Origin of the sequence: Dyella marensis, from assembly GCF_049532885.1 — a bacterium.
GTDB classification, from domain to species: Bacteria; Pseudomonadota; Gammaproteobacteria; order Xanthomonadales; family Rhodanobacteraceae; genus Dyella_D; species Dyella_D marensis.
Genome location: NZ_CP064029.1, coordinates 1,594,404 through 1,652,074, shown reverse-complemented (window position 1 = coordinate 1,652,074; position 57,671 = coordinate 1,594,404). Strand labels below are relative to the sequence as shown.

The window sequence follows — 57,671 nt, the reverse complement described above, 5'->3', positions numbered from 1 at the left end:
CAGGGTGTCCGCCACCGAGTCGAAGCGGGCCGGGTGCATGCGCACCTTCGCCTGCCCGACCAGATCGAACACGCCGCCGCGCACGTCCTCGCGCACTGCCTTCATAAAGCCCAGCTGCGGCAGCGGCGAACGCAGCAGCCGTTCCAGCGCCCGCATGCCTTCGGTCGGCTCGATCGAACCGATGCCCTGCCGCGCCATGCGCTCGCGGTAGTCGCCGGAGGCGACCACGCCGACGCTGCCCCAGTAGCCCCAGTTCATCACCTTCACCGGATACGGCAGGCGCGCGGCCAGATGCAGCGCGTAGGCATCCTTGAAGGTGCAGCCCGCCGCATAGTTGCCCTGCCCCGCGGCGCGCACGAAGCCGGCCAGCGAGGACAGGAACAGCATGAAGTCCAGCGGTTGGGCGCCGAACACCTGGGCGATCCGCACGCTGGCCGCGACCTTGGCCGCCAGCCCCGCGCGCAGCCGCGACTCGTCCATCTGCGCCACGCTCTTGTCGAGCAGGTCGATCGCCGCATGCACCACACCGTGGATCGCGCCATGGCGGGCGAGCACTTCCGCGCAGGCCCGTTGCAGCGCCGCGCGGTCGGCCGCATCGGCGGCGATATAGAGCGGCGCCGGGCCGAGCGCGCCCAGCCGCGTCCGCGCCTGTGCGATCGCCTCGTCTTCCGCGCGGCGGCCGATCCACACGATGCGCGCACGATGCGTGCGGATCATATGCTCGCTCCAGGCCTGGCCGATGCCGCCGGCGCCGCCGATCACTACATAGACGCCGTCGTCGCGATAAGGCGAAGCCTGTTGCGCCACGCTCGCCGCATCCACGCGCGACAGCACCTGGCGGAACCATTGGCCGCCACGCCAGGCCAGGGTGGCCCCGCGGCCCTCGCCGGCCAGCCGGTACATGCGGTCGAGCGGCCAGGCATCGGCGCGCGGCATGTCGAGCAGGTGCAGGCGCCAGCTGGCGCACTCCTTCGCCACCGCGCCCATGAAGCCGTGGATCGCGGCATGGCCAGGCGCGACGGTGTCGGAGCCGTGCACGGACTGCGCCTGCACGGTCACCACGGTCCAGTCGAGCGCGCGGCGGTCGAAGCCGAGTGCGAGCAGGGCCTTGACCAGGCGGAACGCAGCGATCACGCCATGTTCCTGAGCAGCGATCAGCGCGTCGTCGTCATCGGCCGCGTGGGCTTCGTCGACGGCCAGCCAGACGATGCGGTCGAACGAGCCGAGCGCACGCAAGTGTCGTTCGAGCACGGCGGCGTCCACCGGCTTCGAATCGAGCACCGCCGCATCCGGCAGCGCATCCAGCAGCATCGCCCGCTGTGCCGGCGAGCCGCCGGCGATCAGGGTGCGTCCGCCTTCCGAGCTTGCGGCAAGCTTCGGCTCGACGACTTCCCAGGTCGGCAGCAGCAGCCATTCGTGGCCGCTGGGCACGGGTTCTACGGGCTCGCTGCGAACCGGCGCTGTCGGCTCCGGCACCCAGTAGCGGCCACGTGCGAACGGATAGGTCGGCAGGCCGATGCGACGCGGCCTGCGCGCACCGTGCCACTGCCGCCAATCGACAGCGGCGCCCTTCACCCAGGCATCGAGCAGCTTGTCCAGGTCGCGGGCCGCGATCCACGCGCCGATCGCCTGCGCATCGGCTGCGGCGTCACGGCGTCCGCGCGATGCGGTGCCACGATGGATGAGTGCCGACGATTCCCCGGCTGCCACGACGGAATGCAACCGCTCACGCAGTTCCTCCATCGACGCCACCGGCAACGCCAGCCGCCACTCCATCGCTTCACGCCCCACCTGCAGCGTATAGGCGAGATCGCCCAGATCCACCTCGGACCGCGTAACGAAGTCCAGCAGCAGGCGAACCTGCTCCTGCAGCTGCCGCTCGTTGCGCGCCGACAACAGCACCGGCACCGGCGCGGTCACCGGCGGCCGCGCCGCCACCGGCGCCACATATTCCTCCAGCACCACGTGCGCATTCACGCCGCCGAAGCCGAACGAACTCACGCCCGCACGGCGCGGCAACGGCCTGCCCTGCGCGTCGCGCAATGCCGCCCACTCCCGCGCCTCGCGCACCACGTAGAACGGACTGCCGTCCAGCTCCAGATACGGATTGAGCTGTTCGCTGTGCAGGCTGCGCACCAGGGTGCGGTGCTTCATCTGCAGCAGCACCTTCACCACGCCGGCCACACCCGCGGCCAGTTCCAGATGGCCGATATTCGTCTTGACCGAACCCAGCCCGCAGTACGGCGCGGCCACTGCCTCTGCGCCGAACGCCGCCTTCAGGCCCTGCACCTCCACCGGATCGCCCAGCCGCGTACCGGTGCCGTGCGCTTCGATATAGCTCACCGTGCGCGGATCGATGCCCGCCTGCCGCTGCGCCGTGCGGATCACCTCGGCCTGCGCCACGGGATTGGGCGCGGTCAGCGAGTTGGCGTGGCCGCCATGGTTCTCCGCCACGCCGCGGATCAGGCCATGGATGCAGTCGCCATCGCGCTCGGCCTCCGACAGTTTCTTCAGCACCAGCATCGCCACGCCTTCGCCGCGCACATAGCCGTCGGCTTCGGCGGCGAAGGTCTTGCAGCGGCCGTCGGCGCTGAGCATGCCGGCCTTGCTGAAGCTGATATGCGCTTCCGGCGTCACGATGGTGTTGACGCCGCCGACCACCGCGACCGCGGCCTGCCCGCCGCGGATCGCGGCGACGCCGCGCGCCAGCGCCACCAGCGAACTGGAACACGCCGTTTCCACCGGCTCGCTCGGCCCATGCCAGTCGAACATGAAGCTGATGCGGTTGGGCCCGACCGAAGGCACGCCGCCGGTCGAGGCGTACGCTTCGCCACCCAGGCCCGCGCGGTCGACCAGCCGGCCATAGCCGGTGGCGCCGGTGCCGATATAGACCGCCGTATCGCTGCCCGCCAGCGCGTCGCCCGCGTAGCCGGCGTCTTCCAGTGCCTTCCATACGTGGATCATGGCCAGCCGCTGCTGCGGATCCATCAGCTCCGCTTCCTTGGGCGAGACGCCGAAGAACAGCGGATCGAACTCGTCGACGCCATCGATAAAGCCGCCCCAGATGATCCGGGTGCGGTGCGCCTCGCGACCCTGGTCGCCATGCAGGCTGCGCCAGTCCCAGCGAGACGGCGGGATCTCGTCGATGCAGTCGCGGCCGTCGCGCAGGTTCCGCCAGAACGCTTCGATATCCGCCGCGTGGGGGAAGCGCCCGCTCATGCCGATGATGGCGACCGGTTCATCCGCGGCGGGCACAGTAACCACCGGCACGGGTGCGCTCACAGCGGCGGCGGAAACCACCGCAGCGGCGCGCTTGCGTACCGGTGGCGCGGCCACGACGCCCTGCTCGCGCACCAGGTGATCGATCAGGCGGTCCAGCGTGGGATGCTCGAAGAACACCGTCGGCGTCAGCCGCAGCTGGAAGCGCTGGTTCAAGGCGTTGCCGAACTCGGTCAGCGAGACGGAATCGAAGCCGTATTCGCTGAAGGTGGTCTCGCCGTCCAGATCGTCCGGCTTCACCTTGATCAGGGCCGAGACCAGCTCGGTCAGCGCGGTCCATACCGCCTCGCGCGACGATTCGGCGGTCTCTTCGATCGTCATCTCTTCCACCATGGCAGCCGGCGGCGCGGCGATGCCCTGCGTTGCCGTGCCCAGCACAGCCTCGCGGATACGCTCCGGCTCGCCCGCCACCACCAGCAGCTGGCTGGCGTCGCTGGCCCAGGCCTCGCGCAGGATGCGCAGGCCCTCGGCGCTGCCCAGCGGATGCATGCCCAGCTGCTGGCGCATCATCGCCTGCGTCGCGGCATCCACCTGCATGCCGCCTTCGGCCCACAGCGGCCAGTCGATCGACAGCGTGCGTCCCTGCCGTTCGCCGCGCGCCACCCGCTCCGCGCGCTCATGCGCGAAGGCGTCCATAAACGCATTCGCCGCCGCGTAATCGGCCTGCCCCACGCTGCCCAGCGCACCCGCGATGGAGGCGAAGCAGATAAAGGCATCCAGCGCCATGTCGCGGCTGGCCCGGTCGAGATTCAGCGTGCCCGCCACCTTGGCGCGCAGCACCTGGCGCAGTTCGTCGCGGGTCTTGGCCAGCAGGAAGCTGTCGCGCACCACGCCGGCGCTGTGCACGATGCCGTCGAGGCTTTCGAACTCCTCCGGAATGCCGCGCACCAGCGTGTCGATGGCCTCGGCGTCGGCGACGTCCACCGCGTGATAGCGCACCACCGCGCCGAGCGCTTCCAGCTCGCGGATGCGGCTCTTGATCGTTTCGTCCAGCGCGGAACGGCCGGTGAGTACCAGCACCGGGTTGCGCACTTCGCTGGCGATGGCGCGGGCAAAGATCAGGCCCAGGCCGCCGGCGCCGCCGGTGATCAGGTAGACGCCGTGATCCTTCCAGGGCGATGCGCCCTGCGCCGACGAGGGCACTTCGGTCCATCCGGCGGTCTGGCGCTCGCCGCGCACATGGCGCACGCGCTGCGCGGCGCCGTCTTCCCTCAGTGCGGCGGCGACATCCTGTCCGGCCTCGACCGCGATCAGCTGGCCGAGCAGGCGCGGGCTCTCCAGCCGCGCGGTGCGCAGCATGCCGTCCAGTCCGGACAGCGCCTGCCACTCGCCTTCGCGCGGCACGACGACCTGGATCAGGTGCTGCCCCGGCTGCGCGGCCAGGCCCTGCAGCGTTTCCAGCAGCAAGCTCGCCGCCGCTTCGAACGCGCTGCCGAGGTCGGCACCGCTTGGCGCGACCAGGCAGGCCGCATGCGGGAACTGCTCGCGGATACGCACCGCCAGCCCGTCTTCCAGGCCGCACAGCAGCACGACTCGCGAAGCGGGAGCGGCAGCACCTTCAAACACGGGACGCACCGGCCATGCAGGCCGGAACATCAGCGTCTCGATGGGTGCGGCCGCTGCAGCGATTACCGGCTCGGCACGTGCAGGCGCCTGCGCCGCTCCTGTGGGGAACCAATGGCGTTCACCTGCGAACGGATACGTCGGCAGGCTGATGCGGCGCGGGCGCACATCGTTCCCATACAGGTGCCGCCAATCGAGATTGAATCCCTTCGTCCATAGATCGAGCAGCCGCTCGTACTTGCCGCGCGCAAACCAGCTGGCCACGGTAGCGGCCATATCATCATCGCCGGCCAGCGCAGCAAGCGCGTCCGCGCCGCGCCGCGCCTGTCCCAGGTAAAGGCCTTCGATCGCCGTATCGCCGGCCAGCCATGCCGCGAGCTTGCCGCGCAGTTCGTCCAGCGAATGCACCAGCAGCGCAAGGCGTTCGTCCATCGCTTCGCGGCCGACCTGCAATGTGTAAGCCAGGTCCGCCAACTTGAGTTCCGGCTTGGCCAGGTGAGCCATCAGCTCGCCTGCTCTTTCGCGCAGCCGTTCTTCGTCGCGAGCGGACAACAGCACCAACGCGGGACCGCCAGGCGGCTCTGCGGCGACGGCGGGCACGTACTCCTCGACCACCACATGGGCATTCGCTCCGCCCGCACCGAAAGACGAGATGCCGGCGATACGCGGATGTTCACGCCCATCGATCACCGGCCGCCGCCATGCGGCCAGCTCCTGCTGCACCACGAACGGCGTCGCCGCGAAATCGATATTCGGATTGAGCACCGCCGAATGCAGGCTGGGCGCCAGCTGCCGGTGCTTCAGCTGCAGCAGCACCTTGGTCAGCCCGGCGATACCGGCCGCGCTTTCGCAATGCCCGATATTCGACTTCGCCGAACCGATGGCGCAGTAGCCCGTGTCGGCCGTCCAGTGCGCAAAGGCCTTCGACAATCCGGCGATCTCGATCGGATCGCCCAGGCTGGTGCCCGTGCCGTGCGCTTCGATATAGCTGACCTGCCGCGCATCCACGCCGCCGGCACGCAGGGCGCGCTCGATCACCTTGGCCTGCGCATTCGGGTTCGGCACGGTATAGCCGTTGGTCTTGCCGCCATGGTTAACCGCGGTGGCGCGGATCACGCCGTAGATATGGTCGCCGTCGGCCCTGGCCTGCGCCAGGGATTTAAGCAGCACCGCGCCCACACCCTCGCCCGGCACATAGCCTTCGCCGCCTTCGCCGAAACTCTCGCAGCGCCCCTTGCCCGAAATGAACTTGCCCTGCGCCAGCACCAGGTATTTGTTGGGGTGCACCGACACATTGACGCCGCCGGCAATGGCCACCGCGCAACCGCCGCGCGCCAGGCTCTCGCAGGCCAGGTGGATCGCCGTCAGCGACGACGAGCACATGGTGTCCAGCGCCAGGCTGGGGCCGTGGAAATCGCAGAAATAGGAGATGCGATTGGCGATCGAGGCCGGGCTGCCGGGCGCCGCCACGAAGCGGCCATGCGCCTGTTCCTGCGCGCCGTAGAGCTGGTACTCCTCGTACATCACGCCGGCGAATACGCCGACGTTGCCGTCCTCGGCCACGTTCTCCCGCGTGTAGCCGGCGTCTTCCAGCGTGGCATGCACGCATTCGAGGAAGAGCCGCTCCTGCGGGTCCATCAGCTCCGCTTCGCGCGGCGAGATATGGAAGAAGCGCGCGTCGAAACGGTCCACGCCGTCGATAAAGCCGCCCCATTTGCCATAGGTCTTGCCGGGGGCGTTGCGGTCCGCGTCGAAGTACAGGCTGTGATCCCAGCGGTCGGACGGGATCCCGGTGATGCTGTCGCGGCCCTGGCTGAGGTTGGCCCAGAACTCTTCGAGGTTGCGCGCCTGCGGATAGCGGCCGGCGACGCCGATGATGGCGATGCCCTCTTCCTTCACTTCGGTGCGGCTGACGAAGCGCGAGCGCAGGCGGCTGGCCGCGACGGGCGCAGAAAGCACGGCCGCCGGCGCGGCCACCGGCGCGGGCGCCGCGACGGTGCTTTCGCCCACCAGCCCGGCCAGCGCCATACGGTGGTGCTGCAGGAAGTAATCCGCCAGCGCGGCGATCGACTGGTATTCGAAGAACAGCGTCTTCGGCAGCGCGCCGAAGGCCTGCTCCAGCCGCGCGGTCAGGTCCAGCGTCATCACCGAATCGATGCCGTAGGCTTCCAGGCGGGCGTCGGCGTCGATACGCTGCGGCGGGAGCTTCAGCGTGGCCGAGAGCATGCGCACCAGGTGGCGCACGGTGCGCTCGCGCAGGTCGTCCGCCGGGGTTTCGACAGGCGCCGCCGTTTGCACCGGCTCCGGTGCCGCGACGCGCTGCCGCGCCCTCTGGCCCAGCACGTCCGCGCGCAGGAGCGCCAGGTCTCCCGCGGCAACCAGCACCTGGGGCGAACCCAGCGACCATGCCTGCGCCAGGGCGGCGCAACCTTCCACGGTCCCCAGCGGCGCCATGCCCCGCTCGCGCAGAAGACGCTGCCGCGTGGCCGCATCGACGCGCATGCCGCCGTGGTCCCACAGCGGCCAGTTGACCGACAAGCTGCGGCCACTGCGCTGGCCTTGCGCAACCAGGCCATCGCGGTGGTGCGCAAACGCATCCATGAAGGCGTTCGCCGCCGCGTAGTCGGCCTGGCCGACATTGCCGATGGCCCCTGCCAGCGACGAGAACACGATAAACGCGTCGAGCGGGAGATCGCGGCTCGCTTCATCCAGATACACGGTGCCGGCAACCTTCGCGCGCAGCACGTCGCGCAGATCCTGGTGCGACTTGCGCAGGATAAAGCCATCGCGCAGCACGCCGGCACTGTGCAGGATACCGTCCAGCCCTTCGGCCTCGGCGATCTCGCGCACGCAGGCCAGCACCGCGGCGCGGTCGCCTACGTCGAGCTGGCGATAACGGGCCGTGGCACCCAGCGCCGCGAGTTCGTCGAGCGCGGCCTGTGTTTCGCCGCTCAGCGGTGAACGGCCGGTCAGCACCAGGGTGGCGCCTTGGGCCTGCCTGGCGATATCGCGGGCGAACACCAGCCCGAGGCCGCCTGCACCGCCGGTGATGAGATAGGTGCCGCCGGCTTTCCACGGCGAAACGGCATCCGCCGCCGGTTGCGCTTCCGTCCACCCGGCGGTCTGGCGCACGCCATCCACATAGCGAATCGAAACGGCGTCGTCAGAGCGGTTCTCTGCCAACACCCGCACCGCATCCTGGCCCGCCTCGATACGGATCAGCTGGCCGCGGATCCCCGGATTCTCCAGCCGCGCGGTGCGCAGCATGCCTTCCAGTCCGGCCATCGCCTGCGCCGCGCCCTGCGCCGGCACTACCACCTGCACCAGGCAGGGGCCAGGCTCGGTGGCCCATGCGCGCAGCGTATCCAGCAAGGCGGCGGCGGCCGCTTCGTAGGACTGCGCAAGATCGCTGCCGAGCTCCACAGTCGTGGCGTCACCGAACGTAAGGCGCACACGATCGGCTTCCGCCGCCGCGAGGCCGGCAAGCAGCACGGCATGTTTTGCCACGGAGCCCGCCACGTCTCCCGAAGCCGCCTGCTGCGCAAGCCATGCGGGCGCCGCCAGCAGAACCGGCGCGGCATCCTGGATGGCGGGCGCCTGGCGGAGGAGCACGCCGCCGAAACGGATGCAGATCCGGCCCGCGTCATCGCACAGGTCGATATCGAAGCTCTTGCCGGTTGAGTCGCTGTCGTCGCGCCGCGTCACCACGGCCCACATGCGCTCGGCGCATGCAGCATGGATGTCCAGCGACGCGAGCGATGCGGGCAACCACAGCGTGCCGCCCTCGGGCGAAGCCAGGCCGAGCGTGGCCTGCAAGGCCGCATCGAGCAGGCTCGGATGCAGGCCGAATCCGTCCAGCTTCGTACCCGCCGGCAGAACGATGCGCGCCAGGGCCTGCCCGGTCCCGACCAGAACTTCCGTCAAACCGCGCAGCGACGGACCGTACGCCAGCCCCATGCGCTCGAAGGCCAACTGGCACTGCGCCGCATCCAGCCGCGACGCCACGCAGATCCGGCGCAGGCTCTCCATGTCATGCGCGGCCGGCGGCTCGCCTTCCTCGACGACAGCCACCGATCCGACCGTGCAGACCGTATCGCCCCTGGATATCTCGAAGCGGATCGCCGCATCGTCCTGCGGCAGCAAGGCGACATGCACCTCCAGCCCATCCGCATCCGCCACCACCGGCCGCTGCCATGCCACGTCCACCAAGCGCAGCCGCTCGTCGCCATCCAGCGCCTCGCGCACGGCCCGGTGCGCCATTTCCAGCTGCGCCACGCCGGGCAGCACGCGGCTGCCGCGCACCACGTGGTCGGCCAGGAAAGGCTCACCGCCGGTGAAGCGCGAGCTGAAACGCTGCAGCGCGAACGTCGAGGTATTCCGGTGCAGCAGCGGATGCAGCGCGGCGGCTTGCGATTCGTTCGAAGGCGCAGCCTCCAGCGGCAGCCAGTAACGCTCGCGGGCAAACGGATACGTCGGCAGGCTCACCCGGCGCAGCTGCCGGCCCGCATGCAAGCTGCGCCAGTCGAACGCCAGCCCCCTCGCCCACAGCGCCAGCAGCTTGCCGTGCTTGCCCTTGGCCAGCCACGCACGCACCGTGCCGTCCATATCGTCGTCATCGGTGAGCTCGGCCAGCGCCTCGCGGTTGCGCTTCGCCTGTCCCTGGTAAAGCTCGTCGATCGCCGTGTCGCCGGCCAGCCAGGCGGCGAGCTTGCCGCGCAGCTCGTCCAGCGTATGCACCAGCAGCGCGAGGCGCTCGTCCATCGCTTCGCGGCCGACCTGCAGCGTGTAGGCGAGATCGTGCAGCGATAGTTGCGGATCGGCCTCGATGGCGGCCAGCAGGCGCTGCGCCTGTTCGCGCAGGCGCGCGTCGTCGCGCGCCGACAGCGGCACGATGGCCGGGCCGTCGTCCCGATGCTCGATCGATACGGCTTCGACGTACTCCTCGATCACCACATGGGCATTCGCGCCACCGGCGCCGAACGAGGAAATGCCGGCCAGCCGCGGCCGCTCGCGCCCATCGATCACCGGCCGCGCCCACGGCGCCAGCTCCTGCTGCACCACGAACGGCGTCGCATCGAAATCGATATTCGGATTCAGCACTGCCGAGTGCAGGCTCGGCGCCAGCTGGCGATGCTTCAGCTGCAGCAGCACCTTGGTGACGCCGGCAATGCCCGCCGCGCTTTCGCAGTGGCCGATATTCGACTTCGCCGAACCGATCGCGCAGTAGCCGGTGTCCGCCGTCCAGTGCGCGAACGCCTTCGACAGTCCGGCGATCTCGATCGGATCGCCCAGGCTGGTGCCCGTGCCATGCGCTTCGATATAGCTGATATGGCGCGCGTCGACCCTGCCCTTGCGCAAGGCGCGTTCGATCACCTCCGCCTGCGCATTCGGGTTCGGCACGGTATAGCCGTTGGTCTTTCCGCCATGGTTGACCGCGGTGGCGCGGATCACGCCGTAGATATGGTCGCCGTCGGCCTGGGCCTGTTCCAGGGGCTTGAGCAGCACCGCGCCCACGCCCTCGCCCGGCACATAGCCTTCGCCGCCCTCGCCGAAGCTCTCGCAGCGGCCCTTGCCCGAGATAAAGCGCCCCTGGGCCAGGGTGAGGTATTTGTTCGGATGCACCGACACATTGACGCCACCGGCCAGCGCCACCGCGCAATCGCCGCGCTGGATCGCCTGGCAGGCCAGGTGGATCGCGGTCAGCGACGACGAGCACATGGTGTCCAGCGCCATGCTCGGGCCGTTGAAGTTGCAGAAGTACGAGACGCGGTTGGCGATCGACGCCGGGTGGCCGGGCACCGCCAGCGCCTTGCCGCGGGCCTGTTCCTGCGCGCCGTAGAGCTGGTATTCCTCGTACATCACGCCGGCGAACACGCCGACGTTGCCATTCCCGGCGACGTTGTCGCGGGTGTAGCCGGCATCCTCCAGCGTCGCATGCACGCATTCGAGGAACAGCCGTTCCTGCGGATCCATCAGTTCCGCTTCGCGCGGGGAGATATTGAAGAACAGCGGATCGAAGCGGTCGACGCCGTCGATAAAACCGCCCCACTTGCCGTAGGTCTTGCCCGGGGCGTTGCGGTCTTCGTCGAAGTAGCGCGAGTGATCCCAGCGCTCGGCCGGGATCTCGGTGATGCTGTCGACGCCCTGGCTCAGGTTGGCCCAGAACGCATCCAGATCGATGGCCTGGGGATAGCGGCCGGCGACGCCGATGATGGCAATGGCGCCGCTCTCGTCGCCGATGGCGCGGTTGCGCAAGGCATAGCGTGCCTGGCGTGTCGGAGGCGCGGCCGCCGTCTTCGTTGCCACGGGCATGGATACCGCCGCGGCCGCGCTGCGCCGCTCGCCGAGCAGCCCGGCCAGCGCCTCGCGATGCTGCCGCGCGAAATAGCCGGACAGGTCGGCCAGCGTCTGGTACTCGAAGAACAGCGTCTTCGGCAGCGGACCGAAGGTCTTTTCCAAGGCGCGTGTGAGGTCGAGCACCATCAGCGAGTCGATGCCGTAGGTCTCCATCCGCGCCTTGCGCTCGATCCGGTGCGCGGGCAGCTTCAGCGCGGCCGACAGGAAGCGCTCGAAATGGCGCGTGGCGCGTTCCAGGAAGGCAGCATCGTCTTCGGCGTGCCCTACGGCGATGAGCGCCGCCTGCGCAGGGGCGATCGCCATCGGCTCCATGACGACGCTGTTTTCGGCCGACGCGGCCTCAACGGCACGGAACGCCAGCCTGTGGAAACGCAGGCGCGGCATGCCGTCGTCGCCGCACAGATCGATATCCACCACGTCCGCCGCATCGCTCCGCCGGACCACGACCCAGGTGGCATCCGCGCATGGCCCTAAGACATCCAGCGCAGCAAGCGACACGGGAAGCATCAGCGGCGGCGTGTTGCCGCCATCACCGGCGAACAGGCCAATGGAGGCTTGCAGGGCCGCATCGAGCAGGCCCGGCGGCAGCTCATAAGCCTGCCCCGCCGCGCGCCAGGCCTCGGGCAGCGCAACCCTCGCGAGCACCGTGTCCTCGCACGCGAACACTTCGACGAGGCCGCGGAAGCCTTCGCCATAACCCAGGCTCATGGCCTCGAACATCGCATAGCACGCGGCAGCATCGAGATGCCGCACCGCGCAGCGCGCGCGCAAGGCATCGATGTCATGTGGCATCGGCGCAGCCGCGCCGGCCATCGTCGTGACCGTACCCCGGCCATAAAGCAGATCGCCATCCGCATGGAGTTCATAGGCGACATCGCCGCCATCCCGCGGATAAAGCGACAGATGCAGCTCCACGCCCTCGTCGCCGGCCAGCACCGGCCGCATCCAGGCGACGTCCTTCAGGTGCAGGGGACCGCTGGATTCCAGCGCCAGACCCGCCGCAGCACGCGCCATCTCCAACTGCGCAACACCCGGCAACACCGCACGCCCGCCGACGCGATGATCGGCGAACACCGTCTCGTCCCCACCGAAGCGGCTGCTGAAACGCGGCCCTTCCAAGGTCGAGGTATTGCGCTGTACCAGCGGATGCAGCGCGGCCGCGCCAGCGCGCGGCGCCGCGCCCGCCGCGATCCAGTAGCGCTCCGCCGCGAACGGATAAGTCGGCAGGCTGACGCGCCGCGGCACGCGGTGGGCATGCAGCCTGCGCCAGTCGATGGCGTGGCCCTGCACCCACAGCTCGACCAGCGTATCCAGCCGCCCCTGCGCGATCCATGCCTCGATCTTGCCGTCCATGCCTTCGCGCGCCTTGTCGGCACGGCCGCGATGCACCGCGCCGGTGCCGTCCAGGAAGCGCGCCAGCTTGCCGTGCAGATCGTCCAGCGAACCGGCGATCACGCCGAGGCGTTCCTCCATCGGCTCGCGGCCGATCTGCAAGGTGTAGCCGAGATCCGCCAACGAAACGCTGGCGCGCGTCTCCGGCGAGGCGACGAAAGCCGCAAGCTGCCGCACCTGCTCGTGCAAGCGCTCGCCATCGCGCGCGGACAGCAGCACGGCGACCGGGCCTTCGACAGCCGCCGCATCGGCCACCGGCGCGATGTACTCCTCCAGCACGACGTGCGCATTGACGCCGCCGAAGCCGAACGAACTCACACCCGCGCGCCGTGGCACGGCGCGGCCCTGCGCGTCGCGCAATGCCGTCCATTCGCGCGCCTCGCCGACTACGCGGAACGGACTGCCCGCCAGGTCGATATACGGATTGAGCGTCTGCGCATGCAGGCTCTTCACCAGCCTGCGGTGCTTCATCTGCAGCAGCACCTTGACCACGCCGGCCACGCCGGCGGCCAGTTCCAGATGCCCGATATTGGTCTTGACCGAACCGAGCGCGCAGTGCGCTTCGGCCACTTCGCCGCCGCCGGTGGCGGCATAGAGATCGCGGAACGCCGCCTTCAGTCCATTCACTTCCACCGGATCGCCCAGCGGCGTGCCGGTGCCGTGCGCTTCGATATAGGTCACCGTGCGCGGATCGATGCCGGCGTCCTGGTGCGCGCGGCGGATCACCGCGGCCTGGGCCGCCGGATTCGGCGCGGTCAGCGAATTGGCGCGGCCGCCGTGGTTTTCCGCGGTGCCGCGCACCAGGCCGTAGATATGGTCGCCATCGCGCTCGGCATCGGCGAGCTTCTTCAGCACCAGCATGGCCACGCCTTCGCCGCGCACATAGCCATCGGCATCGGCGGAAAAGGTCTTGCAGCGGGCATCGGCGCTGAGCATGCCGGCGCGCTCGAAACTGATATGCAACTCCGGGTTGACGATGGTGTTGACGCCACCGGCCACCGCCATGGCGCAATCGCCGCGCTCGATCGCCAGCACCGCGCGGCGCAGCGCCACCAGGGAGCTGGAACAGGCGGTTTCCACCGGCTCGCTCGGCCCGTGCACGCCGAGGAAATAGCTCATGCGGTTGGGGCCGACCGACGCCACCGTGCCGGTGGAGGAGTAACCCTCGATCGCCGCGCCGGCACGGCTGGCCAGGGTGGCATAGCCGCTGGGCATAGTGCCCACATACAGGCCCAGGTCGCTGCCGGCCAGCGCCGAGGCGGCGTAGCCGGCATCCTCCAGCGCCTTCCATATGTGGATCATCATCAGCCGCTGCTGCGGATCCATCAGCTCCGCTTCGCGCGGCGAGATGCCGAAGAAGGCCGGGTCGAATGCGTCCACGCCCTCGATAAAGCCGCCGCGCACAATCTGGCCCGCGCTGCCTTCCGGCGCGCGTTCGCCGTGCCAGGCCAGCCAGTCGGCGCGGCCGGCGGGCATCTCGCCGATGCAGTCGCGGCCTTCGTCGAGGTTGCGCCAGAACGCATCGATATCCTCGGCCATGGGGAAGCGCCCGCTGATGCCGATAATCGCAACCGGTTGTTTCGCTGCGGGTGCGGGGGCCGCGGCGGTGGCGGCGTAGCCGCGGCGCGCGCGGCGGGCCTCCTGCGCCGGCGCCTCCGCCGCGACGACCGGTGCGGGCATCGCTGCCGCCGGCACCGGCGCAGCAAAGCGCGCCGCCAGCACGTCGCGGTATTCGCGCTCCAGATAACCGGCCAGGCCATCCAGCGTGGAGTACTCGAAGAAGATCGTCGGCATCAGGTCGAGGCCGTACTGCCGGTTCAGCGCGTTGGCGAAGCCGGTCAGCGAGATCGAATCGAAACCGTATTCGTTGAGCGAGGTATCGCCATCGAGATCTTCCGGCTTCACCTTGATCAGCGCGGATACCTGGGCCATCAGCGCACGCTTGAGCGGATCGCGCAGGCCTTGCGCCGGAGCGGCATCGCTGGATGCAGCGGGCATGGCACGCGCTTCCGCCGCAGGCGCGACACGGGGCGCATCGAGAAAGACTTCGCGAATGCGGGCGGCATCGCCTTCGATCACCAGCACCTGGCCGATACCGGCGGCCAGCGCCCGGTGCAGCGCATCCACGCCATGGGCGCTGCCCATCGCGCGCATGCCCCACTGCCGCAGCAGCATGGCGCGCGTCGCCTCGTCGGCGTGCATGCCGCCCTGTTCCCATAGCGGCCAGTTCACCGACAGCGAGCGGCCGTAGCGCTCGCCACGCACCACGCGGGCGGCGCGTTCGTGCGCGAAAGCGTCCATGAAGGCGTTCGCCGCGGCATAGTCGGCCTGGCCCACATTGCCCGCGGCGCCGGCGATCGAGGAGAAGCAGACGAAGCAATCCAGCGGCATGTCGCGGGTGGCTTCGTCGAGATTCAGCGTGCCGGCCACCTTGGCCGCGAAGACGTCGCGCAGCTGCTGGCGGGTCTTGCCGGCCAGATAGCCGTCGCGCAATACGCCGGCTGCGTGGATCACGCCGTCGAGGCTTTCGTACTCTTCGGGGATGCTGCGCACCAGCGCGGTCAGCGATGCAGCATCGGCGACGTCGACGGCGTGATACCGCACCACGGCGCCGAGTGCTTCCAGGCGACGGATGACCGTGTGGATGCGTTCGTCCGGCGCGGAGCGGCCGGTCAGCACCAGCACCGGATTGCGCACGTCGCGGGCGATCGCTTCGGCGAAGATCGAGCCGAGTCCGCCGGCGCCGCCGGTGATCAGGTAGACGCCGTGGTCCTTCCACGGCGAGGAAGCAGCGGGAACCTGGCGTTCGGCCCAGCCCGCCACCTGCCGCTCGCCGCCGGCGTAGCGCACATGGCGCGCGTCGTCGTCCCGGTTGTCCAGCAGCGCCCTGGCGACATCCTGTCCGGGTTCGACCGCGATCAGCTGGCCGTGCAGGCGCGGATTTTCCAGGCGCGCCGTGCGCAGCATGCCGAGCAGGCCGGCCATCGGGCTGCCGTCGCCATGGGCGGGCACCACGATCTGCACGCAATGGATGCCGCCCTGCGTGGACAAGGCCTGCAACCGCTCCAGCAAGGTAGCGGCGGCGGCTTCGTAGCACGCCGCGAGATCGCCATCCATCGAAGTCGCAACCACGGTCACGCCCGGCGGTGCAACGCCCGCGTCGACACCGCAGGCCATGACCAGATGGCTGGCGAACGGCTCGGCGCCGGCAGCCCCGGCCGGTTTCGCGGCCCATGCCGGTTCCAGCATCAGGGTGCGAGCCGCGGCGGGCTCGTTCGCCGCGGCCGCCATCGCGCGCAGCCCCACGTCGGTGAAGCGGACGCAGACCGTCCCCTGCTCGTCGCACAGATCGATATCCAGGCGCGGCACCGCCTGCCCGGCGCCGCTTCCGGCGCTGTAGCGCACCACGGCCCAGGCGACATCCGCGCACGGGCGCAGCACCTGCAGGCCGCCGAGCGCGAACGGCACCTGCGGCACGGCAGCCGCGGGCACCGGGAACTGCAGGCCCAGCGTGGCCTGGAATGCCGCATCGAGCAGGCTGGGATGCAGTTCGTAGCCATCCGCCGGCGCCGCTGCAGGAACGGCAATGCGCGCGAGCACCTGGCCGGCGCCGGTGAAGAGTTCGCGGATGCCCTGGAACGACGGCCCGTACTGCAGACCCATCCGCGCCAAGGCGGCGTAGCAGTCCGCTGCGGTGTAAGTGGTCGTGCACGATGAGCGCAGCAGTACGAGATCGTGATTCGCCACCGCCTCGGCGCCGCGCCCATCGACGGCCATGCCTTGTGCGTAAACAAGGTCGCCCTCGCCATGGATCTCGAAACCGAGAGCGCCATCGGCTTCCGGATAAAGCGACAACTGCAGCGCGATGCCATCCGGACCGGCAACGATCGGCCGCAGCCACGACACGTTCTTCAGGCGCGGCTCGAAACCGGCACCGGCCACTTCGGCGACCGCGCGGCGCGCCATTTCCAGCTGGGCGACGCCGGGCAGCATGCGCGTGCCACGCACTACATGGTCCACGAAGAAGAATTCGTCGCCGCTGAAGCCGGCACTGAAACGCGGCCCGTCGAGATCCGAGGTATTGCGCTGCAGTAGCGGATGCAGGTTCGCACCGGTCATGGGGGCAAGCGGGCGGGCCTCGCCCGTCTGCACCCAATAGCGTCCGCGCGCAAACGGGTAGCTGGGCAGGCTGATGCGCCGCGGCGGTGCATCCGTGCGCAGGCGCGCCCAATCGATCGCCAGGCCCCTGACCCACAGATCGAGCAGCTTGCCGAACTTGCCGCGCGCGATCCACGCCTCGACGATGGCTTCCGCATCGTCGTCGCCGGCGAAGACAGCCAAGGCGTCCTTGTTGCGCCGCGCCTGTCCGCGATAAAGATCCTCGATCGCGCTTTCTCCGGCCACGTAGGCCGCGAGTTTCGTGCGCAGATCCTCCAGCGAATGAGCGAGCACGCCCAGCCGCTCGTCCATCGCTTCGCGGCCCACCTGCAGGGTGTAGGCCAGATCGTGCAGCGGCAGTTGCCGGTCCGCCTCGATCGCGGCAAGCAGGCGCGCAGCCTGCTCACGCAGCCTGTCCTCATGGCGCGCCGAAAGCACGACGAGTGCCGGACCGGACGGCTGTGCCGCCGGTTGCGGCGCGATGTACTCCTCGATCACCACGTGGGCATTCGCCCCACCCGCGCCGAACGAAGAGATACCTGCCAGCCGCGGCCGCTCGCGCCCATCGATCACCGGCCGCGCCCACGGCGCCAGCTCCTGCTGCACCACGAACGGCGTGGCGTCGAAATCGATGTTCGGATTCAGCACCGCCGAATGCAGGCTCGGCGCCAGCTGCCGATGCTTCAGCTGCAGCAGCACCTTGGTGACGCCGGCAATGCCGGCCGCGCTTTCGCAGTGGCCGATATTCGATTTCGCCGAACCGATGGCGCAGTAGCGCGTGTCGCGCGTCCAGTGGCGGAACGCCTTGGCCAGGCCTGCGATCTCGATCGGGTCGCCCAGGCTGGTGCCCGTGCCGTGCGCCTCGATATAGCTGATCTCGCGCGCATCGACACCGCCCCGGCGCAGCGCGCGCTCGATCACCTTCGCCTGCGCGTTCGGATTCGGCACCGTGTAGCCGTTGGTCTTGCCGCCGTGATTGACCGCGGTGGCGCGGATCACGCCATAGATGTGGTCGCCATCGGCCTGCGCCTGCGCCAAGGGCTTCAGCAGCACCGCGCCCACGCCCTCGCCCGGCACATAGCCTTCGCCGCCCTCGCCGAAGCTCTCGCAGCGGCCCTTGCCCGAAATAAACCGGCCCTGGGCCAGCATCAGGTACTTGTTCGGGTGGATCGACACGTTCACGCCGCCGGCGATGGCCACGGCGCAATCGCCGCGCTGGATGGCCTGGCAGGCGAGATGGATCGCCGTCAGCGACGACGAGCACATGGTGTCCAGCGCCAGGCTGGGGCCGTTGAAGTTGCAGAAGTAGGAAACGCGGTTGGCAACCGAGGCGGGGCTGTTGAGCAGCGCAAGGTTGTTGCCGCGCGCCTGCTCCTGCGCGCCGTAGAGCTGGTATTCCTCGTACATCACGCCGGCGAACACGCCGACGTTGCCGTCCTCGGCCACGTTCTCGCGCGTGTAGCCGGCATCTTCCAGCGTGGCATGCACGCATTCGAGGAACAGGCGCTCCTGCGGGTCCATCAGTTCCGCTTCGCGCGGCGAGATATTGAAGAACAGCGGATCGAAGCGGTCGACGCCATCGATAAAGCCGCCCCATTTCCCGTAGGTCTTGCCCGGCGCATCGCGGTCGGCGTCGTAGTAGTCGCGGTAGTCCCAGCGTTCGGCGGGAATCTCGGTGATGCTGTCGACGCCCTGGCTGAGGTTGGCCCAGAACGCGGCGAGATCGGCCGCCTGCGGATAGCGGCCAGCCACGCCGACGATGGCGATCTCGCCGGCCGCGCTCTTGGCATCGAGCGCCGCCGCCAAGCGCTCGGGCTGGCTGACACCGAAACGCGGACGGCGCGACAGCGGCGGCGGCGCGACTGTGTCGCGCGGCCCCGCCACCGGTGCTTCCTGCGCGGTCTCACCCAGCGCCTCGACCAGCCGCTCGCGATGCTCTTCGAGGAAATGCCCCGCCAGCTCGGCAATGGTCTGGTATTCGAACAGCAAGGTCTTGGACAGCGTGCCGAACACCTGCTCCAGCGAGCGGGTCAGTTCCATCACCAGGATCGAATCGATGCCATAGGCTTCCATCCGCGCCCGTGCGTCGATGCTCTCCGGCGCGCGCTTGAGCGTGCCGGCCAGCAGGCGGACGAAGTAGCGCACCGCCTTGTCGCGCAATTCGGCGGAGACGGAACCCGCCTCGATCGGAGCTGTGGACACCGCAGCCGGGCTGTCCACGAGCGCAGCCTTGAACCGGGCGATCGCGCCTTCCGCCACCAGCACTTGCGCAACGTCCAGCGCCAGCGCCTGCTCCAGCGCGGCGAGGCCGCTGGCCGTGCGCAACGGCACCAGCCCGCTGTGCGCGAGCAGCTCCGCGCGCGTTGCGTCATCGACGCGCATGCCGCCCGCTTCCCACAGCGGCCAGTCCACGGACAGGCTGCGGCCGCGGCGCCGGCCTTGGGCGACGAGTTCGGCGCGATGGCGGGCGAAGGCGTCCATGAAAGCGTTCGCCGCCGCATAGTCGGCCTGGCCGACATTGCCGAGCGCGCCGGAGGTGGAGGCGAAGCAGAGGAAAAGATCCAGATCCAGATCGCGGCTGGCTTCGTCCAGATGCAGCGTGCCGGCGACTTTCGCGCGCAGCACCTCCTGCAGTTCGTCGCGGGTCTTGCGCACCAGCAGGCTGTCGCGCAGGACGCCGGCGGCGTGGACGATGCCGTTGAGGCTGGCAAGTTCGCTGACGCAGGACAGGACCGCTTCCCGGTCGCCCACGTCGAGCTGGCGATAGCGCACCGTGGCGCCCATGGCCGCCAGCTCGGCGAAGCCCGCATCGGGCAACGGCGAGCGGCCGGTGAGGATCAGCGTGGCGTCCTTTGCGGACGCAGCGATGTGGCGGGCGAGGATCCGGCCCAGGCCGCCTGCTCCGCCGGTGATCAGGTAGGTTCCACCCGCTTTCCAGGGCGAGCGCGCGACGGATGGCGCCGCCGTCTCCTGCCACGCACCTTCCTGGCGCACGCCATCCACATAGCGGATGCGCGATGCGAGGCTTTCGCGGCTATCGGCGATGGCCCGGGCGATGTCCTGCCCCGGCTCGACTTCGATCAGCTGGCCGACAATGCGCGGATTCTCGCGCTGCGCGGTGCGCAGCAGGCCGCCGAGGCCGCCCAGCAGCTGCGCTTCGCCGGCTTGGGGAACGACCACCTGCACCAGGTGCCGCCCGGGTTGCGGCACCAGCGCCTGGATCGCTTCGAGCAGCGAAGCCGCCGCCGACTCGTAGCGCTCCGCCAGATCGCCATGCATGTCGATATCGACAAAGGCCGCGCCGGGCACGTGCGGGCTCGCTGACGGCACGCATGACAGCACCAGATGTTGCGCGGGAGCCGCTCCGGTCGCGGCCGCCGCTGGCGTCCACGCAGGGACGAACAGCGCCGTGCGCACGGCTTCTTCGTTCGCCTGCCCCACCGCACGCAGCGAGAAGCCGCCAAGGCGCGCGCAGACCGCGCCACTGTCGTCGCAAAGATCGATATCGAAGCGGCTGACGCCATCGCCAGTGCGCTGTCCTGCTTCGCGGCGGAGCAGTGCCCACAGGTCGCCATGGCATGGCGCCATCACGTCCAGCGACGCCAGCGCAAAAGGCAGGGCGAGTCCGGCATCCGTCCACTGCCCGTCGGCGGCGACCACGATGGCCGCCTGCAGCGCGGCATCCAGCACGCTGGGATGCAGCACGTAGTCGCCCTGCGAAGGCTTGGCGGCGTCGGGCAGCACGATGCGCGCAAGCGCCTCCGTATCGCCGATCAGTACTTCGCCCAGCGCGCGATGCGCGGGTCCGTAGGCCAGGCCGATACGATCGAACAACTCGTAGCTGGCGCCCGCCTCGCGGACGGAGCGCCGGCAGCGCGCCCGCCATGCGGTCAGATCGTGCGTCGCAGGTTCGGCAGCAGCAAGCTGCCTCGTCACCGCACCCTGGCTGTAGACGCAGCCCTCGCCTTCGTCGTCGTAGATCTCGAAGCCGAAGCGCCCCTCGCCTTCCGCGAACAGCGCGACATGGCAATCCCTGGACTCGTCTTCGGCGACGAAGGGGCGCAGCCACACCACATCCTGCAGGCGGCAGGCGCCACCCGCGGCGAACGCAAGCTCCGCGGCGCAACGGACCATCTCCAGCTGCGCCGCCGCCGGCAGGGTCGGCCGCGACTGCACCACGTGGTCGGCAAGGAAAGATTCGCGGCCGCTGAACCGGCTGGTGAAGCGCAGGCCGGACACGGTCGAGGTATTGCGATGCACGAGCGGATGGATCGCCGCCTGCGCGCCGACTGCCGTTTTCAGCTCGACCCAGTGCTTGTCGCGCACGAAGGGATAGGTCGGCAAGGCAAGGCGGCGGCGCGGAACGGAGGCGTAAAGAGCGGCCCAATCGAAGGACTCGCCCGCGGCCCAGCGCCGCGCCGTTTCGAGCGCGTCCGCATCGGGCTGGACCAAAACCGCTTCCGCGGACCATGCGGTCGCCTCGGCCGAAAGCTCGCCGGCAAAGATGCCGCGCGTGTCGCCGTCAAGCCACGACTGCAGCCGCGCGCGCAGCGCCGCCACCGAATCCACCACCACCGCCAGGCGCGCCGCCATCCCCTGCCGTCCCATCTGCAGGGTGTAAGCGAGATCGGCCAACTGTCCATCGCCGATTTCACCGGAATCCAGCACGTCCAGCAGCTGCTTCGCGCGCTCGCGCAGCACCGGCACGGTCTTCGCGGAAAGCACGATCAGCGCAGGTTCGCGCGACGGGGCCACCTCGTCGGCTGCCGCCTCGCCGGCGGGATACTCCTCGACCACCACATGCGAGTTGACGCCGCCGAAGCCGAACGAGCTGATGCCCGCGCGGCGCGGAACCGGCCGCCCTTGCTCGTCCTTGCGCACCACCCACGGCTGCGCCCGGTCGACGATAAAGAACGGACTGCCTTCCAGCGCAATGCGCGGATTGAGCCTGGTGTAATGCACCAGCGGCGGAAACACGCCATGGCGCATGCACAGGATGGTCTTGATCAAACCGGCCATGCCGGCCACCGATTCCAGGTGGCCGATATTGGTCTTGACGCTGCCGATGCCGCAGGACCCGGCATCCAGTACTTCGCCGCGCTCCTCCGCCACGCGGGCGAAAGCCATCTTCAGGCCTTCGATCTCGATCGGATCGCCCTTAGGCGTGCCGGTGCCGTGCGCCTCCACATAGCTCACCGTGCCTACCGGCACGTCCGCTTCGCGCAGCGCATGCGCCACCACGTTGGACTGCGCCAGCGAACCCGGATAAGTGACCGTGCGCGCATGCCCGCCATGGTTGACGGCGCTGCCGCGCAGCACCGCCAGGATGCGGTCCTTGTCGGCCACCGCCTTGGCCAGCGGCTTGACCAGCACCATCGCCGCGCCTTCGCCGCGCACGTAACCGTTGGCGCGCTCGTCGAAGGTCTTGCAGCTGCCGTCCGGCGACAGCATGCCGGTCTTGGAGAACGAGATGAAATGGGTCGGGCTGCACAGCACGCTGACGCCGCCGACCAGGGCCTGTTCGCATTCGCCGCGGCGGATGGCGTGCGCGGCCTTGTGCAAGGCTACCAGCGAGCTGGAACAGGCCGTGTCGACCGGAATGCTGGGGCCGTGCAGGTTGAGGAAATAGGAGATGCGGTTGGGAATGAGCGCGGTATGCGTGCCGGTGGCGACGTGCGCCTCCACGGCATCGAGCGCGCGGCCCAGGTGGTCGCGGTAGTCGAAGGTGAACACGCCGACATAGACGCCGGTGCGCGTGCCGCTGAAGGCGCGCGGGTCGTAGCCGGCATCCTCCAGGCAGTTCCAGGCCTGCTCCAGCATGATGCGCTGCTGCGGATCCATCACCGCCGCTTCGCGCGCGGAGATGCCGAAGAAGTCGGCGTCGAAGAACTCCACGCCGTCCATGAAGCCGCCCCACTTGCTGGTCGACTTGTTCGGCTCGCGCACGTCGGGCGAGTAGAACGCCTCCCTGTCCCAGCGGTTCGCCGGCACCTCGCCCACGCTGGAGATCCCAGCGCCCAGGTTGCGCCAGTACTGCGCATAGTCGGCGGCGCCCGGGAAGCGGCAGGACATGCCGACGATGGCGATGTCCTCGCGTTCGGGGGATACATTGATCGGCTCGATCTGACCGGCGTTCATGCGCGTGCCTTCCTGTGCTTCGATTCGTTGTCAGCCGCGGCGCAGCCGCGCGAAGGAACGGTTGAGATGCTCGGCCGCGCCTTCCATCACGCGGACGGCGATGTCGTCCACGTGGCGCGCGGTCCACGGCTCCAGCGCCGTGCCCTTCACCCACTGGTTGAACGAGCCCAGCGCGGGGCCCGTCTGGATCTGGTAGTTCACGCGGTCCTCGCCCTTGCCTTCCATGGCGATGCGCGTGCAGTAGGCGAAGTACCAGCGGAACACCAGGGCCATCTTGTGCTTGGCATTGGCCTCGGCCTTGGCGATCTCGTGCTCCAGGCCCACCGAGCGGAAATAGGCGCGGGTCTCTTCCCAGATCTCGCCGAAGCTCTTGCGGAAGAACGTCGTCTCCAGCTGCTTGCGCGTGCGCTCGGGAATGTCCTCCAGGCTCTCGTGGTGGCGGTACAGCGACAGCAGCTTGTTGGCGCGCGCCGGGAAGAACACCGACTTCTTCAGCACCTGTACCTGCGCGCCGATCTCGAACATGTCGCCGGCCGGCGCGTACTCGGTGTCCTGGATGTCCATGGCCTGCAGCAGCGCCTTGCCGTCGGCGCTCATGCCCGACTCCACCGTGCACTGGTTGATCGAGCCGGTGACGATAAAGTCCGCGCCCAGCAGGAAGGCCGCGGCCGCGGCCTCGGGGCCGCCGATGCCGCCGGCCAGGCCCATGCAGATCGGCTCGGCATAGCCATGCGCGGCCTGCAGCTCGTCGCGCAGCTTCATCAACGGCGGCAGCATCACCGCCACGATGCCGCCGTCGGTATGGCCGCCGGAATCGGCTTCGACGCAGACGTCGTGGCTCATCGGCACCGACGGCGCCCAGGCCGCCTGCTCCGCCGTGACCAGGCCGCGTTCGAGCAGGCGCTCGACGATGGCCGGCGGCGGGGGGCTCATGAAAGCGCGCCCGACCTCCGGACGCGACACCTTGGCAATGACGCGATGCGTGCACACCAGCTCGCCTGCAGCGTTGCGCCGCAGTCCATTAAGGCGGAAACGCACCAGCGCCGGCGTCATCTGCATGAAGGCCGCCGCCTCCACGTTGCGCACGCCGTGGCGCAGGTAGAGATCCACCACCGCCTCTTCCTGCGCCGGGTACTCGTAGTTGGCGAGCAGGTTCATGCCATAGGGCTGGCCCGCATCGAGCTCCGCCTTGATGCGCAGCAGCCCCTGCTCGATCTTTGCCGGCGACAGTCCGCCGGCGCCGAAGAAGCCGAGCAGGCCGGCCTTGCCCATGCGCACCACCAGTTCGGCCGAGGCGACGCCGCGGTACATCGCGCCGCTCATATAGGCGTAGCGCACGCCGTGTCGGCGGCGGAACACCGCGCTGCCCAGCGAGGAGGCTTCGATCGCGCCGGGTTCGCCGCGCGGTGCGGTGAAGGACTCCGCCGGCGTGCCGGCGTCATCGGCACGGGGAACGATGGCAGGCGCTACCGGCGCGGCATCGTCCTCGTCGTCGAAAATCGGCGTCTGCGTGCGGCGGATCTCCGTCACCATCTTGGACAGGATCGTGGCGCCTAGCTCCTGGAACTCCACCTCGCCCTTGCCCATCACATAGCGGATCGAATCCACCCAGTGCACGGGGGTGGCGATCTGGCTGGCCAGGGTGTCGGCGATGCGGCTGCCTTCGTACGGCCGTGCGGTGGCATTGGCGATCACCGTGGCCTTCGGCGCCTCGAAGCTGAAGCCGCGCAGGAACTCGGCGAATTCCGCCTGCACCGGCCGCATATGGCGCGAATGGAACGGCGCGCTGACGTTCAGCGGCACGTAGCGCAGCTGCATCTTCTCGAACAATTGCGCCGCCGCCGCAAGCGCCTCGTGGTCGCCCGCGATGATCGTCTGCGTGGGCGTATTGAGGTTGGCGATATCGATGCCGTGCAGGCGATGCTCCTGCAGCATGCCGCGCAGGTCCTGCGCCGACGGCCCCATCACCGCGGCCATGCCGCCGCCGCTCGCGCGCCCCATCAGCTCGCCGCGCTTCTGCACCAGCCGCAGGCCGGTTTCGAAGGAGAACACGCCGGCCGCGTGCAGGGCGTTGTACTCGCCCAGGCTATGGCCGGCGAAGATGACGGGCGCATCCGTGGCCCCGCCGGCTTGCACCTGGTAGTAGTGCAGCGCGTTGACCACGTACAACGCGGGCTGCGTGTACTGGGTCTTGGAAAGCAGGCCGTCGCGGTCGTTGAGGCACAAATCTTCCAACGAATAACCCAGGATTTCCGACGCCTTGCGCACCTGCTCGGGAAAGAGCGGGAACAACTCCTTGCCCATGCCTTTGAATTGCGAACCCTGGCCTGGAAAGATGACTGCCTTCATGGGGTGTGACTCCGGTAGTTGTCCGTTACTTACCTGTCCCTTGCCTGCCGCTGCCGTTCGCGCGGGTCTGGGCAGCAGCGCATCGAGCCGCGCGAGATCGCCGCCGGAAGACGACAGGATCGGGCGGATCTGCGCGCCTCCGACCGGCAGCGCGTGTTTCAGCAGCGTCGCCATCGTCCCGGCGGGGCTGGCGTCGATATAGCGATGGCCCTCTGGCGCACCGATCGCCGCCAGTGTTTCCGGCAGGCGGATGGGATCGCGCACGACGGACCAGAAATCGGTGGGCGTCATCGCCGGCAGCACGGCGCCCGCGGTGCAGCAGGCGACGGGCAGGTGGCCGGTTTTCGGCGCGAGCGTGCGCAGGAAGGCTTCGTACGGCGCCTTCGCCGCGTCGACCCAGCGCGAGTGGAACGGAAACGCCACGGGCAGCCGCTGGAAACTCATACCGCGCTGGCGCAGCAGATATTCCACGGCCTCGCCGTTGGCTTCCGGCAGCGACAGCACCGTATGCCTGGCGAAGTTGCGCGCGCCGATTTCGCACAGCGCGAGCAACGCCGCGTCGAGATAGAGCTGCGGATCGCCGAGCACGGCGATCATGCGCCCGGGTTCGGCATGTGCTTCGACCGCCAGCGCCTGCTCGATCACCGCCAGCAGCGCGGCGTCCGCATCGATCCAGCCGGCGGCGGCCGCGGCGGCGAACGTGCCGAGGCTGGAGCCGAGCACCAGGTCGAACTGCAGGCCGCGTTCGCGCAGCGACGTCGCCAGCGCATGCTCGACCATGAAGATCGCGGCATGGCTGTGCAGCAGGCGCGTCAGCGGTTCATGGCTGCTCTGCGCGGGATACAGCAAGGCCAGTACGGACTCGCCGCAACGCTCGCGCACCACCCCGTCGGCGTGCTGCATGCTCGCGCGGAAGCATGCATCGCCTTCGAACAATTCACGCCCCATCCCCACGTGATGGGTACCCTGCCCCACGAACGAAAGTACGGTTTTCACGAGCGACGCATCCATACTGGCTCATGGCTCCGCTGCACGGCCGCGGTGACGGCCGTGCGCACACGGAAACCATGGCTGACCGTGCAGCCAACTCCCCTCCCCCAAGGGGCATCACGATGACGATCCCCAACAGATCGTCAGTAACGCAAAACGAACCGCGCCGCGGCGCTAGCGGCGCACGCTGGCGCCGAGCGACGTCGGACGCATGTCAGTCCACGTCGCTCCGATGAATTCGAGACAGGCCGCCTTCGGCCCTTGCTTGCCCGCTTTCGCCCACCCTTGCGGCAGCGCCTTGTACACGGGCCAGGTCGAGTACTGGCCGTGCTGATTGACCACGACTTCGTAAAGTGTTTCCGACGGGCGCGAACCGGTAGACATGCGTACTCCTAACGAGGGACGTCCTGGCGCGGACGCGCGCACGACGTTTCAGATCCATGGAAAACGATGCTGATGCGGCAGGAATGGCGGCAGGCACGCGCGCCTGCTGGCGCGCTGAGCGGCATGCTTGACCCTCCCCTCGTAGATTCTTCAAACAATGCGCGCGGCTTTGCAAGCCGCAAGTTTTTGCGTTGCCGTGTGCAGTTGGCGTTTTCGCCGATTCGTCGGCGTATTGCGCAGGTACGCGACCGGTGCGCGCGCACCCGGCTCACTGGTAGGCGATGCGTTCTTTGGTGAACAGGAAGGGCCGCGAACGCTAGCGTCCGCGGCGGGCGCTCAGGCGCCGTCGTTCGATTCGTTCAACATGGTCAGCACGCCGAACGATTTGTGGCTCACCTGGCCGCTGGCCGCCTGCACGGCATCGGTCGCTTTCGCCGCGGCGTCGGCCTGCCCCATCACCTGCTCGACGATCTCGATCTGTTCCGGACTGCCGAAGGGACTGGTCAGCATCGGCGACAGCAGGGAAATCAGGCGCGCCAGCACCACGGCATCGCTCAGGGTTTCGCCCATGCCGAGCGAGGCGATGAGTTCGTCCATGTCCTCGCCGGCGAGCAGGCCGGACAAGCTCTTGAGGATGAAGTGCAGGCGCATGCCCAGTTCGTTGCGCGGCAGTTCCGGCAGCGCTCGCGAGAACGCTTCGAAGAAACGCCCGAAGATCGGGCGGTAATGCTCCTGCAGATGGTCGCGGATAAACGGCGAGGCGTCGCTGTAGACGCGGCCGAGCAGGCGCATGAAGGCAGGACCGCCGGCGGGATCGCGGCTGAGCCGCAGCGCCGGCACGAACAGGATGCTCAACACGGCCGACGCATGCAGCGGCTTGCCGTCCGCCTCCTGTTCGCAGGCGGCCAGCAATTGCAGGCGCTCCTGGTTGAGGCGGTCGAGCCGCTTGGACAGCAGCTCCTGCACCAGCAGTTCCTTGCTGCCGAAGTGGTAATTCACGGCGGCCAGGTTGGCGTCGGCGAGCTGGGTGATCTGCCGCAGCGACATGGATTCGAAGCCGCGCTCGATAAACAGCGCTTCGGCTGCCTGCAACAGGCGGATACGGGTATTTCCCGACGCGGTCACTTGGCTATTCACGCGTAAATTCTCACCTTTGCCGTTCTGCCCGATCCTACCAGCACGGACGGACCATAACCGGCATGAAAACGAGTTCAATATCCAGAATTGAATAGCCGTTTCGGCGGGAGCAACCCCTCTCCCATCCCCGCGGGCAAAGGAGAGGGGTTTTATTCCGTGAAAACCGGCGGCTTATTCAAAGATAATCGTGGAACCGGCTTACTTTTCGCTGGCCTGCACGTAGATGGTCGGCCCGATCGCCGTATCCCCGCTCATGATGGCCGTGTTCTTTCCTGCCGCGGCTGGCAATCCTTCCTTGAGGTTGACCGCGGCCGTCACGATGCCCTGCAGGATCGGCGTGACGATCGGGATCGGCAGCAAGGTATTGCCGCAGCCTTCGGCCTTCGGCACGGCGAAGGAGTTGTCGACCAGGGTGCCGCCATCGGCCATCAGGATCTGCCCGACCGGGTCCGTCGTATCGAGGAAGGACAGCGCTGCCGGCACGCCGCTGATCGGCGTATTCGGCGGCGGCGGACTGGTGGTATTGGCGACCAGTTTCAACACGATCGGATGGCTGGCGGAGCCGATATAGCAGGTGTTGCCGAGGAAGGGATTCTGCAGATGGATGCGGATCGGCAGCTGGATGACCGTGGGGTCTTCCGGCGGCAACGGCGGGAAGGAAGCGTTGATCAGATTGGCCTGCGCCGGCCCCACCGGCTCCGCGGTGGCGTACACGTCATTCACCGTATTGACGATATGCCAGAACGCCTGCGCCAGCGGTCCGGGCCAGGTGGAGTCCGGTTCCATCAGGCCGAGCAGGCCGCCCGGCACTTCCAGCGGCGTGGCCGACATGGCGGGCGCGCCATCGACGGGAACATAGAGCGCACCGAGGCCGGCGATATTGTTGACGCCGCCCTGCAGCACGATCGGCTTGGTGATCGGCACCGTGGCCTTGCCGATCTTGAACGAGCCCGAGGTGATGGTGGAAACGACGCAGGCGGTGACCTGGTCGTTCGATTGATACGGGCAATGCTGGAAAACCGCATAGTCGCCCGAAGGTGTTCCGGCACTCGCCGTCTGCGCGCAGATGCCCAGCGCGCCGGCGGCGGCGATGCCGAAGAGCTTCAATGTTTTTGACATGGTGATCTCCGGTATTTCTAGTGAAAGCTTGCGCATGGCAAGCCATGGATTCCGGCACGGCCGCACCGGGCCCGCGAGCGCCAAAAGGCCCTGCAAGCGGCTCCCCACTTGAAAATCAGCTACGGCACGACGCTCGATCGCGGCGCGGATAGATCAAGGCTGCGCAAGAGGTCGCCCTCTTGCGCAGCGGTACGACGGAAAAAGCATCCCAGCTACGCCGTCCCTGGCGCGTCCCGGCCAGGCTCCTGCCAGCCGGAACGCCATGCCGCTCCTTGATTACGGATACACGATGCTCAGCGTGGCGCCGCCACCGGTGTTGACCACCGGCAGGCTGCTGCTGGTCACCGCGCAGGCGCCCGGATTGAGCTGGCCGTTGAAGGTGGCGACGCCGTTGCTCAGCGTGACCGGCACCGGGCCGGCGCCGCAGGTCACCGGGTTGCCGTTGATGCCCACCACCTTGACGTTCTGGGCCACGCCGCCGGTGGCGCTGGTGATGTTCAACGGCCAGTTGAAGTTGGTCGCCTGCAGGTTGTTGCAGTTCGCGTTGTTGCCGTTGGCCGGATCGGGGCTGAACACGGCATTGGTGACGACGCCCACGCCGCCGCTCACCACGATGGTGAAGACGGACTTGCACGGAATCCTGATCGCGCCGCCAAGCGCCGAAAGACTGGTGGAACCCGTGGCCGTGAACGTGCCGTCCGGCGTGAAATGCGAAGCGAAACTCGGCGCGGCGGCCAACATGCCAACGGCCAGCACACCACTTGCAGCGATGGATTTGACGAAGGTCATGCGATGACTCCTTTCAAGGTTAGGAGGTGCGATGAGCACCGGGCTGCACCGCGGCCGGAACGCAGGCCGCAGCGGCTTGCGCCGGCAACGCACAGGGCATTGCCAGCGGAGGTGCAGGGACATCGCAGACGCGCCTGCGCTATCCCTGCATAAGAGCGGTGGAACCTCTCAGTTGAAGCCCATGCGAACGGAGATCCCGTAGATCCTGGGATCGAGAGTGAAGACGTTCGTGGTCAATCCGCTGTCGTCGCTGTTGACGAAGGCGTCCGTAATCGGTGTGTCGTTGAACAGGTTCTTGACGTAGAGCTGCACGGTGAGATCGCTCTTCGCCGACTGCCAGGTCAGCGAGAGATTCGCGTTACCCCAGCCGCGCAGCTTGTCCGACACCGTGTTGTAGATGCGCGCATAGCTGGAGCTCTGGCGGTAGTAATCGCCGCGCAGGGTGAAGTCGCCGCTGGCGGTGAAGAAGGTGTACTGCGTACCCACGTTGCCGGTCCAATGCGGCGAGTTCGGCAGCTGCTTGCCGCCGAGATCGGCGTAGAAGCCCTTGCCGCCGTTCGGCGCCTGCGTATTGGGATTGTAGAAATCGCCGCTGGCCAGCTGGATCGAGCCATCCGGCGCGACGAAGTTGCTGGTCGGGAACGGACCGCCGCAGAACGAGGCCAGGTCGTTGAAGGCGAGCACGTAGCCCGAGGTCTGCGCCCACTGCAGCAGCTTTTCCACCTCCGCTTTCGGCGCCACGCAATTGGAAGCCTGCTGCAGCCAGGGCTTGATCACCACGTAGTCCGGATTGCCCTGCGTGCGGTTCAGCACGTCGATCGAGCGGGATCCGTTGGCAAGCCGCGTATGCAGATAGCCGAGGTTGCCGTCGAAACGCAGTGCGCGCGTGGCCTGCCAGGCGCCTTCCAGCTCGAAGCCGAAGATCTTCGCGTCGAAGTTTTCGTTCAAGGTGGCGCGATCGACGATCTGCGAGACCTGGTAGTCCTTGTAGTCGTAGTAGAACGCGTCGGCGTTGAGCATCAGCTTGCCGCCGTCCATCATGTTCTTGGTGCCGATCTCGAACGCATTGACGTATTCGGGCTTGAACGTCGACGGGCCCGGATTGAAGTAGAGGTTCTTCGGATCGGCGCCGATGCCCGGCGAGTTGGTGCCGCCGGCCTTGTAGCCGCGCGACAGCGAGGCATACACCAGGGTTTCGTCGGTGAAGGACAGCTTCGGCTTCCAGTCCAGCACCAGGCGCCCGGTCGGCTTGCGCCAGCGCTGATTGATGTCCGGCAGGTGCGGATAGCCGTAGTTGACATAGCCGCCGCCGGCGAAACCGGGCATCAGCAGCAGCTGGCTCGGCACCGGCGTGCTGATCTTCTTGTCGTCGGTATAGCGCAGGCCGGCCGTCAGCTTCACCGTGTCGGAGAGCTGGTAATACAGCTCGCCGAACAGCGCCTTGGACTTGGTCTCGCCGATATTCTGGCTGCGGAAATAGTTATGGCCCTGGCCGTTGATGCTGCCGATCGGGTTCGGGTCGATATACACGCAGGAGTTGTTGTACTGGTCCAGGTAGTTCGGCGTGCAGTCGATCGGCGTGCGGCCGAAATAACCCTGGTTGAAGAATTCCTGCGCGGTGGCGGTGAACACGTTGTTGAAGACGAAATAGTCTTCGTCGATCTTGTAGTCCAGGTAATTGGCGCCGACGCTGAAATTGAAGCGCCCGTCGAACGAGGACTGCAGGCGGAATTCCTGCGACCACTGCTTGCTGTGCGAGCGCACCAGGTCGACCGCCAGATAACCCTTGGACGGGCCGAGTTGCGGATCGGTGTACACGCCGCCCGGCGTGATCGGATAGGCGGGGCCGCCGAAATTGCCCGTGACCGGATCGGGGAACGGATTCAGCAGGCCGTTCGAATCGTTGAAGATCGGGTTGGACTGGAAGCGCCCGTAGTCCTGCGTCGAGTAATAGAAATCGCGCGAATAAGCCGTCTGCGAGATCAGCTTCAGGTCCTCGCTGGGCTTGAACTCCAGGTTGATCTGGACCACGTCGTTCTTGGCCTTGAAGCGCGGGTCGTAGCTGGTGGCGATGGTGCGCAGGTTGGTCGACTGTTGCACGCCGGCGAAGGGATCGCCCGGCTTGACCAGCGACGGCGTCTCGAGAAAGTCCGGCGTGATGCCCAGCGGCAGGCTGGTGCGCGCGAACAGCAGCTGCGACAGGCTGGCGCCGTTGGGCACGCCGAACGCGCCCTTGCCGTAGAGCGAGCCGGGCTGGCAGCCCTGGCTGAATTGCGGCTGGTTGAATTCGGGCACGGCGGTGTCGCCGATCTGGGTCGGACCCGGGTCGTTGTGGCAGAGCTGCTTGCCGGTGCGCGATCGGTCGTCGTTCTCGTTGAAGTGCTCCCATACCAGGCTGGCGCTGAACTTGTCGCTGGGCTTCCACAGCAGGCCCATGCGGCCGCTCCACAGGTCGCGGCCGTTGACGTCCTTGTTGGTCACGGTGTTGTTGTCGTAGCCGCTGCGCTTGGTCCAGGCGCCCGCCAGGCGGTAGGCCAGGGTATCGCCGATCGGCACGTTGACCATGCCGCTGAAGCGGCGGCTGTCGTAGTTGCCGGTTTCGGCCTTGAACCAGGAATCGAAGCCATCCAGCGACGGCAGGTTCGGAATCATGTTGACCACGCCGCCGGTGGCGTTGCGGCCATACAGGGTGCCCTGCGGGCCGCGCAGCACCTCGATACGGTTGACGTCGAAGTATTCCTGCTCGAACAGGCGATTGCGGATCAGCGGCGTGCTGTTGAAGCTCACCGCCACGCCGGGGTCGGTGGTGACCGACAGCGCCTTGGTGCCGACGCCGCGGATCGAGAAGTTGTAGCTGGCGAAGTTGGATTTGGAGAACGTCACGTTCGGCGTGGCGCGCAGCAGTTCGGCGCCGCCTTCGATCTTGTGGTCGTCCAGCGATTGCGCGTCGAACACCGACAGTGCGATCGGCACGTCGATCGGGCGCTCCTCGCGCTTCTGCGCGGTCACCGTCACTTCGCCGAGCTGGACGACCTTGTCGGCATCAGCCTTGCTGCCTTGCCTGGCGCGGGATTTCTTGTTGTCGGGAGCGGCCTGGGCCTGCGGGTCCGCCGGTGGCGCGGCATTGCTGGCCGCGGGCGCCGGCTTGGCGTCGTCCGGTGCCGCGGCATCGTGGCCGTTATCGGTGGCGTGCGCGCGCGCCTGGATGGCGAGACAGGACAGAATCGCCAGCATGAGCACGCGTGGCTTGACCGACGTATGCGGCCGATATGGCTTGTGTTGCATTACTCCCCTCCCAATGAAGAGTCGCTAGGCGCGACACCTGTATCCCCGGCCCGAAGGCCCTTCCCCTGGAACGACTGCAGCACTACGCAAACCACTGGACGCGGCGCGCCGGCGGATCGGCCGCCGCGTCGGCTTCGCCGAAAGCGGCAGCCGCTACAGGCGCCCTCTCGCCGCCCATCGCCGGGCCCATCACTTCGTCCGCGGCGCGAAAAGGATCGCGACCACCGGCCCGTGCGCCCCGATGCGCTGCCGCCGGTATCTCGGGCTCCACCACTTCCGCGGTGGCCACCACTTGGCCCACTACCTGCTCGACCTGGCTGTCGCGCTTGGGATCGCGGAAAGGCGTGACCAGGATCGGCGTGACGAACACCAGCAGCCGCGTGATCACCAGCGATTCGCTGACCGGCTCGCCCATGCAGATGGCGCAGGCCAGCTCGGCCAGGTTCGCCCCCGCCATGACGCCGGCCAGTGCCTTCAGGCCGAAGCGCAGGCGCGTGCCCAGTTCGCGCGGCGGCAGTCCCGGCAGCGCGCGCTTGAAAGCCTTGAAAAAGCGCGCCGAAATCGACCGGTGGCTTTCTTTCAGATAACCGCGGATGACCGGCGAGGAATCGCCATAGGCGCGCAACAGCAGCTGTATCCGCGTGCGCTCCTCGATGCTGTCCTGGCGCATGCGCAATACCGGGATAATCAAGGCGCCAAGCACGGCCTGTGCGGCAATCGCGCTATTGCCATTAGGTTGTTCGCATGCCGCGAGCAAATACAGGCGCTCCTGATTCAAGCGATTCAGACAGGAAATCATCAATTCGCGCATCAAGGCTTCCTTGCTGCCGAAGTAGTAACTGACCAGGGCCGGATTCGCCTGCGCGAGTCCCGCGATCATGCGCAGCGACGTCGCCTCATAGCCGTGCTCGACGTACAGCGTCTCGGCTGCACGCAACAGGCGATATCTGGCGCCCTGCTCATCGTTGAGCTGATTCGACATCGGTTGCCGGTCCCCGCTGATCCTCCGGCCGTTCCCTCTTGCCCCTCCGGCAAGTGGAACGTCGGATTCAAGTCTCCATTTGAACGCTTGGTTTCATACGAGCGTTCGCAAGATTGACTCGCGTAGGGGTAAAAGCAAGTTGCAACGCAAGGACTGGTATCCGGCGCATTTGAAAGGCGCATGCGTCGGGTAAAAAGCCTTTAAATCAGCGCTTGAAGCGTTTCCTACGACGTCAGCTTCACGAAGGCGAGGAAACGGCGGGAAGGGGTATTTTCTGCGGCGCAGCATTTGGTGATCCGATTAAAACTCTTGGTTAATTTCATTAGCTGATCCGGGTATAAAAGATTTTCACGTGGTTATCACGGGAATCGGGACTTGGGGGTTAATTGCTTTTGAAAAGCCCTTGGGCTTTCTCGACCCTCGGCTCATCGCTCCGCCCGGCCCCTCACCCCGGCCCTCTCCCCGGAGGGGAGAGGGGGATGACGGGCGGGGCGACAATCAAGCGAAAAGCTCGCGGCGCAGCCGCGGCGTTCCGCTGTTGCTCTTGATCTACGGGGTCCCCTTGGCGCCGGCGGTGAGGGCTGGACGATCAGGCCCCGCAGGGGGCGAGGACAGGACGTCCTCGCCTTTTTGACTCGGGCAGGATGCCCGATCAAAAAGCCCGGCCAGCCCTCACGGACCCTCAGCAGCTTTGCTGCTGAGGGCGCCAAGCAGGGTGCCCTTTCTTCTTGGTTACTTCTTCTTTGGGCACGCAAAGAAGAAGTAACTCGGGCCGCGGCAGCGGCACGAAACACTCGCCAAAGGCGAGACAACCACGCCTCAGCGCAACAACCGAGCGATACAGTCACTGGATCCCGGCCTACGCCGGGATGACGAGCAACGGGATGCGCACCCTTCGTTGCGCAGAACTTCGGCAAAGCGTGCCAACCCACTATTGCCCAAGGCCCCCCTCGCGCTTATCCACAAGCTCCCCCAACCCACATCCACAAAACCTGTGGAAAACCCCCATCACACGACGATGGCCTGACCAAAACTTTTGCAGCGCGTCCACGCACCAACCCCATCAAGCACTTGAAGGTGTTTTCCACAGGCTCGCCCGCAGAGCATCCACAACGACTGTGGAAAACCTGCGCTCAACACGCGTGATCGCCGCCGCGGCGTTGGAGTTCGCTGCGCTCACTCCAACCTACGCCGGTGGGCGGAGACGCGAAGCAAACACGCGGCAGCGTGACCAAAAACTTCGCAGCGCGTGCGCATATCAACACCATCAGACACTTGAGTGTGTTGTCCACAAGCTCACCCGCAGAACATCCACAGCCACTGTGGACAACCTCGCGACACCCCCACGCCGCCGCGCGCGAAAACGCATGTTTTCAGCCATTTCGCAAGCGATTTCTGCATACCGCGGCGTCACGCGCATGACCAAAACTTTCGCAGCGCGTGCGCATCGCAACACCGTCAGTGACTTGCAGTGCTTTTCCACAGGCTTACCCGCAAACCATCCACACCGCCTGTGGAAAACATCCGCGCACGCGCAAAAAAAATGCCGCCTCGCGGCGGCATTTCTCTTGAATCGCGGCAGCGGCGATCACGCGGCGCGCGGCGCCCTGGTGAGGATGCCCAGCACGTCGGCAAGCTTGTCGCGCATCTCGCGGCGGTCGACGATCATGTCGATGGCGCCGTGCTCCAGCAGGAACTCCGAGCGCTGGAAGCCTTCCGGCAGCGTCTCGCGCACGGTCTGCTCGATCACGCGCGGGCCGGCGAAGCCGATCAGCGCCTTCGGCTCGGCCACGTTGATGTCGCCGAGCATGCCGAGGCTGGCGGACACGCCGCCGGTGGTGGGATGCGTGAGCACGCTGATGTAGGGCACGCCGGCATCGCGCAGGCGCGCCAGCGCGGCCGAGGTCTTGGCCATCTGCATCAGCGAGAACAGCGACTCCTGCATGCGCGCGCCGCCGGTGGCGGAGAAGCACACCAGGGCGCTGCGCTCGGCCAGCGCGCGTTCGGCGGCGCGGGCGAACTTCTCGCCCACCACCGAACCCATCGAGCCGCCCATGTAGCTGAACTCGAAGGCCACCGCCATCAGCGGGCGGCCCTTGAGTGCACCGCTCATGGCCAGCAGCGCGTCCTTCTCGCCGGTGGATTTCTGCGCAGCCACGATGCGGTCGCGGTACTTCTTGGAATCGCGGAACTTCAGCGGGTCGGTGGGCTCGAGGTTCGACCACAGCTCCTGCGTGGAGCCTTCGTCCAGCAAGGCCTGCAGGCGCACGCGCGCCTCGATCGCGTGGTGATGGCCGCACTTGGGGCAGACCATCAGGTTGCGTTCCAGCTCCGGGCGGTACAGCACGGTGCCGCAGCCGCCGCACTTCTCCCACACGCCCTCGGGGACCTTGCCCTTGCCGGCGTTGGAGCTCTGCGTGCGCGCACGCGGGGTCATGATTTTCTGCAGCCAGTTCATCGCTACACCTCAAACGTTCCTGACCGAAACGATCAGGAAGATCGTTTCAGTGTGCGTCCAGCGCCGTGCGGATCGGTTGCAGGAAAGCCCTGGCGCGGTCGGCGATGTCGTCCGCCCGCTCGGCCCCCGCCAGCCGTTCGACCAGCGCGCTGCCGATGACCACGGCATCGGCGAATCCGGCGATGGCCTTGGCGCTCTGCGCATCGCGCACGCCGAAGCCCACTGCCACCGGCGCCTTGGCGCTGGCCCGGATCCCGGCCACGCGGGCCGCGATGTCCGAGGTACTCAAGCGCCCCGCGCCGGTGATGCCGGCAAACGACACATAGTACAGGAAACCCTCTGCGGACCCGCACAGCCGCGCCATACGCGCGGGTGCGGTGGTGGGGGCCGCCAGCAGGATCTGCCTCAGCCCGGCGGCCTTCAGCGGGGCCAGCACGGCCGATTCCTCCAGCGGGCAATCGACCAGCAGCACGCCATCCACGCCGGCCTCGACGGCTTCGGCGGCGAAGCGCTCGTAGCCGTGGATCTCCACCGGATTGAGGTACCCCATCAGCACCACCGGCGTGTCGGCGTCGCGCTGGCGGAAGGCACGGACCCAGCCGAGCACGTCGGCCAGGCCCACGCCCTTGGCGATGGCGCGCTCGCTGGCGTGCTGGATCACCGGGCCGTCGGCCATCGGGTCGGAAAACGGCACGCCCAGCTCGATCACGTCGGCGCCGGCCTCGACCAGCGCGTGCATCAACGCCACCGTGTGTTCCGGCGCGGGATCGCCGGCGGTGACGAAGGGGATCAGGCCGGTGCGGCCGGCGCGCTTGAGCGCTTCGAAACGGCGGTCGATGCGGTTCATACCTGCACTCCTTCGCGGGCGGCGATGGTGTGCACGTCCTTGTCGCCGCGGCCGGACAGGTTGCACAGCACGAGCTGGTCCTTGGGCATGCCACGGGCGAGCTTGATCGCCTGCGCCACGGCATGGCTGGATTCGAGCGCGGCGAGGATGCCCTCGGTGCGCGCCAGCAGATGGAACGCTTCGAGCGCCTCGTCGTCGGTGACGCCGACGTATTCGGCGCGGCCGGCGTCCTTCAGGAAGGCATGCTCGGGGCCGACGCCGGGGTAATCGAGGCCGGCGGAGACCGAATGCGTCTCGGTGATCTGGCCGTTGTCGTCGCACAGCACGTAGGTCCGGTTGCCATGCAGCACGCCGGGACGCCCGGCCGCCAGCGAGGCGGCGTGATGTCCGGTGGCGATCCCCTCGCCCGCCGCTTCCGCACCGACGATGCGCACGCCGGCATCGTTGAGGAACGCATGGAACAGGCCGATCGCATTGGAGCCGCCGCCGACGCAGGCGGTGATCGCATCCGGCAGGCGGCCGTATTGCGCGAGCATCTGCTCGCGCGCCTCGCGCCCGACGATGGCGTTGAAGTCGCGCACCATCATCGGATACGGGTGCGGGCCGGCCACGGTGCCGATGATGTAGAAGGTGTCGGCCACATTGGTGACCCAGTCGCGCATGGCTTCGTTGAGCGCGTCCTTCAGCGTCTTCGAACCGGAAGTCACCGGCACCACTTCGGCGCCGAGCAGCTTCATGCGGTAGACGTTGATCTTCTGCCGCTCGATATCCACCGCGCCCATGTACACCACGCACTTCAGGCCGAAGCGCGCGGCCACCGTGGCCGAGGCCACGCCGTGCTGGCCGGCGCCGGTCTCGGCGATCACGCGCGGCTTGCCCATGCGCTTGGCCACCAGGGCCTGGCCGATGGTGTTGTTGATCTTGTGCGCGCCGGTGTGGTTGAGGTCCTCGCGCTTGAGCAGGATCTGCGCGCCGCCGACGTGCCGGGACAGGCCTTCGGCGTGATAGATCGGGCTGGGGCGGCCGACGTAGTACTTCAGGTCGCGATCGAGCTCGGCGAGGAATGCCGGGTCTTCGCGCAGGCGCAGGTAGGCCTCGGTCAGCTCGGCGATCGGCGCCATCAGGGTCTCGGCGACGTACTGGCCGCCGAAGTCGCCGAAGCGGCCGTGCTCGTCGGGCCAGCGGTGGAAGTCCTGGGACATGTGCGGTTTCCTCTAGCGGCAGGGGCGCCGCGAAAAACCTTTCCGCGGGCGCCAGGCCGATAAATTAACGCACGGCCCGGCTTCGCGAAAAGCGATAAGATCGCCGCAACCTGTCAGCAAAACTCACATGTCAGCCGTCCGCGACCTGCCCCCGCTGAATGCCTTGCGCGCCTTCGAGGCCACCGCCCGCCTGGGCAGCGCCAGCCGCGCCGCGGAGGAACTGCACGTCACCCATGGTGCGATCAGCCGCCACCTGCGCGCGCTGGAAGAAGCGCTGGGCCAGCCGCTGTTCGCGCGCCAGGGCCGCGGCCTGGCGCTGACCGCGGCGGGCGAGCAGTTGCGCGATGGCGCGCGCGATGCGTTCGAACAGTTGCGCGATACCTGGGCCCGCGTGGCGCGCGGCCAGGCGGACGCGCCGTTCGTGCTGGGCTGTCCCGGCAGCCTGCTGGCGCGCTGGATGATTCCGCGGCTGGAACGGCTGCGGCAGGACCTGCCGAGCTTGAAGCTGCACCTCTCCGCGCAGGAAGCGCCGCTCGATGCGTCGCTGGCCGGCATCGATGCCGCGCTGCTGCTGGCGGAGCCGCCATGGCCGGGCGACTGGCGCGTGCATGAGCTGGCGCCGGAGCGGATCGGGCCAGTGCTTAGTCCGCGCTATCCGGGAGCGTCGAAGCTGCAGCAACGGTCACCGCAGGGGCTGTTGAGCGAGGCGCTGCTGCATACCGCTTCGCGGCCGCAGGCGTGGCCGCAGTGGGCGGCGCTGGCGGGGCTGCAGCCGGCACAGCTGAGCTATGGGCAGGGCTTCGATCATCTGTATTACCTGCTCGAAGCAGCGGTCGCGGGATTGGGCGTGGCGATCGCACCGGTGCAGCTGGTGGCGGACGATCTGGCGAGCGGGCGGTTGTTGGCGCCGTGGGGGTTTGTCACCACGCCGGCGCATTGGATTCTTGCCGTGCCGCGAAGGGCTTCGGGGCCGCAGGCGGATGCGCTTGCCGGTTGGCTGCGTGGTGCGCTGAGCGACGATTGAGCGGCGCTTTTTTGCTCGTCATTCCGGCGCAGGCCGGAATCCAGTGACGACAGCGTTTGCTCAAGACGAAGCGATGGGCGCTCTGACGATGAGGCGTTCACCGAACGCTACCGTTACTGGATTCCGGCCTGCGCCGGAATGACGAGCTTTTAGCCGGCCTGGCGCACTGCCTCGATGAAGGCGTACATCTTCGCTGCATCCTTGATGCCGGGCGCGGACTCGATCCCGCTCGACACATCCACCGCCCACGGCTGCGCCACGCGAACGGCGTGCGCGACATTCTCGGCGGTCAATCCGCCAGCAAGGATCAGCGGCTGATCGAGATCGGTCGGCATCAACGACCAGTCGAAGGCCTTGCCGCCGCCGCCCGCTTCGCCCAGCCCATGCCCATCCAGCAACAACCCCGCCGCGCCGGGATACTCGCGCAGCCGCGGCAAAGCCGCGGCACCCTCGCCCATCGCGATGGCCTTCAGATAACGATGGCCGAACTGCGCGCACCAGTCGTCGCTTTCATCGCCATGGAACTGCAGCAGATCGGGCTGCACCTCGCGCAGCACTTCGCGCACATGGGCGGCGTCATCATCCATGAACAGCGCGACGGTGCTGACGAACGGCGGCAGCGCGGCGCAGATGTCCCTGGCGCGCGCGATATCCACCCGGCGCTTGCTGCGCGCGGTGAAGATCACCCCGATCGCATCGGCGCCGTATTGCGCGGCCAGCCGCGCATCTTCCACGCGCGTCATGCCGCAGCACTTGATGCGGGTCATTGGCTCACCTCCGGCGGCAGGCCCCAGTGCGCTTCGTAGCGAGGCCCGAGGAAGGTCAGGCCTGAGGACGGCGCGGTCGGCCCGGCCACTTCGCGATTGCGCCCGGCCAGCAGTTCGCCGACCCAGGCCGCCGGCTGCTCGCCGCGCCCCACCGGCAGCAGCGAGCCGACGATATTGCGCACCATGTGATGCAGGAACGCGTTCGCTTCGATCTCCACCAGCACCTGTTCCTGCTCGCGCCGCACGCTCACCGCCAGCACTTCGCGCCGCGCATGCGCCGCTTGGCAGGACACCGCGCGGAAGGCGGTGAAATCGTGCTCGCCGATCAGCGCCTGCGCCGCCTCGTGCATGCGCGCGGCATCCAGCGGCTGGCGCTCCCAGGTCACGTAGCGCCCATCCAGCGCCGCGCGCACGGGGCGGTTGAGGATGCGGTAGCGATAGCGGCGGCTGCGTGCGGAGAAGCGCGCATGGAAATCTTCCGGCACCGTTTGCGCCCACAGCACCGCCACGCTGCGCGGCAGGTTGGCGCAGGCGCCGAGCACCCAGCCGCGCGGATCGCGCTGCACCTCGGTGTCGAAGTGCACCACCTGGCAGCGGCCGTGCACGCCGGCGTCGGTGCGGCCGGCGCAGGTCACCTCGACCGGATGCGCGGCCACGAACGACAGGGCTTTCTCCAGCGCGCCCTGCACGGTGGCCCCGTGGGTCAGCCGCTGCCAGCCGAGAAAGTCGGTGCCGTCGTATTCGATGCCCAGGGCGATGCGCATGTGGAGCCAGGCGAAGCTGCAAGGCCGACGAGGTTAGCATCCCGCGCCTGTGGCAAGCCCCAAAAACATCGGGCCGGCATATAGCCGGCCCGATAAGAAAACACCTGCAGCGAGAACTCAGCGGATGCCGTCGAGCAGCTTCTGCGCCACGTCCTTCTGCATCTGGGTGCCTTCGTGCAGCACTTCTTCCAGCATGGCGCGCGCGCCGTCCGGGTCGCCCATGTCGAGGTAGGCGCGGGCCAGGTCCAGCTTGGTGTCGACCGGGTCGTCGTTGAAGCCGCCTTCGTGCGCATCGCCGGCGTGGGCGAAATCGTCTTCCACCGGGCTGTGCGCCGGCGCGGCCGGAATCTCGTCTTCCAGGTCGGCGAACTGCCAGGTGGACACCGGCTCGCGTTCCGGCGCGGCGACCGGCTCCGGCTCGGCGGCTACCGGCGCGGCGTTGGCCAGCGGGCGCGGGGTCAGGTCGAAGTCGAAGTGGTACTCGCTGACCTTGGGGTTCTTCGGGGGCAGCGGAGCGGCCGGGATCGGCGGGATGTCATCGTGCTGGGTCTCGGCGTAGCGGTCCAGGTCGAACTGGTGCAGCGCCTCGTGCTCGTCCTCGTTCTGCGGCGGCAGCGGCGGCGGGTTGCCGCCCGAGAACAGCGGATGGCCGGGGACCAGGTCCTCGCCCATCGACACCACGTCCAGCCATTCCGGCTGGTCGGGGCTGGAGATGTGCGCGTGCATCGCTTCGGCGGCGGCTTCGAAGTGCTCCACGTCGCGGCGGCTGTAGTACAGGCTGACCAGTTCCAGGTGCAGGCCGACGTCGTCCGGATGCTCGGCGAGCTGGTCGAGCAGTTCGTCCTGGTCCGGATCGGAGCCGCCGATGGTCGGTTCGGCGCCGAAGCGGTCGGCCAGCGACGAAGCGGAGCGCGGCGCCGGAGCATCGCCCGACTTCTTGCGGCGGCCCAGCAGCGCGCCCAGGAGCAGCAGCACCACGGCGCCGGCGCCGGTGGCGAGCGCCCAGGTCTGCATGTACCAGGGCTCTTCCTCGGCCGGCGCGGGCGGCGCCACCGGGGCGGGCTTCGGCGCCGGCTTGTTCTCCGGCTTGGCCGGCGTGCTGGCCACCGGGGCGGTGGCGGCGGCGCTGCCGGTGGAAGCCGGGGCGGAGCTGGTGCCGGCCGGGGTCACGGCCAGCGTGTCGGCGGGCTTGGGTGCGCTGGCGGCGGGCGCGGACTTGGGCGCCTCGGCGGCGGGCTTGGGCGCTTCGGCGACGGCGGGCTTCGCTTCGGCCGGCTTGGCCTCGGCGGCGGCCGCCGGCGCGCCCTTGCGGGCTTCGGCCAGCTTGCGCTGCAGGTCGGCGATCTCGTTGTCCTTCAGCGCCAGCAGCTTGGTGTTCTTCTGGTTGATGTCTTCCAGGTCTTTCAGGCGCGACTTCAGCTCGTTGCCCTGCTGTTCCAGGGTGGCCAGCGCCTCCTTGCTGCGCAGCAGGTCTTCGCGCAGGCCGGCCGCGGCCTTGGCGTCCTTGCCGTCGCCCTTGGCGCTGCCGCCGGCGGCGCCCTGCGCGCCGTCCTTCGCGGGCACCAGGGAGAGACGGTCGGACGGTTCGCCCTTGCCGGCGGTCGGCGCGGTGGAAGCGGCCGGGCGCGTGCCGGCATCGGCCACGCTGGTGGCGGTGCGCGCGGCGCCCGAGCTCCAGTCGCCGTTCTGGCGGCGCACTTCGGCGGCGGCCGCGGCCACCGCCATGGCCTGCGCGTCCTGCGCGGAAGGCACGCGCAGCACGGCGCCGGTCTTCAGCGCATTGATGTTGTCGCGGTAGAACGCATCCGGGTTGGCCTGCTTGAGGGCCAGCAGCATCTGGTTGATGTCCACGCCCTGCGGCGCGGTGTCCTTGGCGATGGACGACAGCGTCTGGCCGCGCTCGACCGGACCGTATTCGCCGTTCTTCAGCGCCGGCGCGGCGGCCGGCGCCGGCTTGGCGGGCGCGGGCTTGGCGGCAGCCTGCTGCTCGTCGGCGGCGGGTGCCGGCGCGGCATGGCGCGCGGGCTTGCTGGAGGACGAAGCGACGGCGGGCGCGCGGGTGGCGGGCGCGGCGCCGGGGCTGCTCGGCGGGTCGAGCAGGATGGCGAATTCGCGCACGCTCTTGCCGGTGGCGCTGCTCACTTCGACCAGCAGGTCGAGGTAGGGATCGTTCACCGGCGCGGCGCTGGTGATGCGGATCACCTTGCGGCCGTTGCCGCCGTCGATCACCGCGAACTGCAGCGGGATGTTCGGCGCGCCGCTGATGCCGGCCTTGGCGAATTCCTCGCCGGAGGCGAGCTTGGCGGACAGGTTCTGCAGCTCGGAAGGATGTTCCGGGTTCAGCGGAATCTCGGCCAGCAAGGGCTGGCCCAAGGCCGACTTGACCTGGATCTGGCCCAGTTCGAGCGCGGCGGCCTGGGTGCTGCCTAAGGCCAGCGCCAGCAGCACCGACAGTCTCAACGAACGATTCATCGCGTGTTCCCCCGAACTGCCCCGTGACGTTTCTTATATAAGGATCGCCGCACTTGGGCGGCGATTCCGTCGACAAGACGACACTTTAAGTTAGAAAAAGGCCCACAAACAATAGTTGCGGCCGATATTTACAACGCATTGCTGCGAGAGGTTCTCGCAGCGGTCCCGCTTATTGGGTCTTGCTCAATGGCCCGGGCCGGGAGCGGCCTTGGTGCTTTTCAGTGCTTCCAGCTGCTGGCGCAGCTCCGCGATGGCGCGGTCCTGCTGCTCCATCCTGCGGTCGGCCTGCTCGCTCTGGGCCTCCTGCGAGGCGACGTCGTGCTGCAGGCGCTGCACTTCGGCGTTCTTGCTGGCGACGCGGTGCTCGGCCTCGGCCTTCGGTGCGGGAGCGGGGGCCGCGGTCCCCGCCTGCTGACCGGCCCAGGCCGGCATCGCCAGGCATGCGGCGCAGAGCGCCAGGCTGGTCAGGCGGGTTTGCATCAGAGATGTTCCTCGATCAGCAGTTCGGCGATCTGCACCGCGTTCAGCGCCGCGCCCTTGCGGATGTTGTCCGAGACGATCCACAGGTCCAGGCCGCGCTCGTGAGAAATATCTTCGCGGATACGGCCGACGAAGACCGGATCCTTGCCCGCGACGTCGCCCACCGGGGTGGGATAGCCGCCGGCCTTGCGCTCGTCCTGCACCACCACGCCCTCGGCTTTTTCCAGCAGCGCGCGGGCCTGTTCGGCGGTGATCTTGTCGCGGGTCTCGATGTGCACGGCCTCGGAATGCCCGTAGAACACCGGCACGCGCACCGCGGTGGGATTCACCTGGATGGTGTCGTCTTCCAGGATCTTGCGGGTCTCCCAGACCATTTTCATTTCTTCCTTGGTGTAGCCGTTGGCCTGGAAGTCGTCGATGTGCGGGATCACGTTGAAGGCGATCTGCTTGGGAAACTTCGACTTTTCCACGTCCTGGAAATTGAGCAGCGCCGCGGTCTGCCGGCCCAGTTCCTCCATGCCCGAGCGGCCCGCGCCGGACACCGACTGGTAGGTGGCCACGTTGATGCGGGTGATGCCGGCCTGGCGGTGGATCGGCGCCAGCGCCACCAGCATGCCCATGGTCGAGCAGTTCGGATTGGCGATGATGCCGCGCTTGGTGTACTGCGCGATGGCGTGCGGATTCACTTCGCTCACCACCAGCGGGATGTCGTCCTGGTAGCGGAACTCCGAGGTGTTGTCGATCACCACCGCTCCGGCCGCCGCCGCGCGGGGCGCGTGCTCGCGGCTGACCGAACCGCCGGCGGAGAAGAAGGCGATGTCCACGCCGGCGAAGTCGTAGTCCGCAAGATTGCGCACGGTGACCGATTTGCCGGCGAAGTCCACTTTGCCGCCCGCCGAACGCTCGCTGGCCAGCGGGACCAGCTCGCCGACCGGGAATTTGCGCTCCGCCAGGATAGCCAGCAGGGCTTCGCCCACGGCGCCCGTCGCGCCGACCATCGCCACCTTGTAGCTGCTCTTCTTGCTCATGTTCCAGGTTTCAGTAGAGGGACTCGGAGATCCGTCCGAACGGGGCCGACATCCGCATCAACGGAAATCTAGCCGGGGTTGAGGGCAAAACAATACGCGATCTGCCTGGGCGTGAATGGCATCACGCTTTGAAACAGCCGCTTTTTAGGACCAACGTTTCATCACTTCAGGATTGAGCGGCGCCGGCGGACGTCCGGCGCGCGGTCCGTGGCCCAGCGCGGCCAGCACATTATCGGCGGCCAGGGCGGCCATGGCGCGGCGCGTATCCGCGCTGGCGCTGGCGATATGCGGGCTGAGCAGGACATTCTCGAGACGCAGCAGGTCCGCATGCAGCGCCGGCTCGCCCTCGAACACGTCCAGCCCCGCGGCCGCCAGCCGCCCCTCGCGCAGCGCGGCGGCCAGCGCCGCGTCGTCCACGATGCCGCCGCGGGCCACGTTCACCAGCACCGCGGTGGGTTTCATCAGCGCGAGTTCCGCCGCGCCGACGGCGTGGTGGCTTTCGCGCGAATACGGCAGCACCAGGATCAGGTGATCGGCGCGGCGCAGCAGTTCGGCCTTGTCGACCGGGCTGGCGCGGCATTCGCGCTCCACCGGCTCGGGCAGGCGCGAGCGGTTGTGATAGAGCACATGCATGTCGAAGCCGGCCGCGCGGCGCGCGATGGCCTGGCCGATGCGGCCCATGCCCAGGATGCCCAGCGTCTTGCCGTGCACGTCGACGCCCAGCCAGTCGTCGAAGCGCATGCCGCCCTGCCACTGCCCCGCGCGCAGCCAGCGTTCGGCGGCGCCGACGCGACGCGCGGCGCCCAGCATCAGCGCCCAGGCGTAGTCGGCCACGGTCTCGTTGAGCACGTCGGGGGTGTTGCAGGCGAGGATGCCGGCGCGGGTCAGCGCCGGCACGTCGAGGTTGTTGTAGCCCACCGCCAGATTGGCGATCACGCGCAGGCGCTGGTTGCCTTCCACCACCGCCGCGCCCACCGGGTCGGCCAGGCCGATGATGGCCCCATCGACGCCGGACAGGTGCTCGCGCAGCGCTTCCGGCGCATGCCGGCGCTCGATCGCCTCGGCCTGCACGTCGACGTATTCGGACAGCCGCGCCAGCACTTCCGGAAACAAGGGGCGCGACACCCACACTTTCTGTCTTGCGCTCATGTACTCACATCAGTCTTGCCGCGCCGGCGGTGCACGCAAAGCGCGCTCACGCCAGGCGCGGACTCACCTCGCCCACGTCGCCGCACTGGGCGCGATGGCGCAAGGCGTGGTCCATCAGCACCAGGGCCATCATGGCCTCGGCGATCGGCGTGGCGCGGATGCCCACGCAGGGATCGTGGCGGCCCTTGGTGACCACCTCGACCGGTTCGCCGGCCAGGTTCACGCTGTGGCCGGGAATCAGAATGCTCGACGTCGGTTTCAGCGCGATCGAAGCGGTCACCGCCTGCCCCGTGCTGATGCCGCCGAGGATGCCGCCGGCATGGTTCGAGGCGAAACCGGCGGGGCTCATTTCGTCGCGATGCTCGCTGCCGCGCTGGGCCACCGCGGCGAAGCCGTCGCCGATCTCCACGCCCTTCACCGCATTGATCGACATCATGGCGGCGGCGAGGTCGCCGTCGAGCTTGCCGTAGATCGGCTCGCCCCAGCCCGGCGGCACGCCCTCGGCCACCACGTTGACGCGCGCGCCGACGGAGTCGCCGGACTTGCGCAGCGCGTCCATGGTCTTCTCAAGTTCGGGCACCTGCGCCGCGTGCGGCCAGAAGAACGGGTTCTGCTCCACCGCGTCCCAGTCGAAACCCTGCGGCGCGATGCCGCCCAGCTGCGCGAGATAGCCGCGCACGCGCACGCCGTAGCGCTCGGCCAGCCATTTCTTGGCGATCACCGCGGCGGCCACGCGCATGGTGGTCTCGCGCGCCGAAGAGCGCCCGCCGCCGCGCGGATCGCGGATGCCGTACTTCTGCCAGTAGCTGTAGTCGGCGTGGCCGGGGCGGAAGGTGCTGACGATGTCGCCGTAGTCCTTGCTGCGCTGGTCGGTATTGCGGATCAGCAGCGCGATCGGCGTGCCGGTGGTGCGGCCTTCGTAGACGCCGGAGAGGATCTCCACCTCGTCCGCTTCGCGCCGCTGCGAGGTGTGGCGGCTCTTGCCGGTAGCGCGGCGGTCGAGGTCGGCGCGGAATTCGCTCTCTTCGATCGGCAGCCCCGGCGGGCAGCCGTCGATCACGCAGCCGATGGCCGGGCCATGGCTCTCGCCGAACGTGGTGACGGTGAAGATCTTGCCGAAGGAATTGCTGGACACGGGGCTTTTCCTGGGGGCTAACCGGCCAAGCTTAGCGTGTACGGGCCGCCGGGTCTGCGCCGGTGCGCCATTCGCGCGCCAGCAGGGCGAACACCAGGTCGTCCGCCCACTCGCCGCGCAGCCAGTAGCTTTCGCGGAAATGCGCTTCCTGGCGCATGCCCAGCGAGCACAGCAGCGCCACGCTGGCGGTGTTGCGCGGATCGACCGAAGCGGTGGCGCGGTTGGCGCCGCGGGCGAAGGCCCAGTCCAGCGCGGCGCGCAGCGCTTCGGCGGCATAGCCCCTGCCCTGATGGGGCGGTGCGATGGTGATGCCGAGTTCCACGCCGCCTTTCTCATCTGCGGCCAGGCCCAGGCCGAGGTCGCCGATCAGCTCGCCGCTGTCGCGCAGGCGGATGGCGCGCTGCCACCAGTGACCCGGCGCGGGTTCGGCGGCCAACGCCTCGATCCATTCCGCCGCCTCATCCAGCGAGGCGGGCTGCCAGCCCTGGTAGCGCGCCACCTCGGGATCGCCGCGATAGGCATACAGCGCCGCGGCGTCGCCAGAGGCCAAGGCATCCAGGCGCAGGCGCGGCGTCAGCAGGTCCACGGCTCAGCCGTGGCGGGCGCGCGCCGCGGCGCGGATGGCGTCGGCGTGCTCGACCAGGTCGCGGCGCTCCAGCGCGAACACGCCCATGGCGCCGACCTTGAACTCGATCCACACGAACGGGACTTCCGGCAGCAGCTCCACCAGCGCGTGCTCGCTCTCGCCCACTTCGACGATCAGCAGGCCGTCCTCGCTCAGGTATCCGGCCGCTTCGTCCAGCATGCGCAGGCACAGGTCCAGGCCGTCTTCGCCGGAGGTCAGGCCGAGCTTGGGCTCGTGGCTGTACTCGCCCGGCAGCGCGGCGTATTCGGCTTCGGTGACATAGGGCGGGTTGGACACGATCAGGTCGTAGACGCGGCCCTTCACGCCGTTGAACAGGTCGGACTTCACCGCCTCGACGCGCCCTTCCACGTGCTGGAACACGATGTTCTCGCGCGCCAGCGACAGCGCGTCGTCGCTGACGTCGACGATGTCGACCCGCCAGTCCGGGTTGTACTCGGCCATGGCGATGCCGATGCAGCCGGAGCCGGTGCACAGGTCGAGCGCGCGCTCGACGTGGCGGTGCTCCAGCCACGGCTGGAAGCCGGATTCGATCAGCTCGGCGATCGGCGAGCGCGGCACCAGGGCGCGGCGGTCGCTCTTGAACTTCAGCCCCGCGAACCAGGTTTCGCCGACCAGGTAGGCCACCGGCAGGCGCTCGTTGATGCGGCGCTCGATCAGCGCCAGCACGCGCTCGCGCTCTTCGCCGGTGAGCTTGCCGGCGCCGTAGGCCGGCGGGATGTCCGGCGGCAGGTGCAGGCTGGCCAGCACCAGGTGGGTGGCCTCGTCGATCGGGTTGTCGTGGCTGTGGCCGAAAGTCAGCCCGGCGGCCGAGAAGCGGCTGGCGCCGTAGCGGATGAAATCGATGATGGAGGCGAGTTCGGCGGTCACGGCGGCCAGGGTCTGCGGCTGGAGGATCGCGAAGTATAGCGGGCCGGGGAACGGGGAACGGGGAACGGGGAACGGGGAACGGGGAACGGGGAACGGGGAACGGGGAACGGGGAACGGGGAACGGCAAGAGCGTCGCAGCCACGGCGTTCATGTCAACCCACCTGTTCCCCATTCCCTGTTCCCCGTTCCCTACCCGATATACTGGCCGGATGACTTTCAAAGTGCTCCTGCAATACCTCCTGCCCCATCGCGCGCTGTCGCGGGTGGTCTATTGGGCCACGCGCTGGACCTTCGTGCCGTGGAAGAACTTCCTGATCGGGCAGATCGTGCGCCGCTATCAGGTGGACATGGCCCAGGCCGCCCAGCCCGATCCGTTCGCCTACCAGCACTTCAATGCCTTCTTCACCCGCAAGCTGCGGCCGGACGCGCGCCGCGCCGACGCCGACCCGCAGGCCCTGCTGAGCCCCGCCGACGGGCGCATCAGCCAGTCCGGCCGCATCGTGGACGGGCGCATCTTCCAGGCCAAGGGCCAGGAATACACCGCCGCCGAACTGCTGGGCGACGAGGCCGCCGCCGCGCCGTACCGCAACGGCCGCTTCGCCACCATCTATCTGTCGCCGCGCGACTACCACCGCGTGCACATGCCGCTGGCCGGCACGCTGAAGGAAACCGTGCACGTGCCGGGGCGCATCTTCAGCGTGGCGCCGTTCGCGGTGGAGGCGATCCCGCGCCTGTTCGCGCGCAACGAGCGCCTGGTCTGCCACTTCGAGAGCGAGCGCGGCCCGTTCGTCGCCGTGATGGTGGGAGCGATCCTGGTGTCGTCCGTGGCCACCGTGTGGGACGGCTTGGTGATTCCGCCGTACGCGCCGGCGATCCGCCGCAAGTCCTTCGCCGGGCAGAACATTTCGCTGGAGCGCTTCGCCGAGATGGCGCGCTTCAACATGGGTTCGACGGTGATCCTGCTGCTGCCCGACGGCATGGCGGAATTCGACCAGCTGCAGCCGCAGCAAGTGGTGCAAGTGGGCCAGCGTCTCGGTCGCTGTACGAACTGACGCACAGATCCGAGTGACGCTTTTCGTCGTTTTGTGACTTTTTTGGCGCAAGACGAAGCGAGGCGTCGCTATCCTCACCCGTATTCGCCGCAGCGCGCAGCCGCGCCGCATCCCGAATCCGCGACCGGAGGAACCGCATGCGCATCGTCAGCCAGATCATCGCCCTGAGCCGCAGCCGGCAGCTGGGTCGTCAGTTCCGCGAGATCGAGCGCATCGTCGACAGCCTGCCACGCCGCACGCGCGTCCAGCTCGGCACGCTGACTCTCCGCGAGATCGGCCAGGCCTCGCGCAGCGAATTCCCGCATCTCTATGGCACCTCGCCGGAACAGCGCTATCTGCCCTGGGGCGAGGGTACCGACGTCGGCTATGCGCGCGCGCGGTCGGACAATGCCGAAGTCGCCATCCGCGGCGTGGCGCTGTGGCTGGCGGTGGCCTACCACGAGACCAAGGACTCCCCGCACCTCAAGCTGCAGCTGCAGCACCGCCATCTGCTGAAGGTGCTGCATGGCTTGAAGGAAGCCCACCGCAACGGCACCGAGGCGGCGCCGACCCGCGGCAACAGCCTCGCCGCGGCGTAAGCAACGCTTGCGTAGGTTGGGGTGAGCCGCAGGCGAACCCCAACATCGAGCGCCACGCATCGTTGGGGTTCGCCTGCGGCTCACCCCAACCTACGTCCCATTACGTCCGGCTCAGCGGCACGCGGGCAGTTTGAGCGTCTGCCCCGGCTTGATGTGCTGCTGCCTGATGCCGTTGAGCTGGGCCACTTCCTGCACGTCCGAGCAGCCGAGCTTGCGCACGATGCCGGCCAGGGTGTCGCCGCGCTTCACCGTATAGCTGCGCGACTTCGACGGCGCGGAACGCGAAGGCGTCGGATCCGGCGTGGAGGCCACCACCGGCACCACCGCGGTATGCAGGTCGTTGGCCAGGATCGGCCAGGGGCCATCGGCGCAGCGCGCCGCATAGGACGGCTCGATCAGCTTCGGCACCACCAGCTTGGTGCCCTGCGGCAGCGCCGCCTGCGGATCGACGCGCGGATTGAGATTGCGCAAGGTGCGGAACCAGCCGCTCTCCATGCTGCCGGCCGAACCCAGGCACACCGTGAGCTCGCTCAGCGAGGCCGGCCGCTTCAGCACCACGCTGCCCGGCACGCCGTCCACCTTGGGGAAGCGCAGGTTGTAGCTGTCCGGATGCAGGAACAGCCACGCCGCCGCCAGCACCGCCGGCACGTAGTCGCGAGTCTCCTGCGACAGCTGGTTGTAGATGCGCGGGTCGTAGAAGCTCACCGAAGTGTCGTCGCCGACCAGGCGGCGCATGCGGCCCTCGCCGCCGTTGTAGGCGGCCAGCGTCACTTCCAGGTTGTTGTTGAAGATGCCGAGCTGCTCGTCCAGGTATTCGGCGTTGGCGCGCGCGGCCAGCGCCGGATCGAAGCGCTCGTCGAAGCCGCCGTCGCTGCTGAGGCCGAAGCGCAGGCCGGTGGCGTACATGAACTGCAGCGGGCCCGCCGCGCCGGAGCGCGACACCGCATGCACCTTGCCGCCGGACTCCTTGGCCATGATGCCGAACAGCACCGCCTCAGGCAGGTCGCGGCTCTGGTAGGCCGGCCACATCTGGTAGCGCATGTACTGATAGTTGACGTAGGCGTCCATCAGGTTGGAGCGCCACTGGGTCAGCCACATCTCCAGCGCCGCCTTCACCGGGCCGTTCATGGCGATCAGCTCCGACAGCTTCTGGCCGTGCAGCAGGGTCACGCTGCGCTGCGCCTGCGGCAGGCTGGCGGCGCCGGTCTTGCCGGTGCCGGCGCTGCCCTCGGGCGTCTGCTCGCCGCTGACTTCCACATCGTCGCCGAGCGAGAAGCTGCCGTCCTTCAGGCGCAGCAGGCGGTCGTACACGGCGAAGAAGCGCTGCGGATCGCAGCCGGGGCTGCTGCCGCACTGCGCCGAAGCGCGCTTGAGCTGCTCCAGCGAGGTGGACAGCGTCTGCTGCGAAGCCTGCGCGTCGCCGGCGCGCGCCTGCTGCAGCGCCGTGTCGTAGCCCTTGCTGGCCTGGTCCAGCTGCGCGTACAGCGCGTTCACCTGGGCCGAGGGTGCCGCCGCCTTGGTGCCGCCGCCGCTCGCGCAGGCGCTCAGCGCGGCCAGCGCCGCGAACAGGGGAAGCAGGCGCAGGGAGCGCGCGGAAGCGGTTGACGGCATGGGGAAAGTCGCGTGTCGAAAGCGACGACAATAGCTTGAGAGCGGGGAACGGGGAACAGGGAGCGGGGAACATGCGGGTCGATATGAAGGATGGGGATGGGGCTGCGACGCTCCTGCCGTTCCCCGTTCCCCGTTCCCCGTTCCCCGTTCCCCGTTCCCCGTTCCCCGTCCCCCGTTCCCCGTTCCCCGTTCCCTGCTCCTACAATCGCCGCGCCCCTACCGGACGGACCCTCATGACTGACATCCTCATCGGCCGCAACGACAGCGCCACCGTCAACCTCGACCCGCATTACGGCAACCGGCACGGCATGATCGCCGGCGCCACCGGCACCGGCAAATCGGTCTCGCTGATGGTGCTGGCCGAAGGCTTCTCGCGCCTGGGCGTGCCCTGCTTCCTGGCCGATGCCAAGGGCGACCTCGCGGGCCTGGCGATGGCCGCCGGCGAGCCGGGCGACAAGCTCAAAGCGCGCCTGGCCAAGCTCGACCTGAAGGACTGGAAGCCGCAGGCCAATCCGGTGATCTTCTGGGACATCTACGGCAAGCTCGGCCACCCCGTGCGCGCCACCATCAGCGAGATGGGCCCCACCCTGCTCGGCCGCATCCTGGAATTGAACGACACCCAGGAAGGCGTGCTCGAAGTCGTTTTCAAAGTGGCCGACGACAACGGCTGGCTGCTGCTGGACCTGGCCGACCTGCGCGCCCTGCTCGGCTTCGCCGCCGAACACGCCAAGGACATCTCCACCCAGTACGGCCTGATCAGCACGCAGAGCATCGCCGCGATCCAGCGCGCGGTGCTGAAGCTGGAACAGGACGGCGCCGACCAGTTCTTCGGCGAGCCGGCGCTGGAGCTGGCCGACCTGATGCGCCAGGACATGAGCGGCCGCGGCGTGATCAACGTGCTGGCGGCCGACCAGTTGATCCTCAAACCCCGCCTGTATTCCACCTTCCTGCTGTGGCTGCTGTCGGAGCTGTTCGAGCAGCTGCCGGAAGTGGGCGACCTGGAGCAGCCGAAGATGGTGTTCTTCTTCGACGAGGCGCACCTGCTGTTCGACGACGCCCCGGCCGCGCTGCTGCAGCGCGTGGAACAGGTGGTGCGGCTGATCCGCTCCAAGGGCGTGGGCGTGTATTTCTGCTCGCAGAATCCGGACGACGTGCCCGGCAATATCCTCGGCCAGCTCGGCAACCGCGTGCAGCACGCGCTGCGCGCGTTCACGCCGCGCGACCAGAAAGCGGTGAAGGCCGCGGCCGAAACCTTCGCGCCGAATCCGAAGCTCGACGTCACCGACGCCATCACCAAGCTCGCCGTCGGCGAGGCCCTGGCCTCCACTCTGCGCGATGGCGGCGTGCCCTCGCCGGTGGAACAGGTGCTGGTGGCCTCGCCCACCGCGCGCATCGGCGCGATCACCGAGGCCGAGCGCGCCACGGTGCGCCAGCGTTCGCCGGTGGGCGCCAAGTACGACACCGCGGTGAACCGCGAATCGGCGGCCGAGATGCTGGCGGCGCGCGCGGGCGAGAAAGTCGCTTCCGCCACCCCGGCCGGCAAGGGCGCGCCCGCCGCGGCCGAAGGCCCCGGCTGGGGCGACGCCGTGCGCGACGTGCTGCTGGGCAACGGCCGCCGCCAGGGCGTGATCGAGGCGATGGCCAAGTCGGCCACGCGCAGCATCGGCTCGCGCCTGGGCACGCAGATCGTGCGCGGCGTGCTGGGCAGCATCTTCGGCGGCAAGCGCTGAGCGCGGCACCATGCCGAAGATCCCCACGGTCGCCGCCGACAAACCCTTTGCCGAACGCCTGCCCGCGGCGTTCGCCTATCCCTTGCGCGGTGCCGCGCTGGCCAGTTGCGCGGCGATGGCGCTGGCGCACCTCGTCGTCGGTCTGCTGCCGGCGCTGCTCGGCGGCATCTGCACCCTGGCGATATGGGCGGCCACATGGCGCTACGCCGCGGACTGCATGCTGCACACCGCCAACGGTTTCGCCGACCCACCGGACGTCAGCCTGGGCGGCAATGAATCCTCCGGCTGGGCGCTGACTGCGATCCACCTGTTCCTGGCCGCGCTGTGCATACTCGCGGCGGTGTTCTTTCCGCGTGCGCTGTGGCCGATCCTGCTGGTATCGGTGCTGATTCTGCCGGCGATCGACATGACGCTGGCATTCGAGGGCAACCTCGCCGACGCGCTCAATCCGCTGCAGATGCTGCGCGTGATCGGCGGCTTCGGCCTGGCCTACCTGATTCCCGTGACGATCAACCTTATCGTGGCGGGGCTGATCGTGCTGGCCGGAGCGGCCACCGGTGTGCTGCCGCGGCTGGTCGCGCAGCCGCTGTATGCGTTCGCCTACACCTATCTGATCGTGCTCGGCTTCCATCTGATGGGCGCGATGATCCACGAGCGCCACGAGCAGTTCGGCATGGCGCCCGAGGCCGAGCGCCTGGTCGCCGCGAGCGGCCAGGACGAGGACAGCCGCCTGCTCGCCGCCGTGCAGCAGCGCGCCGCGGAACAGCCGCGCGCCGCCATCGACATGCTGGTGGGCCGCCTGCAGGACCGCAGCGCGCCGGCCTCGCTGCACCTGGCCTATCGCCAGCTGCTGCGCCAGGAAGGCCTGCGCGAGGCCTTGCTGGTGCACGGGCAGATCTGGACCGCCGCCCTGCTCGCCAACAACGAAGGCAAGCGCGCGCTGGGCCTGGTGCAGGAATGCATGGAGATCGATCCGGCCTTCCTGCCGGACGACCCGGCCACCGCCGGCCCACTGGCCGAACTGGCCGCGCGCATGGGCATGAGCCGGCTCGCGGTGAAGCTGTGCAAAGGCTATCTTTCCAAGTGGCCGCGCACGCCCGAAGCGCCGCGCATCGGCCTGCTCGCCGCGCAGCAGCTCGGCCTGCGGCTGGACCAGCCCGCCGAAGCGCTGGTGCTGCTGCGCAAGCTCGCCGCCGCATTTCCGGACCACCCGGTGCACGCGGAACTGATCGCCCTGGAACGACAACTGCTGGATACCCCTCAAGCCCGATGAGCCGCTGGCGCCCACCTTCCCCCTCCTCGACCGCGATCATCACCCGCGAAGGCTTCGAGAAGCTCAAAGCCGAACTGGACCACCTCTGGCACACGCTGCGGCCGGAAGTGGTGAAGGCGCTCGCGGCCGCCGCGGCCGAAGGCGACCGTTCGGAGAATGCCGAATACACCTATCGCAAGAAGCAGCTCGGCGAGATCGATCGCCGCGTGCGTTACCTGAGCAAGCGGATTCCCGCGCTGAAAGTGGCGGAAGGCGCACCGGCGGATCGCGCCGTGGTGTTCTTCGGCGCACGCATCGAGCTGGAGAACGTGGACAGCGGGGAGACGGTGATCTATCGCATCGTCGGCCCCGACGAGACCGACGCGAAAGCCGGCTGGATCAGCATCGATTCGCCGATGGCGCGGGCCGCGCTGAAGAAGCGCGTGGACGACGAATTCGACGCGGAGCTGCCGGGCGGGCGTACGCGGTTTGCGATCGTGTCGGTGGGGTACTGATACGCCCTACCGAGCCGGCGCGACATACATCGAAGCCGTCATCCCGGCGCAGGCCGGGATCCAGTAACGACACCGCTCGGTCGTCGGCACAACGCTGAAAGCAGCTGTTTGACGTAGCGACCACGACCCAACGTGGTCGCCACTGGATCCCGGCCTGCGCCGGGATGACGATCAAAAGCGAAACGCCGCGCTTCCGCGGTTACTTCGCCCCTTCGCTCATCTGCGCCGCAATCTGCTGCTGGTGCGACTCGAAGAACGCCACGTTGGCCGGATTCACCTTCGACTGGTCGATGGTCTTGGCCAGGTTGGGATCGCTGCGCGCCTGCACCGCCAGCGCCGCGTTCATCAGCGCGAGATTGGCCAGCAGGAATTCCTTGGGCGTGAAGCCGTGCTTCTGCACCAGCGGCGCGAGCTTGCTGTCGCCGCCGACCGCGTAATTGGCCAGATCGTCCAGGTTGCGCACCTTGGCGGGATCCGGCGCCGGCTGCGGGCGGATGTCCTGCGCACGCGCTTCCTTGGTCACCGCCATCAGGCGGCCGAGCACGTCTTCGTTGAGCGTGTAATTCCTGATCGCCAGCTGGTCGGCGGCGGGCAGTTCGGGACCGCTCGCGTTCGCCGGTGACTGGCCGGACTGGCGCTGCGGCGCCGCCTGCGGCTGCGGTGCGGCTTGCGGGCGGGGGCTGGCCTGCGCCGAGGCCGACAGCGGCGACAGCGCGGCGGCGCCCATCATCGAGAGCGCGAACAGCCAGCGCATGGAGGCGCCGCGGCGGTGGGCGTGGTGCTGAGTCATGCGAGATCTCCTGGTGGCATGAACGCCTCACCCTACGGATAAAGGATGAACCTCACCTGCCCAGGCGGGCTGAGCAAGATTGAATTTCCGACGCCGGGAAAGGGGTTCCCGGCTCTCAATGCGCCTGCAATTGCTGCAGCACCTGCTTGTGATCCGCCTCGATCTGCCGCAGCCGCGCATCGCGCGCCGCGTCGCTGACCCAGCGCCCGTGCTGGGCCTGCTGCCGCTGCAAGGTGTATTCCATGTCCGAGAACGGACGCAGCACCAGGCTGTTGGCGGGTACGAAACCGGCGAGATCGGGAATGCGTGCCAGGTTGTCGCGCTCGCGCTCGCCCGCCGTACCGCCGCCCTTGCCGTAGCCCAGCATGAAATCGGTCAGCTGCTTGCGCAGCTTCGGCTCCATGCCGGCGCGCACCACCAACACGCCGGAAGGAATCAGGCTGGAGCGCCAGATCACCTTCAGCTGTGCGGCCTGGTCGGGGAAATTGCGGCGGAACAGGTCCAGGTCCGGGTTGTTGCCGCTGCACACATCCACTTCGCCGTTGACCACGGCCAGCGCATTGTTCTGGTGGTTGCCCACGCGCACGCGGGCGAAGAAGGTGTCGGAGTTGAGTCCGCGCGGCGCGAACACTTCGGCTTCCGGCGCGACATAGCCGGTCACCGACAAGGGCTCGCCGCGCGCATAGCGCCAGCGGCCGGGATGCGCCAGCAGGCCGCTCAGGTCGTGAATGGGGCCGTCCGCGCGCACCACCAGCAAGGCCACGTTGCCCTTGGCGCCGTCGCTGCGCTCGAACTGCGCGAACACGCTCATCTGCTGGCGCAGCACCGCTTCGATGGCCAGCCGGCCGGACAGGAAGGCGATATCCACGCGTTGCTCGCCGATCGCGCCGGAAAGACCGGCATAGCTGCTCACCGAAACGGTGGTGATCGGATGGCCCAGCCGCTTTTCCAGGTCGGCCAGCAGCGGACGCCACTGCTCGCGCGATTCCGCCGCGCTGCCGATCGGCAGAATGCCGAAGCGGATCGGCTCCGCCGGCACGGCTTCGGCCGCCGCCGCGGCGAGCGGCAGCCAGCAAACCAGTCCGAGCAGCCAGGATCCGATCCAGCGCCAACGCCCCGACGTTCCGGCTGTCATAAGAACCGCCCCCGATTTGCCCCCGGCGTTTATATAGCCGCGAAACCCATGCGCCGGCAATTGCCGCGACAGTTCATGACGGCGGCGAGGCGGCGGCCGGCACCGGCGGCGGATAGCGCCGCCCATGGCGCAGGGGCTGGTAGCACGCGGCCCCGCGGTGAAAAGCCTCGCTGCCGTTGTCCGCATGCCAGCCGGGAATGCCGGACAGCGGCAGCGGGCGCAGTTCGAGCGGATCTCGCAGCAGCGT

Annotated in this window: 30 protein-coding genes (2 of these 30 cut by a window edge); 6 read left to right on the top strand and 24 right to left on the bottom strand. The window is 68.3% G+C overall.

Translation table 11 applies throughout. From position 1 onward, the window contains the following. The 11 genes from ISN75_RS07250 to trpB form a co-directional block, all read right to left on the bottom strand. On the bottom strand, window positions 1-22,887 hold the 5' portion of the coding sequence (locus ISN75_RS07250) for an amino acid adenylation domain-containing protein (protein ID WP_343818915.1). The gene continues 8,904 nt to the left of window position 1, outside the view; the window shows 22,887 of its 31,791 coding nt (coding positions 1-22,887); it begins with the start codon at window positions 22,885-22,887; its stop codon lies off the left edge, out of view. A gap of 30 nt (window positions 22,888-22,917) precedes the next feature. Continuing rightward, complete coding sequence (gene fabD / locus ISN75_RS07245; protein WP_343818913.1) at window positions 22,918-26,232, bottom strand: ACP S-malonyltransferase; 3,315 nt, start codon at window positions 26,230-26,232, stop codon at window positions 22,918-22,920. 168 nt (window positions 26,233-26,400) lie between these two features. After that, on the bottom strand, window positions 26,401-26,610 hold the full coding sequence (locus tag ISN75_RS07240; RefSeq protein ID WP_168648571.1) for an MbtH family protein: 210 nt from the start codon (window positions 26,608-26,610) through the stop codon (window positions 26,401-26,403). Window positions 26,611-26,946: 336 nt separating this feature from the next. Beyond that, a complete protein-coding gene (locus ISN75_RS07235) occupies window positions 26,947-27,747 on the bottom strand; it encodes a TetR/AcrR family transcriptional regulator (RefSeq protein ID WP_343203597.1) in 801 nt (266 codons plus the stop codon). A gap of 198 nt (window positions 27,748-27,945) precedes the next feature. Continuing rightward, window positions 27,946-28,866 carry a hypothetical protein gene (locus tag ISN75_RS07230; RefSeq protein ID WP_210427791.1) on the bottom strand — a complete coding sequence of 307 codons (921 nt, stop codon included), beginning with the start codon at window positions 28,864-28,866 and terminating at the stop codon, window positions 27,946-27,948. Between the two features lie 276 nt (window positions 28,867-29,142). Next, complete coding sequence (locus ISN75_RS07225) at window positions 29,143-29,655, bottom strand: hypothetical protein (RefSeq protein WP_167255768.1); 513 nt, start codon at window positions 29,653-29,655, stop codon at window positions 29,143-29,145. A 168-nt stretch (window positions 29,656-29,823) separates the two neighbouring features. Continuing rightward, window positions 29,824-32,940, bottom strand: a complete 3,117-nt coding sequence (locus ISN75_RS07220) for a TonB-dependent receptor (protein WP_210427790.1) — start codon at window positions 32,938-32,940, stop codon at window positions 29,824-29,826. 82 nt (window positions 32,941-33,022) lie between these two features. Then, window positions 33,023-33,922: a TetR/AcrR family transcriptional regulator gene (locus ISN75_RS07215; RefSeq protein WP_167255770.1), complete on the bottom strand. Its 900-nt coding sequence runs from the start codon at window positions 33,920-33,922 to the stop codon at window positions 33,023-33,025. Window positions 33,923-35,510: 1,588 nt separating this feature from the next. Further along, window positions 35,511-36,380, bottom strand: coding sequence for an acetyl-CoA carboxylase, carboxyltransferase subunit beta (gene accD / locus ISN75_RS07210; RefSeq protein ID WP_167255772.1), 870 nt, complete (start codon window positions 36,378-36,380; stop codon window positions 35,511-35,513). Window positions 36,381-36,426: 46 nt separating this feature from the next. Then, window positions 36,427-37,227, bottom strand: a complete 801-nt coding sequence (gene trpA, locus ISN75_RS07205) for a tryptophan synthase subunit alpha (RefSeq protein ID WP_168648570.1) — start codon at window positions 37,225-37,227, stop codon at window positions 36,427-36,429. Beyond that, complete coding sequence (gene trpB, locus ISN75_RS07200; RefSeq protein WP_168648569.1) at window positions 37,224-38,429, bottom strand: tryptophan synthase subunit beta; 1,206 nt, start codon at window positions 38,427-38,429, stop codon at window positions 37,224-37,226. Before trpB ends, trpA begins: the two co-directional genes overlap by 4 nt. A 127-nt stretch (window positions 38,430-38,556) precedes the next feature. Between trpB and ISN75_RS07195 the strand changes: the two genes are divergently transcribed. Then, window positions 38,557-39,453, top strand: a complete 897-nt coding sequence (locus ISN75_RS07195; RefSeq protein ID WP_167255778.1) for a LysR family transcriptional regulator — start codon at window positions 38,557-38,559, stop codon at window positions 39,451-39,453. A 149-nt stretch (window positions 39,454-39,602) separates the two neighbouring features. Here ISN75_RS07195 and ISN75_RS07190 read toward each other — a convergent pair whose 3' ends face one another. The 9 genes from ISN75_RS07190 to prmB all read right to left on the bottom strand — a co-directional run bounded on the left by ISN75_RS07190 (window position 39,603) and on the right by prmB (window position 48,761). Beyond that, on the bottom strand, window positions 39,603-40,220 hold the full coding sequence (locus ISN75_RS07190; RefSeq protein ID WP_168648568.1) for a phosphoribosylanthranilate isomerase: 618 nt from the start codon (window positions 40,218-40,220) through the stop codon (window positions 39,603-39,605). After that, the gene (truA, locus tag ISN75_RS07185; RefSeq protein ID WP_168648567.1) at window positions 40,217-40,984 is read right to left on the bottom strand and encodes a tRNA pseudouridine(38-40) synthase TruA; all 768 of its coding nucleotides are present in this window, start codon (window positions 40,982-40,984) and stop codon (window positions 40,217-40,219) included. Before truA ends, ISN75_RS07190 begins: the two co-directional genes overlap by 4 nt. A gap of 117 nt (window positions 40,985-41,101) precedes the next feature. Next, window positions 41,102-43,456, bottom strand: a complete 2,355-nt coding sequence (locus ISN75_RS07180; protein ID WP_343819849.1) for a FimV/HubP family polar landmark protein — start codon at window positions 43,454-43,456, stop codon at window positions 41,102-41,104. 183 nt (window positions 43,457-43,639) lie between these two features. After that, entirely contained in the window at window positions 43,640-43,936 is a 297-nt protein-coding gene (locus tag ISN75_RS07175) for a hypothetical protein (protein WP_168648565.1), read from the bottom strand. Further along, window positions 43,936-44,964 carry an aspartate-semialdehyde dehydrogenase gene (locus tag ISN75_RS07170; RefSeq protein WP_167255788.1) on the bottom strand — a complete coding sequence of 343 codons (1,029 nt, stop codon included), beginning with the start codon at window positions 44,962-44,964 and terminating at the stop codon, window positions 43,936-43,938. The genes ISN75_RS07175 and ISN75_RS07170 overlap by 1 nt, the downstream gene beginning before the upstream one ends. A 144-nt stretch (window positions 44,965-45,108) precedes the next feature. Next, window positions 45,109-46,113 carry a 2-hydroxyacid dehydrogenase gene (locus ISN75_RS07165; RefSeq protein WP_168648564.1) on the bottom strand — a complete coding sequence of 335 codons (1,005 nt, stop codon included), beginning with the start codon at window positions 46,111-46,113 and terminating at the stop codon, window positions 45,109-45,111. A gap of 46 nt (window positions 46,114-46,159) precedes the next feature. Beyond that, window positions 46,160-47,248 carry a chorismate synthase gene (gene aroC / locus ISN75_RS07160; RefSeq protein ID WP_168648563.1) on the bottom strand — a complete coding sequence of 363 codons (1,089 nt, stop codon included), beginning with the start codon at window positions 47,246-47,248 and terminating at the stop codon, window positions 46,160-46,162. A 31-nt stretch (window positions 47,249-47,279) separates the two neighbouring features. Further along, a complete protein-coding gene (locus tag ISN75_RS07155; protein WP_168648562.1) occupies window positions 47,280-47,834 on the bottom strand; it encodes a GNAT family N-acetyltransferase in 555 nt (184 codons plus the stop codon). 3 nt (window positions 47,835-47,837) lie between these two features. After that, window positions 47,838-48,761 carry a 50S ribosomal protein L3 N(5)-glutamine methyltransferase gene (gene prmB, locus ISN75_RS07150; RefSeq protein ID WP_167255796.1) on the bottom strand — a complete coding sequence of 308 codons (924 nt, stop codon included), beginning with the start codon at window positions 48,759-48,761 and terminating at the stop codon, window positions 47,838-47,840. A gap of 209 nt (window positions 48,762-48,970) precedes the next feature. Here prmB and asd point away from each other — a divergent pair, with 209 nt between their 5' ends. Together asd and ISN75_RS07140 are read left to right on the top strand one after the other, a co-directional pair. Beyond that, a complete protein-coding gene (asd, locus tag ISN75_RS07145) occupies window positions 48,971-49,813 on the top strand; it encodes an archaetidylserine decarboxylase (RefSeq protein WP_168648561.1) in 843 nt (280 codons plus the stop codon). A gap of 137 nt (window positions 49,814-49,950) precedes the next feature. Continuing rightward, on the top strand, window positions 49,951-50,391 hold the full coding sequence (locus tag ISN75_RS07140) for a hypothetical protein (RefSeq protein WP_167255800.1): 441 nt from the start codon (window positions 49,951-49,953) through the stop codon (window positions 50,389-50,391). A 111-nt stretch (window positions 50,392-50,502) separates the two neighbouring features. Here the strand turns inward: ISN75_RS07140 and ISN75_RS07135 are convergent, their stop codons facing one another. Continuing rightward, window positions 50,503-52,002 (bottom strand): transglycosylase SLT domain-containing protein, encoded by a 1,500-nt coding sequence (locus ISN75_RS07135; RefSeq protein ID WP_168648560.1) that lies wholly within the window; start codon window positions 52,000-52,002, stop codon window positions 50,503-50,505. A 233-nt stretch (window positions 52,003-52,235) separates the two neighbouring features. Here ISN75_RS07135 and ISN75_RS07130 point away from each other — a divergent pair, with 233 nt between their 5' ends. From ISN75_RS07130 to greB, 3 genes are read left to right on the top strand one after another with little or no spacing between them, the layout of a single operon-like run. Further along, complete coding sequence (locus tag ISN75_RS07130; RefSeq protein ID WP_167255804.1) at window positions 52,236-53,732, top strand: helicase HerA-like domain-containing protein; 1,497 nt, start codon at window positions 52,236-52,238, stop codon at window positions 53,730-53,732. 10 nt (window positions 53,733-53,742) lie between these two features. Then, entirely contained in the window at window positions 53,743-55,005 is a 1,263-nt protein-coding gene (locus ISN75_RS07125; RefSeq protein WP_168648559.1) for a hypothetical protein, read from the top strand. Continuing rightward, on the top strand, window positions 55,002-55,499 hold the full coding sequence (gene greB, locus ISN75_RS07120) for a transcription elongation factor GreB (RefSeq protein ID WP_167255808.1): 498 nt from the start codon (window positions 55,002-55,004) through the stop codon (window positions 55,497-55,499). Before ISN75_RS07125 ends, greB begins: the two co-directional genes overlap by 4 nt. 199 nt (window positions 55,500-55,698) lie before the next feature. On the opposite strand, the gene ISN75_RS07115 is transcribed toward greB, so the two are convergent. The 3 genes from ISN75_RS07115 to ISN75_RS07105 form a co-directional block, all read right to left on the bottom strand. Next, entirely contained in the window at window positions 55,699-56,289 is a 591-nt protein-coding gene (locus ISN75_RS07115) for a hypothetical protein (RefSeq protein ID WP_343819843.1), read from the bottom strand. 115 nt (window positions 56,290-56,404) lie between these two features. After that, a complete protein-coding gene (gene phnD, locus ISN75_RS07110) occupies window positions 56,405-57,424 on the bottom strand; it encodes a phosphate/phosphite/phosphonate ABC transporter substrate-binding protein (RefSeq protein WP_168648557.1) in 1,020 nt (339 codons plus the stop codon). 73 nt (window positions 57,425-57,497) lie between these two features. Beyond that, a protein-coding gene (locus ISN75_RS07105) for a DUF3025 domain-containing protein (protein ID WP_343819841.1) crosses the window boundary here: on the bottom strand, window positions 57,498-57,671 show its 3' end. 651 nt of this gene lie beyond the right edge of the window; only the last 174 of its 825 coding nucleotides appear in the window; the start codon falls outside the window, past its right edge; it ends in the stop codon at window positions 57,498-57,500.

Coding starts and splice junctions, on each gene's coding strand:
- phnD (WP_168648557.1), bottom strand. CDS start 57,424: ATGACAGCCGGAACGTCGGGGCGTTGGCGCTGGATCGGATCCTGGCTG.
- ISN75_RS07230 (WP_210427791.1), bottom strand. CDS start 28,866: ATGTCAAAAACATTGAAGCTCTTCGGCATCGCCGCCGCCGGCGCGCTG.
- greB (WP_167255808.1), top strand. CDS start 55,002: ATGAGCCGCTGGCGCCCACCTTCCCCCTCCTCGACCGCGATCATCACC.
- ISN75_RS07175 (WP_168648565.1), bottom strand. CDS start 43,936: ATGCAAACCCGCCTGACCAGCCTGGCGCTCTGCGCCGCATGCCTGGCG.
- ISN75_RS07215 (WP_167255770.1), bottom strand. CDS start 33,922: ATGTCGAATCAGCTCAACGATGAGCAGGGCGCCAGATATCGCCTGTTG.
- trpA (WP_168648570.1), bottom strand. CDS start 37,227: ATGAACCGCATCGACCGCCGTTTCGAAGCGCTCAAGCGCGCCGGCCGC.
- ISN75_RS07125 (WP_168648559.1), top strand. CDS start 53,743: ATGCCGAAGATCCCCACGGTCGCCGCCGACAAACCCTTTGCCGAACGC.
- ISN75_RS07170 (WP_167255788.1), bottom strand. CDS start 44,964: ATGAGCAAGAAGAGCAGCTACAAGGTGGCGATGGTCGGCGCGACGGGC.
- asd (WP_168648561.1), top strand. CDS start 48,971: ATGACTTTCAAAGTGCTCCTGCAATACCTCCTGCCCCATCGCGCGCTG.
- ISN75_RS07140 (WP_167255800.1), top strand. CDS start 49,951: ATGCGCATCGTCAGCCAGATCATCGCCCTGAGCCGCAGCCGGCAGCTG.
- ISN75_RS07135 (WP_168648560.1), bottom strand. CDS start 52,002: ATGCCGTCAACCGCTTCCGCGCGCTCCCTGCGCCTGCTTCCCCTGTTC.
- ISN75_RS07115 (WP_343819843.1), bottom strand. CDS start 56,289: ATGACTCAGCACCACGCCCACCGCCGCGGCGCCTCCATGCGCTGGCTG.
- ISN75_RS07240 (WP_168648571.1), bottom strand. CDS start 26,610: ATGTCTACCGGTTCGCGCCCGTCGGAAACACTTTACGAAGTCGTGGTC.
- trpB (WP_168648569.1), bottom strand. CDS start 38,429: ATGTCCCAGGACTTCCACCGCTGGCCCGACGAGCACGGCCGCTTCGGC.
- ISN75_RS07165 (WP_168648564.1), bottom strand. CDS start 46,113: ATGAGCGCAAGACAGAAAGTGTGGGTGTCGCGCCCCTTGTTTCCGGAA.
- accD (WP_167255772.1), bottom strand. CDS start 36,380: ATGAACTGGCTGCAGAAAATCATGACCCCGCGTGCGCGCACGCAGAGC.
- ISN75_RS07195 (WP_167255778.1), top strand. CDS start 38,557: ATGTCAGCCGTCCGCGACCTGCCCCCGCTGAATGCCTTGCGCGCCTTC.
- ISN75_RS07130 (WP_167255804.1), top strand. CDS start 52,236: ATGACTGACATCCTCATCGGCCGCAACGACAGCGCCACCGTCAACCTC.
- ISN75_RS07225 (WP_167255768.1), bottom strand. CDS start 29,655: ATGACCTTCGTCAAATCCATCGCTGCAAGTGGTGTGCTGGCCGTTGGC.
- ISN75_RS07220 (WP_210427790.1), bottom strand. CDS start 32,940: ATGCAACACAAGCCATATCGGCCGCATACGTCGGTCAAGCCACGCGTG.
- ISN75_RS07180 (WP_343819849.1), bottom strand. CDS start 43,456: ATGAATCGTTCGTTGAGACTGTCGGTGCTGCTGGCGCTGGCCTTAGGC.
- truA (WP_168648567.1), bottom strand. CDS start 40,984: ATGCGCATCGCCCTGGGCATCGAATACGACGGCACCGACTTTCTCGGC.
- ISN75_RS07190 (WP_168648568.1), bottom strand. CDS start 40,220: ATGACCCGCATCAAGTGCTGCGGCATGACGCGCGTGGAAGATGCGCGG.